Origin of the sequence: Clostridium sp., from assembly GCF_036660475.1 — a bacterium.
GTDB lineage: Bacteria > Bacillota > Clostridia > Clostridiales > Clostridiaceae > Clostridium_J.
In genome coordinates, this window is the sequence record NZ_JAVXAO010000006.1 from 57,672 (window position 1) to 115,342 (window position 57,671).

59 protein-coding genes, 1 tRNA gene and 1 other annotated feature (2 of these 61 cut by a window edge) are annotated in these 57,671 nt (G+C 30.9%); of the genes, 45 read left to right on the forward strand and 15 right to left on the reverse strand.

Translation table 11 applies throughout. From position 1 onward, the window contains the following. Positions 1-550 carry the 3' portion of a glucosamine-6-phosphate deaminase gene (gene nagB, locus RSA29_RS09695; protein WP_346943104.1) on the forward strand. The gene continues 176 nt to the left of window position 1, outside the view, so the window shows 550 of its 726 coding nt (coding positions 177-726); the start codon falls outside the window, past its left edge; its stop codon occupies positions 548-550. Positions 551-648: 98 nt separating this feature from the next. On the opposite strand, the gene RSA29_RS09700 is transcribed toward nagB, so the two are convergent. The 4 genes from RSA29_RS09700 to RSA29_RS09715 all read right to left on the reverse strand — a co-directional run bounded on the left by RSA29_RS09700 (position 649) and on the right by RSA29_RS09715 (position 3,387). Next, positions 649-1,539 carry a DUF4097 family beta strand repeat-containing protein gene (locus tag RSA29_RS09700; RefSeq protein WP_346943103.1) on the reverse strand — a complete coding sequence of 297 codons (891 nt, stop codon included), beginning with the start codon at positions 1,537-1,539 and terminating at the stop codon, positions 649-651. A 22-nt stretch (positions 1,540-1,561) separates the two neighbouring features. Beyond that, entirely contained in the window at positions 1,562-2,242 is a 681-nt protein-coding gene (locus RSA29_RS09705; protein WP_346943102.1) for a hypothetical protein, read from the reverse strand. 9 nt (positions 2,243-2,251) lie between these two features. Next, positions 2,252-2,950, reverse strand: coding sequence for an ABC transporter ATP-binding protein (locus tag RSA29_RS09710; RefSeq protein WP_346943143.1), 699 nt, complete (start codon positions 2,948-2,950; stop codon positions 2,252-2,254). Positions 2,951-3,021: 71 nt separating this feature from the next. Then, positions 3,022-3,387: a GntR family transcriptional regulator gene (locus RSA29_RS09715; protein WP_346934024.1), complete on the reverse strand. Its 366-nt coding sequence runs from the start codon at positions 3,385-3,387 to the stop codon at positions 3,022-3,024. A gap of 264 nt (positions 3,388-3,651) precedes the next feature. Between RSA29_RS09715 and RSA29_RS09720 the strand changes: the two genes are divergently transcribed. After that, positions 3,652-4,479, forward strand: coding sequence for a mechanosensitive ion channel domain-containing protein (locus tag RSA29_RS09720; RefSeq protein ID WP_346943101.1), 828 nt, complete (start codon positions 3,652-3,654; stop codon positions 4,477-4,479). Positions 4,480-4,537: 58 nt separating this feature from the next. On the opposite strand, the gene RSA29_RS09725 is transcribed toward RSA29_RS09720, so the two are convergent. Then, a tRNA-Gly gene (locus RSA29_RS09725) sits at positions 4,538-4,612 on the reverse strand. Positions 4,613-4,783: 171 nt separating this feature from the next. On the opposite strand from RSA29_RS09725, the gene RSA29_RS09730 reads away from it, so the two are divergent. The 4 genes from RSA29_RS09730 (at position 4,784) to RSA29_RS09745 (ending at position 8,385) form a co-directional block, all read left to right on the forward strand. Beyond that, positions 4,784-5,464 (forward strand): Crp/Fnr family transcriptional regulator, encoded by a 681-nt coding sequence (locus tag RSA29_RS09730; RefSeq protein ID WP_346943100.1) that lies wholly within the window; start codon positions 4,784-4,786, stop codon positions 5,462-5,464. Positions 5,465-5,622: 158 nt separating this feature from the next. Next, the gene (gene hcp / locus RSA29_RS09735) at positions 5,623-7,263 is read left to right on the forward strand and encodes a hydroxylamine reductase (RefSeq protein WP_346943099.1); all 1,641 of its coding nucleotides are present in this window, start codon (positions 5,623-5,625) and stop codon (positions 7,261-7,263) included. Between the two features lie 204 nt (positions 7,264-7,467). After that, positions 7,468-7,653, forward strand: coding sequence for a DUF4177 domain-containing protein (locus RSA29_RS09740; protein ID WP_346943098.1), 186 nt, complete (start codon positions 7,468-7,470; stop codon positions 7,651-7,653). Between the two features lie 36 nt (positions 7,654-7,689). Then, positions 7,690-8,385, forward strand: a complete 696-nt coding sequence (locus RSA29_RS09745) for an HAD-IA family hydrolase (RefSeq protein WP_346943097.1) — start codon at positions 7,690-7,692, stop codon at positions 8,383-8,385. A 123-nt stretch (positions 8,386-8,508) separates the two neighbouring features. On the opposite strand, the gene RSA29_RS09750 is transcribed toward RSA29_RS09745, so the two are convergent. Next, positions 8,509-11,535, reverse strand: coding sequence for a collagenase (locus RSA29_RS09750; protein ID WP_346943096.1), 3,027 nt, complete (start codon positions 11,533-11,535; stop codon positions 8,509-8,511). A 188-nt stretch (positions 11,536-11,723) separates the two neighbouring features. On the opposite strand from RSA29_RS09750, the gene RSA29_RS09755 reads away from it, so the two are divergent. The 6 genes from RSA29_RS09755 to RSA29_RS09780 all read left to right on the forward strand — a co-directional run bounded on the left by RSA29_RS09755 (position 11,724) and on the right by RSA29_RS09780 (position 17,509). Continuing rightward, on the forward strand, positions 11,724-12,395 hold the full coding sequence (locus RSA29_RS09755) for a response regulator transcription factor (protein ID WP_346943095.1): 672 nt from the start codon (positions 11,724-11,726) through the stop codon (positions 12,393-12,395). After that, positions 12,392-13,408, forward strand: coding sequence for a sensor histidine kinase (locus RSA29_RS09760; protein WP_346943094.1), 1,017 nt, complete (start codon positions 12,392-12,394; stop codon positions 13,406-13,408). Before RSA29_RS09755 ends, RSA29_RS09760 begins: the two co-directional genes overlap by 4 nt. A 423-nt stretch (positions 13,409-13,831) precedes the next feature. Continuing rightward, the gene (locus tag RSA29_RS09765; RefSeq protein WP_346943093.1) at positions 13,832-14,602 is read left to right on the forward strand and encodes an ABC transporter ATP-binding protein; all 771 of its coding nucleotides are present in this window, start codon (positions 13,832-13,834) and stop codon (positions 14,600-14,602) included. Then, positions 14,592-16,571 (forward strand): FtsX-like permease family protein, encoded by a 1,980-nt coding sequence (locus RSA29_RS09770; protein WP_346943092.1) that lies wholly within the window; start codon positions 14,592-14,594, stop codon positions 16,569-16,571. The genes RSA29_RS09765 and RSA29_RS09770 overlap by 11 nt, the downstream gene beginning before the upstream one ends. Before the next feature lie 90 nt (positions 16,572-16,661). Then, the gene (locus RSA29_RS09775) at positions 16,662-17,063 is read left to right on the forward strand and encodes a nucleotidyltransferase domain-containing protein (RefSeq protein ID WP_346943091.1); all 402 of its coding nucleotides are present in this window, start codon (positions 16,662-16,664) and stop codon (positions 17,061-17,063) included. Positions 17,064-17,065: 2 nt separating this feature from the next. Then, positions 17,066-17,509: a HepT-like ribonuclease domain-containing protein gene (locus RSA29_RS09780; RefSeq protein ID WP_346943090.1), complete on the forward strand. Its 444-nt coding sequence runs from the start codon at positions 17,066-17,068 to the stop codon at positions 17,507-17,509. 178 nt (positions 17,510-17,687) lie between these two features. On the opposite strand, the gene RSA29_RS09785 is transcribed toward RSA29_RS09780, so the two are convergent. The 4 genes from RSA29_RS09785 to RSA29_RS09800 all read right to left on the reverse strand — a co-directional run bounded on the left by RSA29_RS09785 (position 17,688) and on the right by RSA29_RS09800 (position 20,641). Then, a complete protein-coding gene (locus RSA29_RS09785; protein WP_346943089.1) occupies positions 17,688-17,987 on the reverse strand; it encodes a hypothetical protein in 300 nt (99 codons plus the stop codon). 185 nt (positions 17,988-18,172) lie between these two features. Beyond that, entirely contained in the window at positions 18,173-18,406 is a 234-nt protein-coding gene (locus RSA29_RS09790; RefSeq protein ID WP_346943088.1) for a hypothetical protein, read from the reverse strand. 203 nt (positions 18,407-18,609) lie between these two features. Next, on the reverse strand, positions 18,610-20,121 hold the full coding sequence (locus tag RSA29_RS09795; RefSeq protein ID WP_346943087.1) for a DUF4179 domain-containing protein: 1,512 nt from the start codon (positions 20,119-20,121) through the stop codon (positions 18,610-18,612). A gap of 1 nt (position 20,122) precedes the next feature. Continuing rightward, the gene (locus tag RSA29_RS09800; protein WP_346943086.1) at positions 20,123-20,641 is read right to left on the reverse strand and encodes a sigma-70 family RNA polymerase sigma factor; all 519 of its coding nucleotides are present in this window, start codon (positions 20,639-20,641) and stop codon (positions 20,123-20,125) included. Positions 20,642-21,062: 421 nt separating this feature from the next. On the opposite strand from RSA29_RS09800, the gene RSA29_RS09805 reads away from it, so the two are divergent. After that, positions 21,063-21,515, forward strand: coding sequence for a MarR family transcriptional regulator (locus tag RSA29_RS09805; RefSeq protein ID WP_346943085.1), 453 nt, complete (start codon positions 21,063-21,065; stop codon positions 21,513-21,515). Positions 21,516-21,724: 209 nt separating this feature from the next. After that, positions 21,725-22,564, forward strand: a complete 840-nt coding sequence (locus RSA29_RS09810; protein ID WP_346943084.1) for an SDR family oxidoreductase — start codon at positions 21,725-21,727, stop codon at positions 22,562-22,564. Positions 22,565-22,718: 154 nt separating this feature from the next. On the opposite strand, the gene RSA29_RS09815 is transcribed toward RSA29_RS09810, so the two are convergent. Then, positions 22,719-23,339: a uridine kinase gene (locus RSA29_RS09815; RefSeq protein ID WP_346943083.1), complete on the reverse strand. Its 621-nt coding sequence runs from the start codon at positions 23,337-23,339 to the stop codon at positions 22,719-22,721. Continuing rightward, positions 23,339-23,866, reverse strand: a complete 528-nt coding sequence (locus RSA29_RS09820; protein ID WP_346943082.1) for an ECF transporter S component — start codon at positions 23,864-23,866, stop codon at positions 23,339-23,341. The genes RSA29_RS09815 and RSA29_RS09820 overlap by 1 nt, the downstream gene beginning before the upstream one ends. Positions 23,867-24,208: 342 nt before the next feature. Between RSA29_RS09820 and RSA29_RS09825 the strand changes: the two genes are divergently transcribed. Then, positions 24,209-25,366 carry an aldo/keto reductase gene (locus tag RSA29_RS09825; protein WP_346943081.1) on the forward strand — a complete coding sequence of 386 codons (1,158 nt, stop codon included), beginning with the start codon at positions 24,209-24,211 and terminating at the stop codon, positions 25,364-25,366. 47 nt (positions 25,367-25,413) lie between these two features. Here the strand turns inward: RSA29_RS09825 and RSA29_RS09830 are convergent, their stop codons facing one another. Further along, the gene (locus RSA29_RS09830; RefSeq protein WP_346943080.1) at positions 25,414-25,764 is read right to left on the reverse strand and encodes a helix-turn-helix domain-containing protein; all 351 of its coding nucleotides are present in this window, start codon (positions 25,762-25,764) and stop codon (positions 25,414-25,416) included. Between the two features lie 378 nt (positions 25,765-26,142). On the opposite strand from RSA29_RS09830, the gene RSA29_RS09835 reads away from it, so the two are divergent. Both RSA29_RS09835 and RSA29_RS09840 read left to right on the forward strand, forming a co-directional pair. Further along, positions 26,143-27,066: a serine hydrolase gene (locus RSA29_RS09835; protein WP_346943079.1), complete on the forward strand. Its 924-nt coding sequence runs from the start codon at positions 26,143-26,145 to the stop codon at positions 27,064-27,066. Positions 27,067-27,167: 101 nt separating this feature from the next. After that, positions 27,168-27,845, forward strand: a complete 678-nt coding sequence (locus tag RSA29_RS09840; RefSeq protein WP_346943078.1) for a pseudouridine synthase — start codon at positions 27,168-27,170, stop codon at positions 27,843-27,845. A gap of 124 nt (positions 27,846-27,969) precedes the next feature. Here RSA29_RS09840 and RSA29_RS09845 read toward each other — a convergent pair whose 3' ends face one another. Further along, on the reverse strand, positions 27,970-28,506 hold the full coding sequence (locus RSA29_RS09845; protein WP_346943077.1) for a flavodoxin domain-containing protein: 537 nt from the start codon (positions 28,504-28,506) through the stop codon (positions 27,970-27,972). A 405-nt stretch (positions 28,507-28,911) separates the two neighbouring features. On the opposite strand from RSA29_RS09845, the gene msrA reads away from it, so the two are divergent. The 6 genes from msrA to RSA29_RS09875 all read left to right on the forward strand — a co-directional run bounded on the left by msrA (position 28,912) and on the right by RSA29_RS09875 (position 33,708). Further along, a complete protein-coding gene (gene msrA / locus RSA29_RS09850) occupies positions 28,912-29,385 on the forward strand; it encodes a peptide-methionine (S)-S-oxide reductase MsrA (protein WP_346943076.1) in 474 nt (157 codons plus the stop codon). A gap of 22 nt (positions 29,386-29,407) precedes the next feature. Continuing rightward, on the forward strand, positions 29,408-29,962 hold the full coding sequence (locus RSA29_RS09855) for an NUDIX hydrolase (protein WP_346943075.1): 555 nt from the start codon (positions 29,408-29,410) through the stop codon (positions 29,960-29,962). Positions 29,963-30,071: 109 nt separating this feature from the next. Beyond that, positions 30,072-31,133, forward strand: coding sequence for a hypothetical protein (locus RSA29_RS09860; protein ID WP_346943074.1), 1,062 nt, complete (start codon positions 30,072-30,074; stop codon positions 31,131-31,133). 174 nt (positions 31,134-31,307) lie between these two features. Then, a complete protein-coding gene (locus tag RSA29_RS09865) occupies positions 31,308-32,321 on the forward strand; it encodes an MqnA/MqnD/SBP family protein (RefSeq protein ID WP_346943073.1) in 1,014 nt (337 codons plus the stop codon). After that, the gene (locus RSA29_RS09870; protein WP_346943072.1) at positions 32,296-33,069 is read left to right on the forward strand and encodes an ABC transporter permease subunit; all 774 of its coding nucleotides are present in this window, start codon (positions 32,296-32,298) and stop codon (positions 33,067-33,069) included. Before RSA29_RS09865 ends, RSA29_RS09870 begins: the two co-directional genes overlap by 26 nt. 66 nt (positions 33,070-33,135) lie before the next feature. Further along, positions 33,136-33,708, forward strand: a complete 573-nt coding sequence (locus RSA29_RS09875; RefSeq protein WP_346943071.1) for an ATP-binding cassette domain-containing protein — start codon at positions 33,136-33,138, stop codon at positions 33,706-33,708. Positions 33,709-33,840: 132 nt separating this feature from the next. Here the strand turns inward: RSA29_RS09875 and RSA29_RS09880 are convergent, their stop codons facing one another. Then, positions 33,841-35,184 (reverse strand): aminotransferase class V-fold PLP-dependent enzyme, encoded by a 1,344-nt coding sequence (locus RSA29_RS09880; protein WP_346931736.1) that lies wholly within the window; start codon positions 35,182-35,184, stop codon positions 33,841-33,843. Positions 35,185-35,464: 280 nt separating this feature from the next. Here RSA29_RS09880 and RSA29_RS09885 point away from each other — a divergent pair, with 280 nt between their 5' ends. The 22 genes from RSA29_RS09885 to ftsA form a co-directional block, all read left to right on the forward strand. Next, positions 35,465-35,905 carry an Rrf2 family transcriptional regulator gene (locus RSA29_RS09885; protein WP_346943070.1) on the forward strand — a complete coding sequence of 147 codons (441 nt, stop codon included), beginning with the start codon at positions 35,465-35,467 and terminating at the stop codon, positions 35,903-35,905. Next, positions 35,898-37,097: a cysteine desulfurase NifS gene (gene nifS / locus RSA29_RS09890; RefSeq protein ID WP_346943069.1), complete on the forward strand. Its 1,200-nt coding sequence runs from the start codon at positions 35,898-35,900 to the stop codon at positions 37,095-37,097. Before RSA29_RS09885 ends, nifS begins: the two co-directional genes overlap by 8 nt. 69 nt (positions 37,098-37,166) lie before the next feature. Continuing rightward, complete coding sequence (gene nifU / locus RSA29_RS09895) at positions 37,167-37,598, forward strand: Fe-S cluster assembly scaffold protein NifU (protein WP_346931739.1); 432 nt, start codon at positions 37,167-37,169, stop codon at positions 37,596-37,598. Between the two features lie 12 nt (positions 37,599-37,610). Further along, positions 37,611-38,690: a tRNA 2-thiouridine(34) synthase MnmA gene (mnmA, locus tag RSA29_RS09900; RefSeq protein WP_346943068.1), complete on the forward strand. Its 1,080-nt coding sequence runs from the start codon at positions 37,611-37,613 to the stop codon at positions 38,688-38,690. A 134-nt stretch (positions 38,691-38,824) separates the two neighbouring features. Next, a complete protein-coding gene (gene nifU, locus RSA29_RS09905; RefSeq protein ID WP_346943067.1) occupies positions 38,825-39,232 on the forward strand; it encodes a Fe-S cluster assembly scaffold protein NifU in 408 nt (135 codons plus the stop codon). A 153-nt stretch (positions 39,233-39,385) separates the two neighbouring features. After that, positions 39,386-39,904, forward strand: coding sequence for a PRC-barrel domain-containing protein (locus RSA29_RS09910; protein ID WP_346943066.1), 519 nt, complete (start codon positions 39,386-39,388; stop codon positions 39,902-39,904). Continuing rightward, positions 39,891-40,925 (forward strand): AI-2E family transporter, encoded by a 1,035-nt coding sequence (locus tag RSA29_RS09915; RefSeq protein WP_346944409.1) that lies wholly within the window; start codon positions 39,891-39,893, stop codon positions 40,923-40,925. Before RSA29_RS09910 ends, RSA29_RS09915 begins: the two co-directional genes overlap by 14 nt. A 55-nt stretch (positions 40,926-40,980) precedes the next feature. Continuing rightward, positions 40,981-41,149 (forward strand) — a binding site (T-box leader). 106 nt (positions 41,150-41,255) lie between these two features. Beyond that, the gene (gene alaS / locus RSA29_RS09920) at positions 41,256-43,901 is read left to right on the forward strand and encodes an alanine--tRNA ligase (protein ID WP_346943065.1); all 2,646 of its coding nucleotides are present in this window, start codon (positions 41,256-41,258) and stop codon (positions 43,899-43,901) included. A gap of 62 nt (positions 43,902-43,963) precedes the next feature. Continuing rightward, positions 43,964-44,215 (forward strand): IreB family regulatory phosphoprotein, encoded by a 252-nt coding sequence (locus RSA29_RS09925; protein WP_346931745.1) that lies wholly within the window; start codon positions 43,964-43,966, stop codon positions 44,213-44,215. A gap of 247 nt (positions 44,216-44,462) precedes the next feature. Then, complete coding sequence (gene ruvX / locus RSA29_RS09930) at positions 44,463-44,876, forward strand: Holliday junction resolvase RuvX (protein ID WP_346931746.1); 414 nt, start codon at positions 44,463-44,465, stop codon at positions 44,874-44,876. 113 nt (positions 44,877-44,989) lie between these two features. Continuing rightward, positions 44,990-45,250: a DUF1292 domain-containing protein gene (locus tag RSA29_RS09935; protein WP_346931747.1), complete on the forward strand. Its 261-nt coding sequence runs from the start codon at positions 44,990-44,992 to the stop codon at positions 45,248-45,250. A 37-nt stretch (positions 45,251-45,287) separates the two neighbouring features. Then, positions 45,288-45,731, forward strand: coding sequence for a Fur family transcriptional regulator (locus tag RSA29_RS09940; RefSeq protein WP_346931748.1), 444 nt, complete (start codon positions 45,288-45,290; stop codon positions 45,729-45,731). A gap of 174 nt (positions 45,732-45,905) precedes the next feature. Further along, entirely contained in the window at positions 45,906-47,573 is a 1,668-nt protein-coding gene (locus RSA29_RS09945) for a ribonuclease J (protein ID WP_346931749.1), read from the forward strand. Between the two features lie 309 nt (positions 47,574-47,882). Then, positions 47,883-49,706: a translational GTPase TypA gene (gene typA / locus RSA29_RS09950; protein WP_346931750.1), complete on the forward strand. Its 1,824-nt coding sequence runs from the start codon at positions 47,883-47,885 to the stop codon at positions 49,704-49,706. 28 nt (positions 49,707-49,734) lie between these two features. Next, positions 49,735-50,718 (forward strand): endolytic transglycosylase MltG, encoded by a 984-nt coding sequence (mltG, locus tag RSA29_RS09955; RefSeq protein WP_346943064.1) that lies wholly within the window; start codon positions 49,735-49,737, stop codon positions 50,716-50,718. A 165-nt stretch (positions 50,719-50,883) separates the two neighbouring features. Continuing rightward, positions 50,884-51,582, forward strand: a complete 699-nt coding sequence (locus RSA29_RS09960; protein WP_346931752.1) for an O-methyltransferase — start codon at positions 50,884-50,886, stop codon at positions 51,580-51,582. After that, a complete protein-coding gene (locus tag RSA29_RS09965; protein ID WP_346943063.1) occupies positions 51,533-52,759 on the forward strand; it encodes a U32 family peptidase in 1,227 nt (408 codons plus the stop codon). The genes RSA29_RS09960 and RSA29_RS09965 overlap by 50 nt, the downstream gene beginning before the upstream one ends. Beyond that, entirely contained in the window at positions 52,759-53,379 is a 621-nt protein-coding gene (gene udk, locus RSA29_RS09970; protein WP_346943062.1) for a uridine kinase, read from the forward strand. Before RSA29_RS09965 ends, udk begins: the two co-directional genes overlap by 1 nt. 96 nt (positions 53,380-53,475) lie before the next feature. After that, on the forward strand, positions 53,476-55,113 hold the full coding sequence (locus tag RSA29_RS09975; RefSeq protein WP_346943061.1) for a penicillin-binding transpeptidase domain-containing protein: 1,638 nt from the start codon (positions 53,476-53,478) through the stop codon (positions 55,111-55,113). 130 nt (positions 55,114-55,243) lie between these two features. After that, positions 55,244-55,936 carry an RNA polymerase sporulation sigma factor SigK gene (gene sigK, locus RSA29_RS09980; RefSeq protein WP_346931756.1) on the forward strand — a complete coding sequence of 231 codons (693 nt, stop codon included), beginning with the start codon at positions 55,244-55,246 and terminating at the stop codon, positions 55,934-55,936. A gap of 233 nt (positions 55,937-56,169) precedes the next feature. Next, on the forward strand, positions 56,170-57,165 hold the full coding sequence (locus tag RSA29_RS09985; protein ID WP_346943060.1) for a type IV pilus twitching motility protein PilT: 996 nt from the start codon (positions 56,170-56,172) through the stop codon (positions 57,163-57,165). Between the two features lie 279 nt (positions 57,166-57,444). Beyond that, a protein-coding gene (gene ftsA, locus RSA29_RS09990) for a cell division protein FtsA (RefSeq protein WP_346943059.1) crosses the window boundary here: on the forward strand, positions 57,445-57,671 show its start. The gene runs 1,033 nt beyond the window's last position; only the first 227 of its 1,260 coding nucleotides appear in the window; it begins with the start codon at positions 57,445-57,447; the stop codon falls past the right edge of the window.

Consider the following 57,671-nt stretch of genomic DNA (forward strand, 5'->3'; position numbering starts at 1 on the left):
TGAAGTCATATCAGTTAATTTAGATGAATATAGAGGGATAAGTAAGGAAAGTAATCAAAGTTATTACTATTTTATGCATGATAATTTTTTTAACCATATTAACATAAAACCAAAGAATATTAATATTCCTAATGGTATGGAAATGGATGAAAAAAAAGAATGTGATAGATATAATAAGATTATTAATTCTATTGGTGGTGTAGATTTACAGCTCTTGGGACTTGGACATAATGGACATATCGGGTTCAATGAACCAGAAGAAGCTTTTGAAAGAGAAACTCATTGTGTGGATTTAAGCGAAAGTACTATTGAAGCGAATGCTAGATTCTTCAATACAATGGATGAAATTCCAAAACAAGCATATACAATGGGAATTAAGACAATAATGCAGGCAAAAAAGATAGTAGTTGTAGTTAGTGGAGAAAGTAAGGCTGATATTGTAAAAGAGGCATTCTTCGGTCCTGTAACACCTAGAGTTCCAGCATCAATTCTTCAAATGCATAATGATTTAATCATTATAGGTGATGAGGCTGCTCTATCAAAAATATAATTAAATGTGGAATGGTTTGCTAAAGGTATGTAGCAAATCATTCCACATTTTTCATGCTGTGATGTAAAATATTTGGTTAGTGGTATCCAGAAAGTAGATTAGTTTACTGTAAGATCGCCAATTTCAATATTTAAGTCAAATATATAAGTATCTTCACCAGAGGTTCTAACATTTACATTAGCATTTCCTATATTAGCATTGGTATTTACCTTCACAGGAGAGTTATTAGGGATATTTATAGTTGTTTTTCCACAACCACCACTATAGGATAGATTTCCACCAATCTCAGAAAGGTTTATTACTACTTCACCCAAAAGGCCGGAGATATTCATGTTACCACACTTGTTTTTTAATGATATATTTGTAGTTCCAATAACTTGTTTGAGTTTTAAATCTTTAAAAATAGCATCATTTATAGTCAGAGATCCTACACCACCATTAATATCAAGGTTATTAGATGTTATAGAGTCGATAGTAATAGTTCCAGCATTTGAGTTTACAATTATATCGTCCATAAAACTCTTGGGAATACCTATAATAACCTTTCTACCATAGGAGGTAGGAAGATTATTAACGTCTAGATTAGACATGCTGCCATTCTCTTGAATATTTAAGTTGGTGCCTTTCTTTTCAAAGGTAGTACTCTTAACTATGGAACTTGGACCTGAACAGAGTAAAGTAAAAGCCTTGCCATCAATAGATTTTATAGTAACATTTGAAGCTAGAATACTAATATTAACGGTTTTAATACCGTCCATGGAAATAGAGTCATTAATATTTTCGTCGTATAACGGTGTATTGACGTTATTATTTAGATTGTTATTAATACTATTGATGGATAAATTATTTTTAAAAATACTGTTTACATTAAAGCCAGGATTTTCATTTATATCACGTCTTGAATTAATACCAAATTTCACATTACATCCTACAAGCAGAGTAGAGGACAGTAGTAGATAAAAAATTATGGGCAAAACTTTCTTTTTCATAAATAACACCTCTCATTTATAATTAAATTATATCTAGCTTTTTATCTATCATATATGCAGCAACAAATTGCAAGGCTACCAATGCTATTGTGTCTAAGATTGCTGAAAATATATCTATTTCAATAAACCCGAGTCTTCCTATAGATATGTATATATATGGAAGTAGGTATAGCAAAACTTTAGATAGAAAATCATAAATAATATTTATAAAAGCACAGCCGCAAATTACTGCAAAAATACAAAGTACAGTCCTTCTTATATAACATGAGAAGATGGCGATTAAGGCAGTTATAATTAAATACCCAATCATGAGCTCAATAAATACGGAAGAGTACGCCCAAAACCAAATAGAAGTAAATACATTTGAGTTTATAATTCCTAATATATAGGTTAAAGCAACTACAAAGCAGTTAACTAAAAGGAGCTCTAAGAAATTTCCAAGTATAAATTCTATACCCTTAATTGGAGTTAGAAAAAGAAGTCTTCCAGATTCCTTTGAAAGCTGACGTGAAAAAATTATAACATGGGATACAAAATTAATTATCAAAGCAATTGATACTGTTGAGATTAAATCAAGTCCTAGGGTAAATCTATAAATAAAAAAATTAGAAGAAAGACCAATAATTAAAATTACAGCTTCTATAATATAGGTAAGCCTAAGGCTTCTAAAACTATACATAATTATATTTATAATATTTTTCATAACAATCACCTATTCTGCGAATACCTTTCTATATATTTGGTCTATTGAGGTTCCATACTTTATTCTTAAAGTTTCGGCATCACCAGATTCAATTATTGAACCTTCACCAAGGAATAATACTTCATCAAAGAGTTTTTCAAGTTCGCCTACATAGTGAGTTGTAATTATAATTGAAGCGGTACTATCTAGGTTGTCTATAATAGCATTAATTATTTTGTCTCGACTTATAATATCTACTCCGGATATAGGCTCATCTAGTATATATAAGTCACATTTTCTGCTTAAAGTTAGGCTAAGACCAACCTTTTCAAGCATACCTTTTGAAAGTGATTTTAACTTTACAGTTGTATCTATATTCATAAAGGCTAATAACTTTTGTACTTTCAATTCATCAAAATCAGGAAAAAAGTCTTGATAAAATTTAACAGCATCATTTACACTCATCCACTTAGATAAATAATCAGTTTCCTGCAGGTAGGCAACTAATTTTTTAGTTTCATAGCTAACTTTAATTCCATTTACTATTACTTCACCTAGTGTTGGTTTAAGTAGGCCGGATATAATATTAAGGAAGGTGGTTTTACCTTGACCATTCGGTCCAAGAATGCCTAAAACCTTTCCTTTTTCTAAACTTAAGTTAACTCCATTCAATACATGTTTCCTTCCAAATGTTTTAGTGAGATTTTTAACTTCAAGTACAGGTAATATAACGCAATTTACATCTGTAGTATTTTGAATTTGATTTTCATTTGTTAGATTTAATAAACCATTATCCATCTCTACGCCTCCTCATACATTTCTAGAATTAGCTCAAGTACTTCTTTTTTGGAAAATCCTAGGCTCTTACTTTTATGAATAAAATCTTTTAATAGTTCTCTTGAAAAACTTTTTCTAAGGGTTTGAATTTGATTTTTATCTTGAGTTACAAATTTTCCAATTCCTCGTTGAGTATTTATCAAACCTTCATTTTCGAGTTCAGAATAAACCCGTAATATTGTATTAGGATTAACCTTAAGCTCCATAGCATAATCTCTAACAGATAACAATCGTTCACCTTCGATTAAATCCGCAGATATAATTTTCATTTTCATATAGTTTTTTATTTGTACATATATAGGTTCCTTTGAGTTTAATTCTAATTCCATATTTTCACCTCAGTTTAATCAGTTATAGTGTCTTAATTACATGATACACACATATGGTTAAAAAAGGAAGTGGGGAATTTGTTAATTTATGGGCATTATTACTAACTAGCAACTAAATCCTCAACTATGCTCCACAATAATGAAAAAATGTATTATTTTGTAAAATATTTTCATCTAATTATTATTCGATGAAAAATATTATGCAACTTATTGTGTTTAGCCATATAGTTTTATATAATAAAGCACAGTGGAGGTGTACTAAAGATGGATGTTTTAAAAAATTTAACAGAATTAATGGTAACATGGACTGTTACTAATGGAGTTAAAATTCTAGTTGGACTTATTGCATTATGGGTAGGTTGGAAGTTAATATCAAAAGTTGTGAGAATCATGAATTCTTTCTTAACGAAAAAGAAAGTGGATCTTACTTTAAGAACATTTTTAGATGGATTTGTTAGTATTGTGCTAAAGATATTGTTAGTAATAGTAGTCATGAATACGGTAGGTATAGAAAGCACGGGATTTGCTGCATTAATAGCCTCAGCGGGACTTGCAGTTGGGTTAGCACTTCAAGGAAGCCTTTCAAACTTTGCAGGTGGAGTGATTATTTTACTTATAAGACCCTTTAATGTAGGGGATTATATTGATGGTGCAGGAAAGTCAGGGACAGTTGAGAAGATAGGGATATTCTATACTTCATTATTAACTCCGGATAATAAGCAGATACTTGTTCCAAATGGAAACTTATCAAATGACAGTGTAGTAAACTATTCAGCTAAGGAAACAAGAAGAGTGGATCTAAAGTTCTCCGTTGGTTATGAGGAGAATGTAGTTAGGGTTAAAAAAATACTTAAAGACATAGTAGATAATGAGAAATTAATACTACAGGAGCCATTACCTTTTATAGCTTTAGCTGAACATGCAGATAGCTCAATAAATTTTGTGGTTAGGGTTTGGTGTAAGACTGAGGACTATTGGACTATTCACTTTAATCTATTAGAGAAGGTTAAGATGAAATTCGATGAAGAGAAGGTTAGTATTCCATATCCGCAGATGGATGTTCATATAGGTGCTAATAATATTACAAATTAAATTAAATTAAATAAGGATGAATTTTAGGTTTAACCTAAGATTCATCCTTATTATTATTTGGAGCGGGAAACGGGATTCGAACCCGCAACTGCCACCTTGGGAAGGTGATACTCTACCGTTGAGTCATTCCCGCACTAAGTAATTATAATATATTGTATGTGAAATATATTAGTTGTAGAACAGTTAAGAATAAAAAGAAAATATTTTGTTATGATTTACCGTATACATAATGTATAAGAACATATATTATATTAATTAATATATGTTGAATAAGAGATGTAATGTGATATCTGAAGGAGAAAAAATGAAAAATATAGCAGAAAAGATTAAAAATAATTACCTGTTTAAAGGTTTGAATAGTGAAGACTTAATTAAGTTGTTATCTTCAACTAAATATCATATAAATTCCTATGTGAAGGGTGAAATTATTGCCCATGAGGAGGATCCATGTAATAGCATAGGGCTTTTAATTGATGGAAATATTGAAATACAAAGAATATATTCTAGTGGTAAGTATATTGTACTAAGTAAATTAATTGAGGGTGATGTATTTGGAGAAGCTATAATATTTTCAAGAGAGAAGAGCTATCCAGCTACAGTAATTGCTTTAAATAAGTGTGAAATAATATATGTGGATAAAGCACAGGTACTTGAGTTATTTTCAAGGGAGGAAAGAATTCTTGAAAATTTTCTTGAACTTCTTAGTAATAAAATATTAATGATGAATTCAAAGATTAAAAATCTTTCCTTAAAGAGTATAAAGCATAGAGTTATAAATTATATTTTAGTTAAGTCACATAAGCAGCAAAGTAAGGTTATTAAACTAGGGGAAAGTAAAGAGAATATAGCAGCAGCGATTGGAATTCCAAGACCATCTCTATCAAGAGAGCTTATAAATCTTAGAGAATTAGGATATATAGAGTTTGACAGAACCACAATAGAGATTTTAAATTCAGAGGCACTTGAGGAAGAAATGTTTGAATAGGAAATTTAATTGTAAAAAATTTATATAATTAATTGTAAACATAGAAATTTGTAACCTAGGTTACGGACTTCTATGTTTTTTTTATATACAATAAGGTCATAGATTGAAACTAAGAGAAGGTATTAATAGATAAATTTAATTATGAAGGAGATGTAATTATGGATAATAAAATGTTTTGTTTTCAATGTCAAGAGGCTGCTGGGTGCAGTGGTTGTACAGTAAGAGGTGTTTGTGGTAAAACACCAGAACTTGCAAAAATCCAAGACTTACTAATATATACTACAAGAGGATTATCTGAGGTTGCAACGGTAGCTAGAGAAAAGGGGATAGAAATTTCAAAAATAATAAATAAAGCTGTAACAATGAACCTTTTTACAACTATTACAAATGCTAACTTTGACAATGAAGTATTTTATAAAATGGTGAAAGAGACTTTAAATATTAAAGCGGAATTATTAAGCAAATTAGACACTACAGAAGGTTTAAGTGAGGCTGCATTATGGACTGCTACAACGGCTGAAGAAATGAATAAGAAGGCAGAGACAGTTGGGGTTTTATCTACTGAAAATGAAGATATAAGAAGTTTAAGAGAAATGGTAACTTATGGATTAAAAGGATTGTCAGCTTATGTTAAGCATGCAAATGCATTAGGCTATGAAAGTGAAGAAGTTTGCGCATTCATGCAAAGAGCATTAGCTGCAACAGCTGATGATAAGCTGACAGCAGACCAATATGTAGCATTAACTTTAGAAACAGGTAAATTCGGTGTAGATGGAATGGCATTATTAGATACAGCGAACACTGAAAGTTATGGAAATCCTGAAGTTACAAAGGTTAATATAGGAGTAAGCAATAAGCCAGGGATTCTTGTATCTGGGCATGATTTAAAGGATTTAGAGCAATTATTAATTCAAACAGAGGGAACAGGAGTAGATGTCTATACTCACTCAGAAATGTTACCAGCTCACTACTATCCAGCATTTAAAAAATTCTCAAATTTCATAGGAAACTATGGAAATGCATGGTGGAAGCAAACAGAAGAGTTTGAAAGCTTCAATGGACCAATTCTTATGACTACAAACTGTATAGTACCTCCAAAGGATAGTTATAAAGCTAAAATATTTACTACAGGAGCAGCTGGATTTACAGGGTGTGCACATATTAATGCAAATGAAGAGGGTGTTAAAGATTTCTCAGAAATTATAGAACTTGCTAAAACTTGTGCAGCACCAATTGAAATAGAACAGGGAGAAATAATTGGAGGATTTGCACATAATCAAGTATTAGCACTTGCAGATAAAATTGTAGATGCAGTTAAAACTGGAGCTATAAAGAAATTCTTTGTCATGGCAGGTTGTGATGGAAGACATAAGAGTAGAGAATACTATACAGATTTTGCAAATGCAATACCAAAGGATGCAGTTATACTAACAGCTGGATGTGCAAAATATAGATATAACAAGTTAAATCTGGGAGATATTGGTGGAATTCCAAGAGTTCTTGATGCTGGACAATGTAATGATTCATATTCACTAGCATTAATAGCTTTAAAATTAAAAGAAGTATTTGAACTTGAAGATATAAATGAATTACCAATAGCTTTCAATATTGCATGGTACGAGCAAAAGGCAGTAATAGTTCTACTATCTCTATTATATCTAGGAGTTAAAAATATTCACCTAGGACCAACATTACCAGCATTCCTATCACCAAATGTAGCTAATGTATTAGTTAACACTTTTGGAATTGGTGGAATCACAAATGTAGAAGACGACATGCAAATGTTCATGGGAGAGTAATACGCTACAGCAAAGTGGAATTTAGAAACTAAGTTTTAACTTATACAAGACGAAATTTAACAGCAATTAAGAAACAGCAGAGCCGTTGGCTTTGCTGTTTTGTGTTGTAATAGCATAGAAATAAAACATATGTTATAATATGGATATAAAAATGGATTTTAATTATAACTTTGGAATATTAATAAAGAGGAGGTGGAAGTCAGTATGTATGAATATAAATATGTTGAAGCAACTTTAGGTGGATTTTTTAGCGAGGCAGACCATCATGGCATAATAGAAGAACATGCTAAGATGGGTTGGAGATTAGTACAAGTATTACCTATGTACTATAATTCGCATGGAAAACCTACTCAATATGAGATTATATTTGAACGTAAAATAAAGGAGTAGGAGAATGTTAAAGTAAAATGTTGAGGGAGAATTAGAATGAATATGGATGGTATTAAAGCTATTTTATTTGATTCAGGGAGAACTCTAAATGTACCTAGAACAGGGCATTGGTTTATTACACCTAATTTTTTTCACATTGCTAGTAATTCAAGGTTTAAGTGCACAGAAGAAATGCTAGATGAAGCCATGGGGAAGGCTTGTGAACATATTAACAAAACACTATTAGTTGAAACTGAAGACCATGAGTTTAATATGTTTAAAGAATTTTATGAAATTGTGTTAAAGGAAATTAATTATCCTAAAATTAATAAAGAGGTAGTTGAACGTTTAGCAAGGGATAATGTTTATAACGATGAAAAATTTGTGTTTTTTAAGGATGTTAAACCATCTTTATTGAAGCTAAAGGAAAAATATTTGTTAGGGGTAGTTTCAGATACATGGCCATCCCTAGAAAGAGTATTTATAAATAAGGATTTAAGAGAATATTTTTCAACTTTTGTAATGTCATCTGTTTATGGATCTTATAAGAGTGAAAAGGTATTATTTAAGATTGCCATTGAGGAACTAGGGATTAAGGCGAATGAAGCTATATTCATTGATGATAGTGAATCAAATCTTATAGCAGCGGAAGAGTTTGGAATGACTCCAATATTAATTGATAGATATGAAGATTATAGTATTAAAAGTAAATATCCTATAATTAGATCACTTGATGAATTAATTATATCTTAGTTAAAAATAACGTATAAATTTAAGAACTCACCTGTCATGGTTACGGGTGAGTTCTTATTTAATTTACACGAAATTTTTTTATAAACAGTTAAATTTAAGGGGGATTTAATAGTTTATATATTTCTATTGGATATTAGGTGTATAAGATTTTATTCCAGTAATATTTATACTATAGTTTCCATTTACAATAGCTCCATCAATTGCATACAATTTAAGATAGTATTTGCCAGTAGTTGCTGTGAAGCTTCCGCTACTTATATCACCTTGAGTGTATTGTTTCCAACATTTGTAGTTATTTAAGTTATCTGATTTATAAACAACCCAAGTTAATTTTGAAGCACTACCTGTAATTTTTATATCGACTTTACCGGCGGTGTCTACTTCAAATACAAAGTTATCTTCATCAGAAAAGTTTTTTAGGGAGCCAGTTACAGCTGTATTATTAGCTATGAAGGAATTGGCTTGAGCATTGGTGTTATTTGGTTCTATTTCAGAAGTTATTACACCACCTATAGGGGTTGGAACAATATTGATGTTAAACTTTGTTTCAGATATAGCGCCCTTGTCATCAGTAACTTTAAGGGTAACAATATAGGTTCCTTCATTACTATAAGAGTGAGCAGGGTTTTTAGATGAACTTATACTGTTATCACCAAAATCCCAAGCATAGGATACTATATATCCATCTGTATCTACAGATTTATCTGCATTAAATTGAACAGAGGTATTTACTATTGCTTGTGATGGAGCATCTATATTTGCCGTAGGAACTTTATTTTCAGGAATTATAGAATTATCATTTAAAAGTCCCTTAAAAACTAAATCATATTCAAAGTTTCCATTAACTACTTTATAATTAGTGAAATAACAAGTTACGGTTTCATATCCAGTCCAACCTTTTAATGATAAGTTTTTCAACATTTCATTAGCAGTTTTATTCATTTCAGCATTATCTTGCAATCTGCCGGTTGAAATTCCACCCAAATACTTACCAGAGATTTTAAAGGTATTAAAGTCTGAGGAAGTAGTTTTATCTTGGGTTACAGTACTCATTCCACTTACACTTATTATATCAGAAGAGATTTGAGCTAGAGTTCTATTAGGATGAATTGCTGTATAACTATCTGATACTAGTGGAGTTCCAATGGTAGTATCACCTATTAATTTTTGCATATACTGTTGATACTGTGTGTTTTTAGCTGAATCTAATTTTAATTCTGACATAAAGGCTCTATAACCTTTTATATCATTAGCCATTACAGAATCATGAAGTCTATTTAGTGAAGTCATATCATTGTTATACATATAACTTACAAGAGCAAATCCATAATTATAAAATTGCCATCCACTATTATAGCCTGAAGATACAGTTTTACTAAGAGTAAATCTATCTATTTCATTAGGTGCAAGTTGATTTACTATGGTTTTTCTTGGCTTTATGCCATCAGTACGGGTGCCACCTGCAAAAAATTCAGCTGAACCTTCTTCATACCAGGTTAAATCCTCATTTTCATAGAATGGACCTTGTCCCCAAAGACCTGAAACTAAATATCTACCTTGTAAGTAGTGACTAAATTCATGTCTAAATAGTTCTTCTAAACTATAAATACTTTCTTGGGTAGTTCTTTCATAAGTATAGAATGTTCCTGTAGACTCTATATATATTCCGCCATTATCTGTACTGAGATTGCCTAAGTATTGATTCATTTTATACTCTTTTGGTGAGTTAAATATTTTTATAGTTAAAACATTATCTGTATTTCCTGGTTCTAATGCTTTATCATTTCCAACAGTTCTAAAAAATTGAGCTTCAACTTCTTTAGCTGCCCAATAAAGTTTTTTAGCTTTTTCTTGTGTAACATTACTACCAACTTGCATTACTATTGCGCCGTTGTCAAATGTGTATTTGTTAGGTAGATAGTGAGTATATCCTTCTTCTTGAAGTTTAGCATAGTTTATATTTTCACCACGAGAGTTTATGCCCTTGTAAGAATAATTTATTTTTTGTGCTGCTATAAAAAATGTTTCAGAATACTTAGGCCCATTGTCCATAACGGTTGTTAATACTTCTTGAGCCATTTTAGGATTGCTATGGAAAATACCTAGCTCACCTATTTGGTAAATAGCATTATTGACGAACCACTGGTTGCTACTGCTAACACCGCTTAGTAGGGCTATATCTTTAAATTCATTTAATAAGGTATCTATTTTGCCGTAATAAGGCATTGAACTAGGAACCTTTCCATATGATGCGGAAGTAAAGTCATAGGATATACCTTGAATTACTGCATAGATAGCGTTCCCTTTTGATAAATCACTACTGTATGATGCCATATTTAATTTGTAATCTTTTAATAATACTGCAGCTTTATTAGCGACTTCTGCATTGCAGGATGCATTTCCAATTAAGGAACCAAAACTTCCAATTACACCATTTTGAAGTTTATTTCCAAATTTAAAATCAGGGTTTGCTAACATAGAATTTAATGAAGGCAAGCATAAATCTTGAAAATTTCTATCATTTAAGTAGCTTAAACCGGTATTATAATAACCTAAATAAAATCCTGATCTTAAAACTTCTACTATAGTGGGAATTCCCTTGTTATCAAGGGGAGTAAAGGTTTTAGACCTTGAGTCCAAAGCATTTATTATATATTTTACACGAGCACTATCACCATAAAATTCTTGAGAATCGGGAGAATAGGTAAATAGACCATCAATGTTTCTCCATTCTAGAGTTACGATGATATTAACCATTTCCTCATAACTCATTGCTGAAAGTTCTTTTAATGTGTAATTACGTTGAACTGCAAATGGAGTTATATCTAAATTTTCCTCCGCTAAAGGTTTAATTAAAGTTATATCAGTGACATTTCCTTCAGTTAATGTTTTAGCATGAACAACATTTTCGTTTGTATTAACCTTCATTTCGTATGGGTTAGATGGTTTTAACTGTTTTATATCATTTTGTGATTCTACACCAAATGGTGTGTTGTTCATAGTCGCGGTAGGCATAGCAATAACAGATGTTGCTGTATTTACAGTTAAGAATGCGGTTAAACACGATAGGGCAATAGTTCGTTTAAAGTTTTTCCTTTCCATAAATTGTTTAGAATTTTTAAGTAACAGAAAAATAATATTTTTTTTCATTTTAAATCCTCCTATATAAATTAATAACTTATACAATTATATCATATTATTGTAAAAATATAACATATTTTATTAAAATATTCATGTGACTTAAAATATTTATAATATTATTCATTATGTCAAATACAATTGATATGTTTAAATAGAATAAATTAGGTATAATTATAATAGAAGAGGTGAGTTAATTTATGAATGAAAAAATTTTCATTATAGAGGATGAAGAGAAAATTAGGGTAGAGCTTTCTACTTTTTTAAGTAAATATGGATACATTACAAAGTCTTCTACTAACTTTGAAAATATTGTGGAAGAGACTTTAAGTGAAGAACCTGAAATAGTACTACTTGATATAAATCTTCCTTATTTTGATGGGTATTATATTTGTAGAGAAATAAGAAAGCAGTCTAATGTTCCAATTATAGTTGTCACAAGTAGAGATAGTGAAATCGATGAGCTTATGAGTATGAACTTAGGAGCTGATGATTTTATAACAAAGCCATATAACACTCAGATACTTTTAGCAAGAATTTCTTCAATTATAAGAAGAACTTATAAAAGTAATGAAATGGAGATTATAAAGCATAGAGAACTAAAATATAATATTTCCACTAGTGAGGTGGAGTTTCAGGGGAAGAAGCAGGAGTTAACTAAAAATGAGAGTAAGATTTTATATACATTAATTAAAAACAAGGAAAAGATAGTTTCAAGAGATGAGATAATAAAAGCACTGTGGCAGTCTGATGAGTTTGTAGATGATAATACTTTAACAGTAAATATAAATAGGCTTAGAAAAAAGATTGAGGAAATTGGTGGAGAAGGGTATGTCCAAACTAAAAGAGGTCAGGGGTACATGTTGATATGAAATTTAGAGAGTATTTTAAAGAACGAATAGTTTTTATTTTGATAAACATAGGAATACTCATGGTTACGTCAATACTGTTAGCGGCCTTAAATGTTGATAGTTATGCAATAATCTTTATATCAGTATTAAATTTTTCAGGTATTTTTATATTTTATAGTTATGAGTATTTTAGTAAGAATAAATATTATAATGAAGTTTTAAAAAATCTAGAGAATTTAGATAAGAAATATCTCATTTCTGAAATTATGGAAGAGCCTAGTTTTCTTGAAGGTAAGATTTTATATGAAATAGTAAGTCGGTCAAATAAAGCAATGAATGATCAGGTGGCATCCTTTAGCATTAATAGTAAAGAGTATAAGGAGTACATTGAGCTATGGGTTCATGAAATTAAAACACCGATAGCAGCTTGCAAGCTTTTAGTTGAAAACAATAATTCCAAGGTTACTATGAGTATAGATGAGGAGCTAGATAGGGTAGAAAATTATATAGAACAAGCATTGTTTTATACAAGAAGCAATAGTATAGAAAAGGATTATCTAATTAAGGAGATAAATATAAAGCAGTGTATTAACGCTACCATAAAAAGAAACGCAAATATGTTAATAGAAAAGGGTATTAAAATTAACCTAGAAAATATAGATAAAAAGGTGAATTCAGATAATAAATGGATAGAGTTTATGATTCATCAAATTATATGTAACGCTATTAAATATATGGATAAGAAGGAAAGCACTTTGAAAATATATTGTGAAGAAAATCAAGGGGAAGTTATTCTTAACATTTCCGACAATGGCATGGGGATTAGTGAAAAATCTTTAGGTAAAGTATTTGAAAAGGGCTATACTGGGGAGAATGGAAGAATATTTGGAAAATCTACAGGTATGGGACTTTATCTATGTAAAAAATTATGTGGGAAGCTAGGGCTTGGGATAGGGATTAAATCGGAAATTAAAGTTGGAACAGTAGTATCCATACTATTTCCAGCGAATACCTATTATAAAAATGTATGTTAGTAGAGGGCGCAGTATTATCCTATGTGATTTAGTATAGTACAGATAAGGGGATGTCTAAAACAGTGAATAGTTTTGGATTTATAAGAATTAAGCAAAGGTTGACAAGTTGAACTTATTCATTTTACTTATGAGCATTTGTCGACAATTATTTAGAACATAGACAAATAAAAAAAGGCCTTAAAGGTTAAATTGTTACTTAAAAATAATAATTTAACCTCTAAGGCTAATTTAGATATACAGTTATTTTAAAATATACCATTACCTTATTCTTATTATATGTTTTTTTATATGGAATTATACTGAATTTATAATGATAATATTAATATATATTACAATAATGTAAGCTTTCTGTTATGTTCTTCTATGGATAGCAATCTCCTAGAGTTGTAATATAGAGATATAGAAGGAAGGGGAGAACAAATTATGAGTAAAGAAGTTTTAAAAGTAAGTAATATAGAGAAATATTATGGGAATAAGGGAAATATGACTAAGGCTATTGATAGTATTAGTTTATCTGTGGAAGAGGGAGAATTCATTGGAATAATGGGGGCTTCAGGAAGTGGTAAAACTACTCTTTTAAATTGTATATCTACCATTGATAAAGTAACTAGTGGATATATTTATATAGGGGATAAAGAGGTAACGGGAATAAATTCTAAAGGATTAGCTAAGTTTAGAAGAGAAAAGCTTGGATTTATATTTCAGGATTTTAATTTATTAGATACTTTAACTGCCTATGAAAATATTGCTCTTGCACTTACAATTTCAAAGGTGAATCATAAAGAGATTCATACAAGAGTTTTAGAAGTTGCAGCTAAGTTAAATATCACAGAGGTGTTAAGTAAATATCCTTATGAGATGTCTGGTGGAGAAAAGCAAAGAGTTGCTTCAGCTAGAGCCATTATTACAAAGCCATCTTTAGTACTTGCAGATGAACCTACAGGTGCTTTGGATTCTAGGTCAGCAAAGATGCTCCTTGAAAGTCTTGAGGATTTAAATAGCAAATTAGGTGCTACAATTGTTATGGTAACTCATGATGCATTTACAGCCAGTTATGCTAGTAGGATTTTATTTATAAAGGATGGAAAGATATTCAATGAGCTAATTCGTGGCAATGATTCTAGGAAGGAGTTTTTCAATAAAATAATTGAAGTTGTAACTCTTCTTGGAGGTGACCAAAGAGATGTATTTTAAATTAGCGACTAGAAATTTAAGAAGAAGTATTAAGGATTATACAATTTATTTTTTAACTTTAATATTCGGAGTATGTATATTCTACACCTTCAACTCAATTGAGGCACAGAGTATTTTAATGGAAGTAAGTGAAGTGCAGCAAGCTATGTTTGAGATGATAACTAATATTATGGGAATAACTTCTATATTTATTTCTTTTATTCTAGGGTTTCTAATAGTTTATGCAAATAACTATTTAATAAAAAGACGGAAGAAGGAATTCGGAGTTTATATGACCCTTGGCATGGAGAACTCTAAACTTTCAGCATTACTATTTATAGAGACTGTGATGATAGGAATAGTATCTCTTGTTATAGGGCTTATCCTAGGTGTATTTTTGTCACAGGGATTATCTGTAGTAACGGCAAAAATGTTTAAGGTAGATATGACTAGTTTTAAATTTATATTTTCTATGGATGCATTTAAAAAGACTATGATGTGCTTTGGATTTATATATCTTATAATTCTTATTTTTAACTCATTCACAGTTAGAAAGGTAAAACTGGTTGACCTACTTACCTCGTCTAAAAAGAATGAAAAGGTAAAAATAAAGAATATATGGGTTTCAGTTATGGTGTTTATAATTTCTGTTATAACTATAGGGGTGGCTTATAATATTGCACTTGAAAATGGGATGGCTACATTTAATAAAGAAATTTTTATAGCCATTGGACTTGGTTGTATAGGTACATTTTTGTTTTTCTTTTCACTTGCGGGATTTTTACTTAAGATGGTGCAAAGTAATAAAAAGATGTATCTTAAAGATTTAAATATGTTTGTATTAAGGCAAATTAATAGTAAAATTAACACCACTTTTATATCTATGACATTTATATGCTTAATGTTATTTGTTGCTATATGTACTCTTTCAGGTGGACTTGGAATTAGCACAGCAATGAATAGAGAGGTAGAAGATTTAACTCAGTATGATATGAGTTTTTGGAATCGTAATGGGAAAAGTGTAGAGGAAGTTTTACAGAAGTATAATGTGGATATTTCTAAATATGAAGGACATTATGCAAGTTATATGTATTATGCAAATAACTTTGCCTATGCAGATTTTCTTAGTGAAAAAGGGTTTAAAGAAGGTAGTAGATATTATCCAGTATCTGAAAATCAAACAATTCCTGTAATAAAGATATCTGAATTTAACAGTATAATGAAGCTGCTAAATAAAGATGAAGTAAAACTAAATACGGGAGAATATGCAGTCTTTGGGGATATCAGCGATATGACAGAAAGTCTACAGGAATCATTAGACAGCAACATAGAGATTATTGTGGCTGGAGAAAAGCTTACACCTTATGATGGAAAAGCTTTAGATGTTGTAATTTATTCTTCTATGATGAAGAATAATATATGTACGTTTATAGTTGAAGATTACTTGGTAGAAGGATTAATTCCAACTGATGGACATTTGAATTTAAATGATGGCGGAGAGGGCAGTGAGATAAGAGAAACTTTAGCATCTAATGTAAGAGGGAATTATGCAAATGGTGATTTAAAAACTTACTATATTACAAGAGAAGAGATTAAGGCACAATCAACAGGTATTGGAGCTCTAGCATCATACCTTGCAATATATATGGGGATAATATTTTTAATTACATCAGCCGCAGTGCTCGCACTTCAACAGCTATCAGAATCAGCAGATAATATAGAACGATATAAGCTTTTAAGAAAAGTTGGAGTAGATGAGTCTATGATAAATAACTCTATATTAATACAGGTGTCAATATACTTTATGATGCCTCTATCGCTAGCTATAGTGCACTCCATTGTAGGGTTGAAGATAGCTTCAGAAGTGGTAGCAATCTTTGGCTCAGCAAGCATGATAAATCACATTATCATTGCAGCTATAGTGCTAGTAATGGTTTATGGAGGATACTTCATAGCTACTTATTTTGGAAGTAAGAAAATGGTTAAATAAATAAGAACCCATGTGATAAGGAGTTTTTGTTTAATAAAACTATATTATGGGATATAATATAGTTAATAAATTCTTAGAATGGAGAGTATTATGAAATTAGTTAGTAAAAGTGGATTAGATATTGATATGATCTATGATGTTATAAGCTTATGTACTTTTGGAAGCTACAATGAAAGTTGTTGGGATAAGGAACGAAGTGATATAGATGTTATGGTTCTTTCTAATGAAGAATTAGAATGGAATAGGGAAATAGAGATAGAGGATTATTTAACTAATCATTTATCGGGGTATTTTAATCATGATAATATTCATATTACCTTCATTAATGATGTAATTTATCCATTTGGTGAAATTATGATAGCAAGTCCTAATAAATTTATATTACAAGAAGAGAAGTACTTAGATTATATACTTGCGTACTCATGTTTTAAGAGAGATCGTGAGTACTTGGAGATAATTAGAGACTATCATCTAAAGGAGAGAGGGGTGTAACAATGGTCTATTATAAATATAAAAAAGAAAAGCTGGAAGAAAAACTTGTAGAAAGTAAAGTTTTTTTAGTGCGCATAAGGGAATGTTTAAAGAGAAATCCAAATAGTGAGGATGAGATAGTAGATGAAGCTATGATATCTTATTTTAATTCCTTTTGTGAATTTATATTAGATATGTGTGAAACCTATTTAGTAGCCACAGAAAATTATATACCTAATAAATCAGGTGTTGATATAATAGATTTATCATCAACATTTGGATTCATATCTTCAGAGGATTCTAAAAAACTTCAGGGAATAGTAAGACTTAGAAATAGGTATACTCATGATTACTATCAAAGGAAACTAGCGAGAAAAAGAATTATAGATATATGTAAATCTGAAATTATAACTTTAGATTTATTTTTAGAAATTTCTTCCGAAAAAATAAGATTAGTTGTTAAGTGATTTGGTAAGTCTACTTCAGAACCGTAAAAAGAGATTTCAACATAAAAAACATATATAGTTTTATAAAAAAAATTTGTAGTAATAGGGCTGTATCAGAATGAAGTTTAAAAACTTCATTCTGATACAGCCCCTATTTTAAAAAACATGATTATTTTTATAACTTATATTTTAAAATAAATTAATGAGGATCAGGCATTGTTCCATTTTCCTGTACAAACCATAATCCTAATTTTGATTTATGCAGAGAAATTGGTCCCATATTTTCATCTCCATATAAAAAATGAATTGCTACATTATCAGGGTTTGGCGAATATTTTTGCTCGGTGACACTTCCCTTTATTGCAAAATTAAAATGTCCATTAAAAAAAACATAAGCCCTTGCATCTCTTAGTTCATCGGTTTTTATGAATGTAAATATTGACAAAAACAAAATTATAATAACAAATAAACAAACAAATTTTCCTCTTAGCTTTTCCATAATCAAACCCCCTTTTTTACTTATAATACTATATTTATAGCATAACAATAAGCATTATTATTAGCAAACAAAATATTAAAATATTTACAATAAATATATTTATTTACAAAATGGTGGTGAAGTTGAAAGAGAGAATCTATAATGAAGAAAAAAATGATATCATTTTTACTGGTACTTTTAGTACTTTAATCAAATTTCATAATTATTTTAAAGACGAAGTAACAGTGCTTTTTTCTATTTTCACCAGTGTCGATATAGGTTTCAACATGGTTTGTATCCGAGTATGTGTCAGTTTTGGTTGCAAATGTTACAATTCTGATAATACTTCTTAATCTTTGTTGATTGGATTTCGTAATAATGCATAAAACTACAAATACAATTTTAATAACAACCGCTGTTAAAAATATGAGAATACCCATTTTTTCAGTACTTCTCCAATATATAAGTAATTATCACTTAACAATGGTATATAAGTATTCATTACTTTACCATTTAATTATACACCAATAATTGAACGAATGAAGAAATATTTAACAATTATGCAAGTAGGCAGTCCAAGCATAAAGTAGAATCTATATAATTACATAGATTCCACTTTAGTTGGCTGCCTATTTTTTAGCTATTAATTTAAATTTACTCTAATTTTATTAGCATCATCTATATTAAGGTCAAGTATTCTTGGGAGAGATATAGTATATTTCTTTGATTTATCTAGTTGGGGAAGAGTTACACTTATCTCTTTCTCACTAGAATTTTCTACAACTGGACCCATATTGAAGCCTTCATTGTTACAAACATTAAAGTCTTCATCAATTATTCCCATAAAACCTAGAAATCTAATATCATAATAATCACTAATATTTACGGTTATCTTAGTATAACTATCAGTAGCTTCAACATCTTTTATAGATACACTTCCTGTATTATTAACTTCAATTGTTTTACCCTTTAATTCATCGATACTTAAAAATCGATTATTAATATCCATGTTATAATAGTTATTGCCTATAGATATTTTCTCGAAATTAGCTTGAGGAGAATCAGATATGCATTGATATAACATATCACCGTTCTCATCATAATAGGACATTTCTGCTTTACCCCTTAAAACTGGTATAACATCAATATACTCTGAATATGACAGGTCACCTAAAATTTCACTTTTCATATTATACTCCATAGTATTTAGATCACAACTAGCTTCAATTTCTTTGGATAAAAGTATATTACCAAGAGAATCTTTAAATATATATCCAACTGTGAAAAGGTTATTTGAATCATTAAGAATATCTGTTTCACTTTTATTTAAAAAATTATAGTTATTAAATACACATTTAGCATTAACATTAGTGCTTAAAGGCGAGGTTGTAAATTTTTCTATCCTAACCTTGTAATCTTCTATAGTAACTTCATCCATAGACTTTATTTCCTTTGAAGGAACTAATATTTCATCTGCATCAATAGTTGTTGAAAAGTTCCAATCACCATTTATCTCTTTATCATCTATTAATATACCACCAATATAAAGTTCTAAATGCACTTTTTCACTTATATTAATATCTGATAGAGTTCCTTCAAATAATACCACAACTGTAGTATCATCAATTCTTTTAATTGTACTACTAGATGGACTAAATCTACGATTATTAGCACTTCCTCCAACTTCCACATCAATTTTATTAGTATTAAAAGATTTTCCAGTAACCTTAAGTGTAGCCATGAACTTTTCACTATCCATACTAGCTTCCTCAAGAGTAACGGTTATACCTTTATCTTTTGCAGACATTCCTATTAATATAGATGCGTCATTAAATTTATTTGCAGATTCACCAGAGAAAAAGTCGAATATTTTTCCAACCACAGGCATTGCCTTCACAAGTGTTGGGTTAACAATACTCGTAGCTATAGTTAAACTTAAGGCTATTAGGGCGACCATAGCTACTTTACTTAAAATCCCATTTGTTTTCTTAGGAGTTTCTTTGCTTATATCACTGTTAAGATCTCTAAGCACAGCATCAATACCAATAGATATCTCAATAGGTACTTTAAGATTATTATTTTCTTTAAGGAAACTCTTAATTTGTAAATCGTCATTTTCAAGGTCAGATTTATTTGTAAATATGTCTTTACTCATTCTATAACACCTCACTATATTCATCATCTAGCATAGACTTAAGTTGCCCTCTAGCTCTAGATAATCTAGATTTTATAGTTCCCTCTGGAATATGAAGACTTTCAGAAATTTCTTTGATACTCATATCTTCATAATAATACAAAGTAACTAAGATCTTTAAGGTATGATCTAATTTATCTACAATATCCGAAACTTCAACCTGATTAAAATTATCAGAGTAGGAGGGTTCACTATTAATACTAGATAAGGAAGTAAATCTTTTATTCTTTGATATAACAGTATTACACTTATTAATTAGAATTTTAATAAGCCATGTTTTAAAATAAGCTTCATTATTCAACTTATTTATATTTTTATAAGCTTTTAGAATGGTATCTTGAATACAATCTAATGCATCATCATTATTTTTAACCATGGCAATAGCAACTCTATATAAGTCCTTTTCATAAATCTTTATAAGTTTTGCAAAGGAATCTGAATCTCCAGTTTTGCTTTTGTGAACTAATTCTATATAAATCATATAAACACTCCAATCATATATAGCATGCTAAATATATATTACATTACATTAGACCGTATATACTAGCAAATGGTTCTCAAAAATTTCAAAAAATTAAATTATATAGAAATAGAATCTAATACATTAAATTAATTAGGGTGAAGGTGTGGAGGGCATAAAAAAAAGGTTGACCTATCAACTAAATAAGGATAAAATATAGTTGATAGGTCAACAAGGTTTAAGAAGGGATAATATAAAAATCAAAGAATTGATTAAGCCGTGTTATAAAGGCTAAGTTAATGGAGTATAAAATAGCTCGATATAGCAAAAGTTATTATTAGTCATCATAAAATAAATAACAAGTCGAACATACTGACTTATTTATTTTTAAAAGATGCATTAATTGTATTAGAGAGTAAAAGGTTAAGATAAGGGGTAAATCATGAAAAAGTATGAAACTGAATCAATTAGTAGGTATGTTAATCAGTTGTATAGGCAGGGGATAGTTTTTTTAGGTAAAGAGTATAAGGAATATAATATAGGTGCTGGCCAATATCAGTTTCTAGTATATTTATATATTATGGATGGATTAACTCATGATGAGCTAACTTACAAAATAGGTGTTGATAAAGCAGCAACTACTAGAGCTATTGTTAAACTTGAGGAAGCTGGATACATAAAAAAAGTACAGGATGTAAATGACAAGAGAAAGTACTATATATTTTTAACAGATTATGCGAAAGAGAAAAGAGAAGAAATTATAAATAAATCAAAAAAGTGGGAAATAGAGATTGCAAAAGAGCTTACGGAAGAAGAGCTAGATCAATTTTATTACCTTTTTAGAAAAGTTACAAAGACTAAACCTGAAAGTGTATTTATGGAAGAAAAAATTTAGATTATCACTAAGACAAATATCATTAGCTTTAAGTTTTAACAACCCATTAAACATAACAAAGAAATAAGGGAACTTCTTCTCATATACATTTGAAGGAGTAAGTTCGTCTTAGCCAAATTAAAATTTGGAGGCTTACTTAAGATATAATAAAAAATAAAAAGCGTGAATTCATAGTTGCTATAATTATGAATGATGAGGAGGATATTATTATGGAAAAAAGATATTATGCAGGAAGATTTGAAGACAAGGTTATGATAATAACAGGAGCCGCTACAGGAATAGGAAGAGCAACTGCAATAAGAGCATCAAAAGAGGGTGCTAAATTAGTTTTAGTAGATATAAAAAAGGAAGAAAGTGAAAAAACTTTACAAACTATAATAGACAATGGGGGAGATGCAATCTTCTTGAATTTAGATTTATCTAAAGAAGAATCAGCAGAAGAAATGGTGAAGGCAACAATTGATAAATATGGTAAGCTTGATATAGCTATTAATAATGCAGGTGTTATGGGAGAGCCAAGCGCTGCACATCTATTAACTAAGGAAAAAATGGATTTTACAATGGCAAATAATTTTTACTCAGTTTTCTACTGTTGTAAGCATGAAATAAATGAATTTATAAAAGGAAATATAAGTGGAGTAATAGTAAATAATGCTTCTATAGCTGGACTTACTGGGCTTCCTGGAAATCCTGCATATGTAGCATCAAAGCATGCTGTAAATGGACTTACTAAGAATTTAGCTTTGGATTACGCTAAATTTGGCATTAGAGTGAACTCGGTGAACCCAGCGGGAACAGATACACCAATGGTTGACGAGGCTATGGCTTTTGTTAAAGCTAAAATGGCTGATGCTATTGCTAAAGGTATTGATCCATCAAAAGCTCAATCTATGGCTGGACAAAAAACTAAGAGTATATTAAAAGGAGCTTCCAATGTGGATGCAACCGCTGAAGAACAAGCAGCATCAATATTATTCTTAGTATCAGATGATTCAACACATATGACAGGAGCTACATTACAAACAGATGGTGGATGGACATCATTCTAAAAATAAAGAACAGCTAAAATAGGAACTTATTAGTGGAGATAAATAATACTAATAAGTTCCTATTTTTAATATCAATAATGTTTAAGTCAAGATAAGGTATCCTCAAAAAATAAACAAGTTAGTGGCTTAATCTTTTTTGAATGATGCATTAAAGTTATTGGCTCATAATAACTAAATCACATTTAGAAGAAATATCGAGCTTAGTAAAGTAGTTATTTTCAAGAGGAATCCATTCATTTTTAAATCTTTGTAGCATAAACTCTCCATTACGCTTTAATATACGATTAAGTTGAGTTTCTTCATCAATTGATAGGAAAATCTTTAAATCATATATATTATCAAAGGTTGGATGTAAGCTGTATACTCCCTCAATAATATTAAGTTTTTTAGGTGTAACGCATACAAAGTCTGTAAGTTCACCTAATTTACAACTGAAGAGTTGATACTTAAAAGGTTTATATAACTTAAGGTTATCACTAACTTCTTTTTTAAAACGAAGATAATCTACATTTCCGCCGGGCTCAGAAAGTCTTTCTTTGGTTTTTGACTGAGCTGGAAGAAAGAAGTCATCCATATGGAAAACATTACAATCATATATAGATTTAATTATAGAAGCTAAGGATGATTTACCACTACCACTAGGGCCCTCAATGGCTATAGTGATAGTTTTATCTACGCTAAGTAGTTCATCTATATAAGAAAATAGCTGAAAATAGTTCTTATAAACTGGATTAGTTTTAGAATTTGGCCAAGTTTTATTTATTGATTCACTCATTATGCACTTATAACCTTATCAATAATTTTTGATTTTTTTAGACCCAGCATTATTATAGGTATCAAAATTATTTGAAGGATGATACCAGGTAGAGCAGTTACAAAAGCACCTGTTAAAAAGGCTTGAAGTGCAAAAACTTTGCCACTAAGGCTTAGTAAAATAAGAGTAGCTAGTCCAGATACAATTCTACCCAAAGCCATAGAAACTAATAGAGCAACCATAGTATTTGTCTTTTTAGATAGTATTCCGGAAGCGGCGCCGTAAGCCGCCAGCTCAAATGCCATGGATACGCCAACTGGATAGATTGGTGGCATACCAGTAAGTACACTTGAAAAAAGTGGGATAATTATACCAACTAAAGCACCATATCTCCATCCACAAATAAGTCCACATAATAAAACTGGTATATGCATAGGAAGGAATATTGTTCCCGACATCCCTAAGCTATGAAACATTTGTGGAAGTAAAATTCCAATAGCAATAAATAGTGCTGATATAACCATGTTGATAGTTGTTGATTTTTTCATAAACATCTCTCCTCTTAGTAAAAATACTATAATATAGATGTTTTCTTCAGAAAAATAAATGCCTTCATGGCAATAATTAGCTTGTACTATGAAAAATAATTCCTTATGTGTTGTCTTCTGACAACCTATATGATTAGTTTACTATAATTGTGTAGGGAGTCAACAGTTTTTTTATTTATGTTGGATTATTGAATATAAGAATTATTTAACAAGTATAGTAAGTGTAATAGAGGTAACTTACTGTAAAAAATGTGCGGTATTGAAGAAAATCTCAGGTGTGATATCATATAGCATAGGAAAACAAAATAATGAAATATATGTAAGTACAGGGGGGAAGTAATTATGATTTACCGAAAACTGGGTAGAACTAACTTGGACGCCAGTGTTATTGGACTTGGTGGAGAATGGTTAAATGGATTAAATGCTGATGAAGTAAATAATATTATTAATATAGCTATAGATAATGGAGTGAATATTTTAGATGTATTTATGCCACAAGCACAGGTAAGAACTAATATTGGGCTTGCTTTAAAGGGAAGAAGAGAAAAGATGATTATTCAAGGTCATCTTTGCACGGTATTTGAGGATGAACAATATACAAGAACTCGAGATATAAATAAAACTAAAGCATCATTTGAAGATTTGCTTTCAAGATTACAAACGGACTATATTGATATTGGAATGATTCATTATGTGGATAGTAATGAAGATTTTGATTCAGTATTTAATACAGAAATTATAGAATATGCAAAAGAATTAAAGGCAAGTGGCAGGGTTAAATTTTTAGGAATGAGCTCACATAATCCGGAAGTAGCACTTAGAGCGATAAACACAGGGTTAATAGATGTTCTAATGTTTAGTATTAATGCAGCTTATGATTTAGAAAAGTCAAATACAGATATATTTGCGCTTATGGATTTCAAAGGGTTAAATGAAGGTGGATGGACGGTAGATTCTGAAAGGGTGAAACTCTATTCAACTTGTGAGAACCTTGGAATTGGAATAACTGTAATGAAGGCTCTAGCAGCAGGAAGTTTACTTAAAGATGAAACATCACCATTTGGAAAAGCAATGACTGTTGAGCAGTGTTGTCACTACTGTCTTACAAGACCAGGAGTTGTAAGTGTCCTTGTAGGTTGTCATACTATAGGTGAAATGGAAAATGCAGTATCTTATTTAAATGCTACTGACGGTGAAAAAGATTACTCAGAGATTATTTCGAAGAGTCCTAAGTTTAAGATGGCAGGAAGATGCATGTACTGCAACCACTGTCAGCCATGTCCAGCAAAAATAGATATAGCAGCAGTTACAAAGTATCTACACTTAGCAGAGATGCAAAGTGTAGTGCCAAAAACGGTAAAAGAGCATTATAATGCTCTAAAGCAAAACGCAAAGGATTGTATTCAATGTGGTTTATGTGAACCAAACTGCCCATTTGGAGTTGAAATAAGAAAAAATATGAAAAAGGCTCAGGAAGTTTTCAAAGATAGAAAGTTTTAATCAGTTAAATATAGTAAAGGCTTCACTAAATTTTTTTGGTGAAGCCTTTACTTGTTACATTGTGCATTTATAATTTCGTATTTGTCGCTAGTATTTTCTTCTCCCCATTGACACATTAATTCAAGTATAGGTAGCAGTGAGTGTCCTTTTTCAGTTGCAGTATATTCAACTTTAGGAGGAACTACGGCATAAACCTTTCTGGATATCAAACCATCTTTTTCGAGTTCCCTAAGCTGATTGGTTAAGGTCTTTTGAGAAATGTGATTAATATAGGTCATTATTTCTCCAAAACGCTTGGTTCCTTCTTCAATTAGGTAATATAGAATCAAGGGCTTCCATTTACCACCAATGGCCATAAGGGTTATTTCAATTTCACAAGTTACTTTTATTTTAGTCATATTATATATTCAGCGGAATATGTGTCATATGGCATCTTCAAATTCCAACTAAATCTAACCACCTTTCATTTTATAATATATCTATAGACATCAGATAAATAGTATAACATATGAAAGTAATAGAATAAATCTTGATTTTTTATATCCGGTAATCAATTGGTAGCATAGAAATAAAGTGTTTTTATTTCTATATGTATAAAGATATATGCGATTAATTATTAAATTTGAGTTATAATGTACAAGGTATAATAAAGAATATATATAAATTTTAAGGAATACAATGTGAAGATAGAGGAAAGTTAGTTTTCTATTCAATAAACCTTGAGTATAGTGGTAGAGAGCTACAATAAGAGTAGTTGTAGATGAAAAGGAGATAATATGAGAAAAATAGATTTAACAGATTATGTGAAGGCAACTAAGGATCTAAATGTACTTAGTATTATAGTATTACAAAATGGTGAAAGGGTAGGAGTTTATCATAAAGAGCCAGAAAGGGTTAGGGATCAATATTCGGTTTCAAAAAGTTTTACATCAACAGCTGTTGGTATTGCAATTAATGAAGGGCTTTTGTCCTTAGAGGATAAGGTTTTAGATTTTTTTCCGGAAGATGCGCCTAAATTACCATCTGAAAGATTACAAAATCTTAAATTAAGAGATTTAATGAAGATGGCAGTGGGGCATTGTAATGGCTATCTAATGGCAGATGGAAGCTTTGGAACATGTGCTAGAGGAGAATTAGCTGAAGATAATTGGGTAAAATATTGTTTGAGTCAGCATTTTCCATACAATCCAGGTGAAAAATTTGTTTATAATAATGCAGCTGCATATCTTGCAGGAGTAATGGTTCAAAAGGCTAGTGGTGAGAATTTAGTGGATTATCTAATGCCAAGACTTTTTAGTCCATTGGGTATAAATAGACCTAAGTGGGAAATTTGTCCTAAGGGGTATACATTTGGAGCAGGTGGACTACAATTAACAATTACAGATTTGTGTAAGTTTGGTCAGTTGTATCTTCAAGGTGGAAGATGGGAAGGAAAGCAACTTTTATCAGAAGAATGGATAAAAGAAGCAACTTCAAAACAAATTGATACGGACAACAGAGGTGATTGGGGACAAGGATATGGTTATCAATTTTGGAGAGGTGAGCATAATTCATATAGAGCAGATGGAAAGTATGGTCAATATTGTATAGTTCTAGAAGAGCAAAATGCTGTAATAGCAATTAATTCCCATGGTGACAAAGTAAGGGGAATCATGGAAAATGTATGGACTGAAATTTGGCCACAACTTTTAAGAAAGTAATAGAAGTTATACTTCTGAATTCAAGAATCACTTTACATAAGCTAATTTAACTAACTTTAATATAGTGATAAATAACAGTTGGATTGAAAGGACTAAAGAATATGAGAATTAATAAGCTTCTTAGTAATTTAGGGGTTTGTTCAAGAAGAGAAACTAATAGACTTATTGAGGATAAAAGGGTTAAAGTTAATGGTATACTTTGTGAAAAAGGTCAGTGGGTGGAGCTTGAAGATGAAATTTTAATTGATGATGCTCCTATTCAGGGTAAAGAGAAAATTTACATTGCCTTAAATAAGCCAACTGGGATTACTTGCACTGCAGCAAGTGAAGTAAAGGATAATATAATTGAGTTTATGAATTATCCAGAATACATATTTCCTGTAGGAAGACTTGATAAGGCATCTCAAGGTTTAATTATAATGACCAATGATGGAGAACTCTCAAATAAAATATTGGAGGCTGAGAATCATTGTGAAAAGGAATATGTAGTTACTTTAGATAGAGCCTTTGACGATAAATTTATTAAGGATATGTCTGAAGGGGTTGAAATATTAGGGGAAATAACGAGACCTTGTATTGTAACTAGAATAAATGAGGATACCTTTAGAATTGTTCTTACACAAGGATTAAATAAGCAAATTAGAAGAATGAGCAAGGTTTTTGGATATGATGTAATTAAATTAGAACGCATTAGAATTTTAAATTTAAACATTAAAGGTATAGACATTGGAGCGTGGAGATATTTAACTGAAACAGAGGTTCAAGACCTAAACAAATAATAAAGAAAGTATTAGATATAGAATAATTGTTAATGAAATAAAGGCCAGCACTTACAATGAATTACACAAAAAAGTAAGTGGTAGCCTTATTTATATTAATTAGTTTTATTAAGTTAGAATTAAATTATTCATCTACACAACTGCAAATAGGACCTATAGTTTGTTTATCAATAAAATCTACAACATTTCCGTAAGAGGATAATATTATCTTATCATCATCAGTTAAATCTCCGGGTTTTTTATGTACAATAAACCTTTTAAGTATTTTCATCATTTGCTTATGCATAAATCCCATATTGTCGTAATCTAGACTTCCTCTTAAATGAAAAAGATGAATTGAGTCTTTCATTTCTTTTGTAAATTCATTTTCTATAACTGGTTTTATACTTTCGGTGTTTGTAGGTGAAGTAATGCCAACGGTAAAAACTACAAGGGTTCTATTCTTTATAGATTCAAAGTTCTTGGTTATCAGCGAAATACCTTCAATGCGGCTTGCATAAATTCCACCACCGTAAACGATAGTATGGTATTGTGAAAGGTCATTTATATTTACATTATTAGCGTCAAACAAATCAGCACCAACTTCTGCAGCTATCCACTGTGCATATTTTTTAGTGTTACCATATTTAGATTTATAAACTACAACTGCTGTTTTATTCATAAATTTAACCTCCAAATAAAAGATATTTTTTATAGAAAAGTTGAAAAATTATATACTATGTTGTAATTAAACTAAGGATATAGATTAATTGCAACTCATATAGAATTTTTAGAATATATATTATGTAAACTTCATACAAGGAAGTTTTATTACGATTTAACATTATGTGTATATAAATGATGATTCATATGTATTATATTACATGGACATCTTTATTACAATACAGTGTATTTTTATAATATATAAACTATAATTAACTTGGAGTAAATTTACTAAATAGTTATGTACAAATATGAAAGAAATAAATATATAGTGTAGGAATTAAGAAATATAGTATTATGAAATAAAACAGATAAAGTAATGACTAAATGTTTCTTTAAAAATAAGCAAATTGGAGGGATATATATGAAAAGAATAGTTTTAGCAGGTGGCTGTTTTTGGGGAGTTGAAAGATTTTTCGGTAGAATACATGGAGTATCTTCGACAGAGGTTGGTTATGTAAATGGAAGAACTGAGGATCCCACATATGAGGATATATGCAATGGAAATACCTATTTTGCAGAAGTATGTATAGTAGATTATGATGAAAATATAATTAATTTAGATGATATTCTAAATAAATATTGGCTAATTATTGATCCTACTGCCTTAAATAGACAAGGAAATGATGTGGGGAGTCAGTATAGGACCGGAATTTATTATATGGACGAAGGAGATTTAGAAATAATTGAAAAAAGCAAAGAAAAGGTTCAAGGGCGCTATCATAAAAAAGTAGTTACTGAGATTAAACCAGTTGAAAATTACTATAAAGCAGAGGAGTATCATCAAAAATATCTAGAAAAGAACCCAAGTGGTTATTGTCACATAAAGTTAGATTGAAATGAAGTAGGATGGTGGGAAAATGGATTGGATTCAAGAGATAAAAGAATATATTCCTTATAATAATCAAGAACTGAAGGATAAAGAGTTAATACTACAGTGTATAAAAAGCTATGATAATATACTAACGAGAGACAATGTTGTAGCGCATATGACTTCTTCAGGCTATATTGTAAATAAGGATAGAACAAAAGTACTTATGATTCATCACAATATATATAAAACATGGGCTTGGACGGGAGGTCATGCAGATGGAGAGAGTGACTTGCTTTACGTAGCACTTAAAGAGGCTGAGGAAGAGACAGGTGTGAAAAACATCAAACCAGTTACAAAAAATATATTATCTTTAGATGTATTAGGGGTAAATGGACATGTTAAAAAAGGAAATTATGTGTCCTCCCACTTACATTTATCAGTTGCATATTTATTAGAAGCAGATGAAAGTGAGAAGCTTAAGATTAAAGAAGATGAGAATAGCGGTGTTAAATGGCTACCTATAAATTGTCTTCATGAATATTCAAACGAGCCACATATAGTTGGAATGTATAATAAGTTTAATGAAAAAATTAAACAGTAGAAAATAAGATGCTTTACCATTAATATTTTAGGTTAAGGAAATTTTCATAAAATAGATTATGGTATATACTATAAATGTGTAACAAACAAACGAAGGATGAGGGAGAATTATGAAAGAAATATTTATAAGCGGATTTGTTGGGTTAGTATTGGGAATTATTCTAGAAGACCCAATAAAGAATTTTTTTGATTTAGTAAAAAGAAGAGTGAGATATAAATTTTTTGCTCCTAAGGAAGTAGTAGATCCATACTATTTCTCTTTAGGAAATCAGGTGACTAAGTTTGTGGTATGTGATGGGGATGGCAGAATGATACTTTCGCCAAGCAACATTGAAACTAAGCTAGGTACTGCACCATTAGTTTTACCAGAGGATTTAAAAAATATAAGAGAAGGGTTTATAAAAGAAGCAAAGGAGCAATCATTAGAGAAAAACATTCCATTTTGGAATGGATCATTAGTGACACTAGATAGATATGTTATTACAAGAACAGATAGCACTGAGGATATGAAGGTTATATTTAACTTTGTGCCTAGTGATTATTTTACTTACAAAGCGCTGAATGCTAATTTAAATGGAGTAATTCATACCGGGAAAACAATTAGGGAAACTTATTTAAAGAATATAGATATTAAGAATCCTTTAACGGTTTTTTCAAATGGTTTTGGAGCTGTATTGGTGGTAATAACTAGGGATGGTAAAACTATTTTCACTAAGAGATCAGAGTATAGTGGAGTAAGACCAGGTGAATTGGACGTAAGTATTGTTGAGGCGGTACATCCCCTACATGATAGAGCTTTTAATAATGAAGGACCGAACTTATACACTACTGCAATAAGGGGAGCAAAAGAAGAGCTAGGAATAGAGGTTAGCTTAGAAGAGGTAAAACTGTTTGGGTTTGGACTTGATGAAGAATATTATCAGTGGAATATTGTAGGGGTGATAAATTCTAAATATACTTCTCAAGAAATAATGGATGAAAGATCTAAGGGTGTTTCAGGAAAGTGGGAACTAGAAAATTTAAGATTTGAGAAGTTCTCTATAGATAATATTGTAAAAGTCATGAAGGAAGAGAGCATGTGGTCCACCGCAAAGGTAGCATTATATTGGGCTCTTATAAATGAATATTCTAAGCCGTCCGTAGATAATAAAGTTAAAAAAATATTTAAGTAATATAAAGTGAAATACAATTGTATATACAAAAATGTAAATTTAATAGAAATTATGCGCAGACAGGATACCTGGAGTATTGAAAAGGTTGGATTAATATGTTAAATAGAATATATGAGGTAATTTTAAAATTATAAATAAGCTAAAATTTAATTTAAAAGAAAGAAGGCATATTATATGAAAAAAATATTTACTGCAACAATATGTATGTTATTTAGTGTGTTTTTATTAGTTGGATGTGGACAAACATCCTCAAAAGAAGAAGCAGGGCAAACAGTTCCAAAAGTAGAGGAAAAAATTGATATTAATATAGCCACATTAAAGGGGCCAACTACTATGGGTATGGTTAAGCTTATGAGTGATTCAGAAGCTGGAATAACAGATAATAATTATAAAGTGTCAATGAGTGGTACTGCAGATGAAATTGTAGCAAAAATTGTTAAGGGTGATATAGATGTAGCTGCAGTTCCGTGTAATTTAGCTTCAGTTTTATATAATAAAACTCAAGGTGAGATAAGCATTGCAGCAATTAATACTTTGGGTGTTCTTTATATTGTTGAAAATGGAAATGAAATCAACTCTATCAAAGATTTAAAAGGTAAAACTATTTATAGTACTGGAAAAGGTACTACACCTGAGTATGTTTTAAACTACCTATTAACGGAGAATGGTATAGACGTTACAAAGGATATTAAAATTGAGTATAAATCAGAGGCCACAGAGGTTGCAGCGATTTTATCAGAGGATAGCAGTGCAATTGCAATGCTACCACAACCATTTGTAACTACAGCTCAAAGTAAAAATAAAAATCTACGTGTTGCTCTAGATATGACTGATGAATGGAATAAAGTTCAAGGGGACAATGGTAGTGCTTTAGTTACTGGAGTAGTTATTGCACGTAATGAATTCATTAAAGAGAACAATGTTGCTTTTCAAAAGTTTCTTGAAGATTATAAAAAATCTACTGATTATGTGAATTCAAATATTGATGAGGCATCTACACTTATAGAAAAATATGACATTGTACCTGCAGCGGTAGCTAAGAAGGCAATTCCTTTATGCAATATTACTTATGTTGACGGAAATGACATGAAAACAAAGGTTAGTGGATATTTAAAGGTGTTATTTAACCAGAATCCACAGTCAGTGGGAGGAACACTTCCGGATGATGAGTTCTATTATAAGAAATAATTGGAGAAGGATTTTCTCAATTGTATTTTGGATTTTCTTATGGCAGGTAATAAGTATCCTAGTAGGTAGAGAAATTTTGATTGTATCCCCAATTACTGTTGTGAAGACATTATTGGAGTTAGTTAAGGAGATAGGTTTTTGGAGTTCTTTATATTATTCCTTTATAAGAATTGCGATTGGATTTTTATTTGCAGTTGTAGTAGGTATATTACTAGCAAGTGTGTCATCTCAAAATATTTTATTTAGGGAGCTTTTATATCCACCAACAACTATAATCAAGTCAACTCCGGTAGCATCATTTATTATTATTGCTTTAATATGGATAAAGTCAGAAAATTTATCAGTTTTCATTTCATTTCTTATGGTATTGCCAATAATTTATACTAATACTTTAAAGGGCATTGAAAATGCAGATAAAAAATTACTCGAGATGGCACAGGTATTTAAAGTTGGTGTATTAAAAAAGATTAGGTATATTTATATACCAGAAATAATGCCTTTCTTTATATCAGCTTGTTCTGTTTCTCTAGGTCTTTGTTGGAAGTCTGGAATTGCTGCGGAGGTAATAGGATTACCAAAGGGCTCTATAGGTGAAAAACTTTATCAGGCAAAGATATTCTTAAATACTGGAGAGCTCTTTGCTTGGACTTTGGTTATTATTATTGTTAGCATTGTATTTGAAAAATTATTTATTTATTTGCTGAAAAAATTGCAAGTTGAGGTTTTAGGAAGCGAGTTACAGAAATAACAATTAAGTACATTATAATATTGTGATTAATTATATAAATTTAAGGTGAAGACAAGAGGTGGTATTTTGGATATTAAGGTCACATCGTTGTCAAAAAGCTTTGAAAATACTATGGTGTTAAAAGCTTTTAGTGGGGTATTTAAAGAAGGCGAAATCACTTGTATTATGGGTGCTTCGGGATGCGGAAAGACTACACTTTTAAATATTCTTATGGGACTTGTTAATCTTGATGAAGGTAGTATAGAAGGCTTAAAAAACAAAAATATAAGTGTTGTTTTTCAAGAAAATCGCTTATGTGAAGGATTTACTTCATTGGATAATATTTTATTGGTTTGTAATAAGCAAATAGATATAGTTACAATTGAAGACCATTTTAAGAAAGTTGGACTCCAAGGTGTAATGAATAAGCGGGTATCAAAACTTAGTGGAGGGATGAAACGAAGAGTAGCAATTGTAAGAGCAATGGTTGCAAGTGCTGAGGTTTTAATAATGGATGAGCCGTTTAAAGGTTTGGACCATGAGACTAGGGGTAAAGTTATTGATTATATAATGGCTAATATTTTTGGAAAAACAGTAATAATAACCACTCATAATAAAGAAGAGGTTGAACTTTTAAAAGCTACATTGATTACAATGTAGCTTTTATGCTAATTAATTAGTGATATATATAATGTGTCAAGCGATATAGCTATATAAATTAAGCAGTAAGAAAAAAATCTTACTGCAGATTAGACGAAAGAGCTAAATAACCATTTATTTCCATGCCATATTTTATAGTAAACTTTCAGATATATTTTTATATTTGTTCACATAAAAATCTCTATTTTTAGTGATTTTATTCATGGCATAGAGAAATACAGTTACTTCATCCATTGTGTTGTATAGGCCAAAGCTAATTCTAACCATGCCAGGGCGGTTAGATTTTTCAGACAGGGTTAATTCTTCAATCATATAATCAGGAAGTTTCATGAGCTTTTGCAAGTAAGGATGAGCACAAAAACATCCGCTTCTCACAGCAATTCCAAATTCATAGGAGAGTATTTTGGAAACAAGGGTATGATGAATACCTTCTATATTGAAAGGAATTATGCTAACCTTATCTTCAAAATTATTATAGTTACCATATAAAGTAACATAATCCATTGAGAGTAGATTTTTTGTAGCATACATCGTTAAATGTTTCTCATATTGATCTAAATTTTCCATACCTATGCGAGAAAGTTCAGAAATTGATGCACTTAAGGCTAATGAACCAATTACATTTGGTGAACCAGCTTCATCTTTATCAGGTGAATCTGCCCAAATTACCTTTTCATGAGATACAAAAGAAATTGTTCCTCCGCCACTATGGTCGGGAGCATACTCATTAAAAAAATCTTTAGGACCTAGAAGCACACCGCAACCAAATGGAGCATACATCTTATGGCCGGAAAAGGTTACAAAGTCAATGGGACCTAAAAGAAGATTGGCTCCTATAGTAAATTTACTGTGGGGAATTAACTGAGCACAATCAACTAATATTTTCGCTCCAAAGCTATGAACTAAATTAGCTATAGAATATATAGGGTTTTTAATCCCGGTTACATTAGATGCGCCGGTTATTGCAACTAATGAAATATTATCACCATACATTTCTAGTTTAGATTTTAAGTCATCCATGTCCAAACATCCTCTAGAATCAATGTTTACATATTTTACATTAAAATTATTTCTCCATGGTAAATCATTTGAATGGTGTTCCATAGATGTTGATAAAACTATAGAGCCCTTTTTTTTAGTAGCTAGTATGCCGGCTAATTTATTTATTCCTTCAGTGCAATTTTTAACATATATTACATCCATTAGGTTATTGCAATCACCCAAGAATGATTTAACGACAATTCGTGAATTCTCGTATATTTCAGTAGAGAGCTGTGATTTGTATCCATCTCCGCGATGTATTGATGAATAATATGGAGAAAATTTTACAATTTCATCAATTACAGATTTAAATGGAGGGGTAGTAGCAGCATTGTCAAAATTAATTCCAATACATTTAGATTTGTCCCATAAAGGAATTTTATTATCTACACCATAGATTAAATCTCTATAGGGGTTATTCGTAAAGTTACTCATTTTCTACCTCCTTAAAAGTTATTGTTAAAATATCGTTATTATATATAACGTTATTATATATAATATTAATGAAGCATTTCATTTGTGCAAATATATATGTAAATTTACTGGACATATTATGGAGAATAAGAATGAAAAACTAAGTGGTTTTTTAATTGAGTACTTCAAAAATATAATCAAAAATATTTTGTTTATATAACAAAAAGAATAGTTGACATAAATACTAGGATTTGATAAAATCATATCATAGTAAAATACTCAACAATAAGGAATGATTTTTATGAAATTATCAACAAAGGGAAGATATGGCGTTAAGGCTATGGTAGATCTTGCGGTGAATTATGGTAAAGATCCGATATCTATAAAGAGCATTTCGGGAAGACAAAATATTTCGGAGTATTACCTTGAACAGTTATTTTCAGTTCTAAGAAAGGCTAATATGATTAAGAGTATAAGGGGATCAAGCGGTGGATATATACTTTATAGAGCACCAAAGGATATTACAGTATATGAGATATTAGAAGTTCTGGAAGGGCCTATAGAAATTTCGACGTGTCTAGATAATGATGCGTGTGATAATATTGACTGTTGTGCAACAAGGATTGTATGGAGAAAGATCAAAAATAGCATAGATTCTGTTACATTATCAATAACACTACAAGATATTGTAGATGATTATACAAATATATTGAAATTTAAAGGAGTGAACCCAAATGAATAAAACAGTTTACATGGATTATGCAGCAACAACATATACAAAACCTGAAGTAGTAGAAGAAATGCTACCTTACTTTACTGAGTTTTACGGAAATCCATCTTCTATATATTCAATTTCAAGGGAAACTAAAAAAGCAATAGATAAAGCAAGAAACAGAGTGGCTAAGGCTATTAATGCAGATCCGAGCGAAGTATATTTTACAGGCGGTGGATCGGAAGCGGATAACTGGGCTATAAAAGGAATTGCTTATGCATATAAAAGCAAAGGAAATCACATTATAACAACTAAAATAGAGCATCATGCAGTACTTCATACTTGTGAATATCTTGAAAAAAACGGATTTGAGATAACTTACTTAGATGTAGATGCAGAAGGTGTTATAAGTTTAGAAGAGTTAAAAAGTGCTATAAAGGCAACTACTACATTAGTTACAATAATGACTGCAAATAATGAGATTGGAACCATACAGCCAGTTAATGAAATAGGTGCTATTTGCAGAGAAAATAAAGTATTATTCCATACTGATGCAGTTCAAGCAGTAGGACATATAGAAATGGATGTTAAAGAAATGAATATAGATTTATTATCTTTATCAGGACATAAAATATATGGACCTAAAGGTGTTGGAGTATTATATGTTAAAAAGGGAGTAAAGATTCATAACTTAGTTCATGGCGGTGCACAAGAGAGAAATAGAAGAGGCGGAACTGAGAACGTTGCCAGCATTGTAGGACTTGGTAAGGCGATAGAACTAGCTATGGATACGTTGGTAGAAGAAAAAGCAAGAACAACTTACTTAAGAGATAAACTTATAAAAGGTTTACTTGATGGTATACCATATTCTAAATTAAATGGACCAGTAGGTGAAAGAAGACTTCCAGGTAATTCAAATATTAGTTTTGAGTTTATTGAAGGTGAGTCAGTACTTTTAATGCTTGATGCTAAGGGTATATGTGCATCAAGTGGAAGTGCATGCACATCAGGATCACTTGATCCATCCCATGTTTTATTATCTATAGGTCTTCCACATGAGGTTGCTCATGGGTCTTTAAGACTTACAATCGGTGCTAAAACAACAGAGGAAGAAGTTGACTATGTGATTGAAACTGTACCAGCAATAGTACAAAGACTTAGAGACATGTCGCCGTTATATGATAGTTTTGTAAATGGTAAGTGTGATAGCTTTTTCAAATAGGAAAATGGTTTTAGAATAATATAATGAGTTTAAATAAAATAAGTTTTATAATAGAGGAGGAAATTAATCATGATATATAGCGAAAAAGTAATGGATCATTTCACAAACCCAAGAAATGTTGGTGAAATAAAAGATGCAAGTGGTATCGGTGAAGTTGGAAATGCAAAATGTGGAGATATAATGAGAGTTTATTTAAAGGTTGAGGATGATGTGATTGTAGATGCTAAGTTTAAGACTTTTGGATGCGGATCTGCAATAGCTTCTTCAAGTATGGCAACAGAACTTATTAAAGGGAAAAGTGTAGATGAAGCTTGGACACTTACGAATAAAGCAGTAGCTGAAGCTTTGGATGGACTTCCACCAGTAAAAATGCATTGTTCAGTTCTTGCAGAAGAAGCTATACACAAAGCTATTAATGACTATAGAGAGAAAAAAGGTTTAGCGGTTTGGGACTATGAAGAACATGATGATATTCACGATCACGTTCATGGCGAAGAATAGGTGATATAACTTATGAATAAAAAAGTTGTTATTGGTATGAGTGGTGGAGTAGATAGTTCTGTGGCTGCATATCTTTTAAAAGAACAAGGATATGATGTTACAGGAATAATGATGAAGCTATCTCCGGATAATCCAGACTATGCAGAAAATGAAGGTGGATGCTGTTCACTTTCGGCTGTAAATGATGCTAGAAGAGTTGCAGATAAACTTGATATACCTTTTTATGTTATGAATTTTAAGGAGCCATTTAAAGAATATGTAGTGGAACCTTTTATAGAAGAATATTTTAAGGGAAGAACTCCAAATCCATGTATTGAGTGTAATAAAAAGATAAAGTTTGAAGAGTTTTTGAGGAAGGTTCAAGGACTTGGAGCTGATTACATTGCAACGGGTCACTATGCTAACATTGATTTTGAAGATGGTAGATATAGATTGAAGAGAGCCCAAGATGATAGAAAAGATCAAACATATGCACTATATAGTTTAACTCAAGATCAGTTGAAGCATACACTGATGCCTTGTGGAGATTATTCAAAGACTGAAATAAGAGCAATTGCAGAAAAAATAGGTCTTGAAGTATTCAGAAAGAAGGATTCACAAGAAATTTGTTTCATACCAGATAATGATCATGGAAACTATATAAGCAAATACAGTGGTAGAGAAGTATCACAAGGAAACTTTGTTGATAGTGATGGAAAAATATTGGGAAAACATAAAGGCATTGTTTATTATACAATAGGACAAAGAAAAGGCCTTGGAATTGCCCTTGGAAAACCTAGATTTGTAACAGCTATTATACCAGAGCGAAATGAAGTGGTACTAGGAGATGAAGAAGAAATCTTCAAGACTACATTGATTGCTACTGATATAAATCTTATATCAGTAGATAAAGTTCAAGGTGAGATGGAAGTTATGGCTAAGGTTAGATATTCAGCCAAACCTTCTGCAGCAAAACTTACTCAATTAGATGAAAACCATATTAAAATTGAATTTGAAACCCCACAACGTGCAATAACTAAGGGTCAATCTGTAGTTTGTTATAAGGATGATTTGGTTGTTGGTGGAGGAATCATTGATACAATCTTAAAGTAGTAAAACTATAATGATTAAAAGGTGAAATGAAGTATTATAATTAAATTACGAACCAGTGTTGAATTATAAGAAAATATTTATTGGGATATTTAGGTGAACCTAGATATCCTAATTGTATTTACGGAGGGATTTTGATGGATTACAGTGATAAAGTGTTGGAGCATTTTTATTCTCCGAGGAATGTTGGTATATTGCCCAATGCAAACGGTATAGGGGAATGCGGAGATGTAAAGTGTGGAGATGTTATGAGGATTTACTTGGTGATAGAGGATGACATAGTGAAAAATGCTAAATTTATGACCTTTGGTTGTGGATCTGCAATAGCGTCATCGAGTATTGCTACAGAGCTTATTATTGGCAAGACCATTGAAGAGGCTTGGAATATTACGAATAAATCAGTTGTAGAAGCTTTAGATGGATTGCCACAGTCCAAAATACATTGTTCTGTATTGGCAGAGGAAACAATTCATAGAGCTGTGAATAATTATAGAGAATCCATGGGGCTTGAAAAGTGGCAGGATGAATATGGGAAGCAAGACTAGTAGATATTAGGTAGCAAAGCTGATTTATGGTTATAATTGTTTGGTTAGAAATTTTTAATGATTTAATTGGATATTAAAATTTTACTTAGGTATAAACTCTCTTTAAGAAGGCAAGGATTTAAATATCTATTCCTATAAAGGGGGTTTATTTTTGTGGCTAAAAGTAGGGATTATATTTATATGGATGTTATCAATATTGCAGGTAAAAAAATTGGATATATAAAGGATATATTAATTGATTTTAATAAAGGGATGGTTGTTGGATTTAAAATTAATCCATATAAATTGCTGGGTAAGGATTTTAATGTTCCAAAGGAGAATATAATATATCACAAATCTCAACTGGTAATAAATAATATAACAAGAGATAGGCAGTTAGAGTTTTCAACAATTATTAATATGCATGTAGTAGATAAGCATTCTAATATATTAGGACTTGTTAATGAAATTATATTTTGCGAAAAAAGTTTTGAAATAAAGGGATTAGCAGTAAGAGATTATAATATACTCGGTATGTTTAAGAATAGATTGATTTTTTTAAAGAAGGATTTGATTATCGGTGAGGAGTACGTATTTTATAATGGAGAAAATAGCAACATAAAATTGGAATGTATTTCATCGGTTGAGAGTAGAAAAAACAATGATAAGGATGTATATTATGAGAAAGTTTAATTGGAAATCTGACATTATATATAAAATATTAATTATAACAATAAGCGTAGGTTTGATGATATTTCTTTTGTGGAAATTTCCAATTTTCAAGCAACTTATTGGGGTTATTATTGTGTCTTTTATAATTTCATATAGTATACGACCTTTTCATAAGTTCTTTACTCAGAGGGGCATTAACAAAAAACTAAGTGCGTTGATAGTTATTTTGGTTATTTTAGGGTTTGTTGGTGTACTTACAGCTGTTTTGGTACCATGGGTATATAGTGAAAGTTCTAACTTTAAAGAGGTCATCGCAAATGTAAAGCAGTATTACGATAGTATTACAAAGGATGTTCAATATATAGTTGAAAGCCCTTTCATTCAAGAAGTGATTTATAATAGTTATGAAAAATTCAAGATTACAATGACAGATATTGCCACAGGACTTATATCTGAAATGATTTCAATGGCAGAAAATGTAATTCTATTATTTATAGTTCCAACTCTGGTGTATTTCTTTTTAAGCGATGGAGAAAATATATCTAACGGAATTATGAAATATATTCCGTTTAACAATAAATATGCAATAAGAAGAGCTTTCGCGCATATGGATAAAGTTATGGAGAGGTATATAATAACACAATTTGAATTGTGTGGAATTATTGGGGTTTTAACTTTTATAGCATTGACTATTAGTGGTGTTAAATATGCTTTGATTTTATCATTTATCAATGCAATATTTAATATAATACCATATTTTGGACCTATAATTGGTGCAATTCCAATAGTTGTTATAGCACTTTTAACTTCAACAAAAAAAGCAGTTATGGTAATATTTTGGCTATTTGTTATACAGCAACTAGAAGGCGATATAATATGTCCAAAGATTTTAGGAGAGACCGTTGATTCTCATCCTGTGACAATTTTACTGCTACTTATAGTTGGTGGTAGTGTTGGTGGTATAATGGGTATGATTATTGTAATACCAGTATGGGTAATGATTAAAATTATGGTTGGGGAAGTAGAATATTATTTATTTTAGTATATGATTATTGACATTTATAAAAATCATACATATAATCTATTTTATAAGTGAATATTAAGCAATGATAAGGATTAGTAGATTTAGGAAACCTATAGAGAGAAAGTGGTTGGTGCAAACTTTTGGTGAAATATATTGAAGCTGTCTTAGAGCTATAGTTAATTAAGAGATACTAGGTTACTAGTATAATTAGGGTGGTAACGCGGATAAACTTCGTCCCTTTATTTTGTAAAGGGGGGGAGTTTTTTTTATACACTTTTTTAGATAAAATTAAAAAATATTAGATTGAATAAAAATTAAGGTTATTAGAAATAATTAGGAGGAGTATATATGGGAAAAATGGGTTTAAATGAAATAAGGGAAAATTATTTGAGGTTTTTTGAGGGAAAGGAACACTTAAGACTTAATAGTTTTTCGTTGGTGCCTAAAAATGATAAAAGCTTATTGCTGGTAAATGCTGGTATGGCGCCATTGAAGCCATACTTCACAGGAATTCAAACCCCACCGAGTAAAAGAGTTACAACTTGTCAAAAGTGTATTAGAACTGGTGATATTGAAAACGTAGGAAAGACATCAAGACACGGTACTTTTTTTGAGATGTTAGGTAACTTCTCATTTGGGGATTATTTTAAAGAAGAAATTATAATGTGGGCTTGGGAGTATATAACAGAGGTTTTGAAAATATCTAAGGATAGCCTATATGTAACTATTTATCTTGAAGATGATGAAGCTTTTGATATATGGACTAAGAAAACAGACGTAGATTCAAGTAGAATTTTTAGATTGGGAAAAGAAGATAATTTCTGGGAACATGGTGCTGGTCCATGTGGTCCTTGTACAGAGATTCATTATGACAGGCAATCACAATTACCACAAATAGAAAGTGTAGAAGAATTTTTAAAAGCTAGTGACGAAGATAGAATAATAGAGTTTTGGAATTTGGTGTTTACTCAATTTGATGGAGATGGCAAAGGTGGATATGAAAAGTTATCAAGTCCTAATATAGATACAGGAATGGGACTTGAGAGAATTTCAACTATAATGCAAGGTGTTGATAACATTTTTGAGGTAGATACGATTAAACAAGTTTTAGATAAAGTTTGCACTGTGTCAGGAACAACTTATGGAAATGATAAGGATTTAGATGTGTCAATAAGAATAATAACTGACCATGTTAGAAGTGTTACATTTATGATTGGTGATGGAATTTTACCTTCAAATGAAGGTAGAGGTTATGTTCTAAGAAGACTTTTAAGAAGAGCAGCAAGGCATGGAAGAATTTTAGGAGTTCAAGGAACTTTTCTAAATAAATTGTGTGATATGGTTATTGAAAGCTCAAAAAGTGCATATGGTGAATTGAGCGAAAAGAAAGATTATATTAAAAAAGTTATAGGACTTGAAGAAGAAAGATTTGCAGAAACTATAGATCAAGGAATGGATATATTAAAGGGTTATATTGAAGAATTGAAAGAGAATAAAGAAAACACTTTGAGTGGAGAAAAATCATTTAAGCTTTATGATACCTTTGGGTTCCCGGTGGAACTTACTAAAGAAATCCTTGAAGAGAAGGGGATGGATATTGATTTCGATGGATTCAATAAAGAAATGGAGAATCAAAGAAATACTGCAAGAGCAGCAAGGGGATCTTCAAACTATATGGGTAGTGATGAGGGTGCTTTAAATAGTATTCCTATGGAGATAACTACTGAATTCTTAGGTTATGAAACTACTAAATGTGAAGCGAAAGTACTAAGTATAGTGTGTGAGGATAAATTTGCAGATATGGTTTCAATGGGACAAAAATGTGTAATTGTAACTGACAAAACACCTTTCTATGCAGAAATGGGAGGTCAAGTTGGTGATGTTGGAATAATACAAACCTCAGATTGTAAAGGTGAAATTTATGATTGTAAGAAGAGTATAAGAGGAAATATTCTTCATTTTGTAGAGATTACCCATGGTGAACTTAGAATTAATGACGAAATATCATTAGAAGTAGAAGGTAGTGTGAGAAATAACATATGTAAAAATCATACTGCAACTCATATGTTACATGAGGCTTTAAAAGAAGTTCTAGGTGATCACGTAAATCAAGCAGGGTCTTATGTTGATAGTGAAAGATTAAGGTTTGACTTCACACATTTTTCTGCATTGACACAAGAACAACTTAAAGTAGTAGAGGAAAGTTTAAACAATGAGATTCTTAAAGTTTATAATGTTAATACAGATGTTATGACCATTGAGGAAGCAAAGGAAAAGGGTGCTATAGCTCTATTTGATGATAAGTATAAAGAAGATGTAAGAGTTGTATCTGTTGGGGATTATAGTAAAGAACTTTGTGGTGGAAATCATGTTAAGAACTCAGGTGAAATAGGGTTATTTAAAATTCTTAGTGAGACTGGAGTGGCAGCTGGCGTAAGAAGAATTGAAGCAGTAACAGGAGTGAAGGCTGAAAAGTATGTTAGTGAAAAAGAAGAGTTGATAAAGGAAATGTCAAGTGCTCTAAAATGTGGTGAGAAGGAATTGTTAAATAAGTTAAACAGTTTGATCATCTCAATTAAAGAGAAGGAGAAGGAAATTCAAGGATTGAAAGAAAAGCTTACAAGTGGAATAGAGGATGAACTTCTTGAAAAAGTAATAAACATTAAAGGAATTAATGTAATTGCAGCATCATTAAATGATATTGAGGGAGATGCACTTAGAAATCTTTGTGATAAATTAAAGGATAAGGTTTCAGATAGTATAGTAGTTCTTGGAAGTAAAGTAGCTGGAAAGGTGCAGTTTGTGGTAATGGCTAGTAAGGAAGCAGTAGCTAAAGGTGCACATGCAGGTAAGATTGTTAAAGAGGTAGCAACTATAACTGGAGGAGGTGGTGGTGGAAGACCAGATATGGCTCAAGCAGGTGGAAAACTACCAGAGAAATTAGAAGAAGCTATTTTAAGGGTAAGCCAAATAGTAGAAAGTTTAGTAAAATAGTATACTTTTTGCTTTGGTTAATGTTATAATATTAAATAAAGTAAGGTTGAGAAGGTGATATAATGGATAAGCAACATACAGTACAGTTTGATGTGATGAAGGATAAGAAAAATATGACTAAAGTTATATTGACTGATGTATACGATGCTCTGATAGAGAAGGGCTATAATCCAGTAAACCAGCTAGTAGGATATCTTATATCTGGTGACCCTACCTATATAACTAACTATAATGGAGCAAGGGCATTAGTGAGTAAACTAGAGAGAGACGAGATATTAGAGGAAGTTTTAAAATCTTATCTAGATATAAAATAGAAATGCCTTAATAGGCATTTTTATTTTAAAATTACACATAATAGATGTTAATATATGATGTAAAAATAATTTGATTAATATAAAATGATACAAATCGACAACTATTGTGTATCTAGAATTTATTTAGATATATGTTTTTGTTTGGTGGTAAATATAGAAAATAGAATAGTAGGTTATTTGAGAAGGTAGATTAGAGGCTGAAGGACAGAAAACAAGCTAGTTCTATAATACACATAAGGAGAAAAGTATGAGAATATTAGGATTAGATGTGGGGGATAGAACTATAGGAGTTGCGATAAGTGATCCATTAGGATTTACAGCCCAAGGAATAACTACAATTAGACGTAAAAAAGAAGAATATGATATGAATGAAGTTGTTAAAATATGTGATGAATATCAAGTGGAAACTATAATTTTAGGGTTACCTAAAAATATGAATGGAACAATTGGAGAACAAGCTGAAAAGGTTCAAAGATTTTGTGCGGTTTTAGGTGAATATGTAAGTGTTGAAATTAAGTTTTGGGATGAGAGACTTACTACAAGGGCAGCGCATATGGCGATGTTAGAGGCTGATATGTCCAGGAAAAAAAGAAAAGGATTAGTTGATAAAATTGCTGCTACATATATTTTGCAGGGGTATCTTGATAGCCTATGTAAATAAATTTGGTAATTACCACTTAAATGAATTAAGATTATAATGGAAATTATGTGCATAAAAACTTAAATATTATAAAATATTAAAATATAAAAATAAAGGTATTATAGGAGGAAATTATGGAAGAATTTTTAGAAAATATCACGTTAACAGATGAAGAGGGAAATGATGTTGAATTTGAAGTTGTAGCAAAGTTTGTAGGTGAAGGTACAGAATACTTCATAGTAGCACCAATCGATAGTGATGATGATGATGCGATAGCATTGAAAGTTGTTAAGGGAGAAGATGGTGAAGAATATTTTGCAACAGTAGAGGATGAGGAAGAATTTAATTTAGTTAATGAAACTTTCGAAACTTTAATGGAAGAAGGAATTATATAATAATATTTACCTAGGATGAGAGGAGTTGAGTTAATTTATGTCTCATGAAAAAATTGAAAATTTGAAATGTACATTGAAGGAAAAGGGTTATAAATTGACACCTCAAAGAAGATCAATACTAGATGAAATTATTAAAAATGAAGGTAGCCACCTTACAACGGAAGAAATATACGACTTGGTGAAGGTTAATTGCCCGGAAATTGGACTTGCGACGGTGTATAGAACGGTTCAGCTATTAGAAGAGATGGGTGTAGTATATAAGCTTGACTTAGATGATGGGTGTAGTAGATATGAACTTTGTAATGAGGATGAAAACCACCAACATCATCACTTGATTTGTGAAAATTGTGGGGAAGTCATTGAAGTTGAAGGTGATCTTTTAGAGGAGTTAGAGTTAGGGATTGAAAAGAAATATAATTTCAAGATAAAAAACCATAGTTTGAAATTTTATGGAATTTGTGATAATTGTTTTCTGCAGTAATACATTGTAGAAATGTTATATAAAAAGTCTATAATTAAGGGTTAAAAACTAGTTAATCATGAAGATTAATGGAAAGAACTTAATGTATAGCAATAGTTGAAGTTTCTATCTGAGATATTGATATTTAATGCAAAAGGTAGAACTAAATTCAAAACGGAAAAGGAGGGTAGAATTTTGAAAAAAGAGAAAGAAAAAATCAAGATAATTCCACTTGGTGGATTGAACGAGATAGGAAAAAATTTAACAGCTATAGAATATAAAAATGATATAGTTGTCATTGACTGTGGACTGAAATTCCCGGATGATGAGATGCTTGGAATTGATGTAGTTATACCGGATGTAACTTATCTTGTTAAAAATGTGGATAGAGTAAGAGGTATATATTTAACTCATGCTCATGAAGATCATATAGGAGCATTACCTTATGTTTTAAAGCAGATTAATGTTCCAATATACGGTACTAAACTTACACTGGGAATTGTTGCAAGTAAATTAAGAGAACATGCATTATTAGGAGTAGTTGAGCTAAACGAAGTTAAAGCAAAAGATATTATGAAGCTTAACAACGTATCGGTAGAATTTATTAAAACGAATCATAGTATTGCAGACTCTGTAGCAATTGCAGTGCACACACCATTAGGTGTGGTGCTTCATACTGGAGATTTCAAAATTGATTTTACACCTATTGATGGTGAGGTTGCAGATTTAGCAAGATTTGCCGAACTTGGTAAAAGAGGTGTAACGGTACTGCTTGCAGATAGTACAAACGTTGAAAGACCTGGGTATACTATGTCTGAAAGTAGAGTTGGTGAAAGCTTTGAAAGAATATTTCATGGTGCAAAGGGAAGAGTAATTGTTGCCAGTTTTGCATCTAATATTCACCGAGTTCAACAAATTATAACAGCTGCAAGAAAGTACGGTAGAAAAGTTGCACTTTCAGGTAGAAGTATGGAAAATATAATAGCTATAGCTATAGATCTTGGGTACGTTACAATAGAAGAGGATGCGCTTATAAGCATAGATTCTATTAATAAATATCCAGACAATGAAATAGTTATGATAACAACTGGAAGCCAAGGTGAGCCAATGGCAGCTCTTTCAAGAATGGCTGCATCGGAGCATAAGAAGGTTAATATACAAAAGGGTGATTTAGTTATATTATCTGCAACACCTATACCGGGAAATGAGAAACTGGTTTCAAAGGTTGTAAATCAGCTATTTAAAAAAGGTGCAGATGTAATATATGAATCTTTAGCTGAAGTTCATGTATCGGGTCATGCTTGCCAAGAAGAGTTAAAACTTATGCATACATTGGTTAAACCAAGATTTTTTATACCAGTACATGGAGAGTATAGACATTTAAAACAACATGGCGAGTTAGCAGTTAAGCTAGGTCTTCCTGAAAAAAATGTTTACTTAGGAGATAATGGTGATATTATTGAAGTGAGTAGAACATCGATAAGAAAAGCGGGGACTGTAATTTCAGGCCAGATATTCGTAGATGGACTTGGGGTTGGAGATGTTGGAAATATCGTACTTAGAGATAGAAAACATTTATCTCAAGATGGTATTTTAACTGTTGTAGTTACAATGGGTAAAGGTACGGGTACAGTTGTTGCAGGTCCAGATATAATATCAAGAGGATTTGTTTATGTAAGAGAATCAGAGGATTTGATGGATAGAGCTAGAGAAGTTGTGAAAAAAGCGCTTGCAGAATGTGAAGAAAAGCATATTACAGAGTGGCCTAGTATAAAAGCTAACATTAGAGAATCTCTTAGAGTTTATCTATATGAAAAGACTAAGAGACGACCGATGATATTACCAATAATCATGGAAGTTTAGAAGAATTATTGGTTTTAGATGGTATGAAAATATCTAAAACCAATAATTTATTATCAGGGGGATACAACTTAATATATAATTGTTAAATTAAGAATTAATGAGTATAGTCTCAGGATAATACATTATGGTATTCAAAAAATAAGAATTAATGGGAAATCTATTCTATGTTGGGATTTAATAATGTTTTAATAACATTGACTTTTCATCAACATAATATTAGAATTGAAATAGTTGATTTTGATTGGATACTCAAGTATCCAATTTTATTTTGGAATTAATTAAGTAAAATAAATGTTTTGGAGGAAAAATATGAATTTATATACAAGAGAAGATATTAGAAATATTGCTATTATAGCACACGTTGACCACGGTAAAACAACTTTGGTGGATGCACTTTTAAAACAAAGTAAGGTTTTTAGAGAAAATGAAGTTATGCAAGAAAGAGTTATGGACTCAAATGATTTAGAGAGAGAAAGAGGAATAACTATACTTTCTAAAAATACTGCTGTTATGTATAATGGAGTTAAAATAAACATTATAGATACACCAGGACACGCTGACTTCGGTGGAGAGGTTGAACGTGTACTTAAGATGGTTGACTGTGTTCTGCTTGTAGTAGATGCTTACGAAGGTGCTATGCCTCAAACTAAGTTTGTTCTAAAAAAAGCGTTAGAGCTAGGATTAGAGCCAATGGTAGTTATAAATAAAATAGATAGAAAAGATGCAAGACCAGAAGCGGTTATCGATGAAATATTTGACTTATTTGTAGAGTTAGGTGCTAATGATGAGCAACTAGATTTCAAAGTTATATATGCATCAGCTAGAAATGGTGTTGCAACAGCACAATTAGAAGATGAAGCTGTAGATATGGTTCCATTATTTGAAGCCGTAATTGATACAGTACATCCACCAAAAGGTTACATAGAAGAACCATTACAAATGCTTGTAACTTCAATCGACTACAATGAGTATGTAGGTAAAATTGGTATAGGTAAGATTGAAAGAGGAACTATTAAGAAAAACCAATCTGTAGCTCAAATAGCTAAAGATGGAACTGTAAAAAATGTAAAAATATCAAATGTGTATACTTACGATGGATTAGCAAGAGTTGAAGTAGAAGAAGCAAAATTAGGTGATATTATAGCTATATCAGGAATAGCAGGTATAAATATAGGTGAAACTATAGCAGATTCTTCAAATCCAGAGGCGCTACCATTTGTAGAAATTGATGAGCCAACTCTTAATATGAACTTCATAGTTAACAACTCACCTTTTGCTGGGTTAGAAGGAGATTTTGTTACATCAAGACACTTAAGAGACAGACTGATGAAAGAACTTGAAACTAATGTAAGTTTAAGAGTTGAAGAAACTGATTCAGCTGATTCTTTCAAAGTTAGTGGAAGAGGAGAACTTCATCTTTCTATTCTTATAGAAACTATGAGAAGAGAGGGATATGAATTCCAAGTGTCTAAGCCATCTGTTATATATAAACATGAAAATGGAGAGCTTTTAGAGCCAATCGAAAACTTAACAATGGACGTGCCAGAAGAGTACATGGGAGTTGTTATGGAAAAAATGGGACCTAGAAAAGCAGAGATGACTAACATGACTAGTGCAGTTAATGGATACACAAGACTTGAATTTAGAGTACCATCAAGAGGATTAATAGGACTGAGAAATGAATTCATGACTGAAACTAGAGGAAATGGTATAATGAACCATGTTCTAGATGGTTATGAAAAATACAGGGGAGATATAGTTGAAAGAAGTAGAGGCTCTCTAGTAGTATTTGAAGCTGGTGAATCTATAGGATACGGACTATTCAATGCTCAGGAAAGAGGAAAATTATTCATAGCACCAGGAATGCCAGTTTATGCAGGTATGGTTTGTGGAGAGTGTGCTAGAAGTGGTGATATTGAAGTAAATGTATGTAAGAAAAAACATCTTTCAAACACTAGATCTTCAGGAGCGGATGATGCGTTAAAATTAATACCAGTAGCTCCAATGTCATTAGAGCAATGCATAGAATTTATAGCGTCAGATGAACTTGTAGAGGTTACACCTAAGACTATAAGAATCAGAAAGAAAATCTTAGATGCAAATCTTAGAAAAAGATCTACATTAAAAAAATAAATAATTCAAGGTATCATGGGGGTGCAATATGAAAAAAGTTATAGGTATAATTGTAATAATTATAGCGATGATAGTAATATCTAGCGGGTTTTATTATGGTTATGCAACGAAGTCTCCACTAAAGGGAGAGGACGTAACTGTAGTTGTAAATGAGGGGGATTCACTTTACAATGTATTGAATACACTTGACAGCCAAGGGGTACTAAAAAATAAATTATTAACGAGAATTTCTATAAAAGTTAAAAATATTTCTGCTGATTTAGTTCCTGGAACATTTACTGTACCAGGGACGGCAACTATAGAAGAAATAGTATCAAGATTAGAAACGGGTAGTAATGAAGATAATGTAATAGTAACTATTCCAGAAGGTTTTGATATAGATTCAATGGCAGTATTATTTGAAGAAAAAGGATTGTTCACTAAGGATGAATTTATAAGTGCTATTCAGGAGTATCCTATTCCTAAATATATTCCTGTGTCAGACAATAGAAGATATGACTTAGAAGGATTCTTATTTCCTGACACATATTCCTTTATAAAGGGAGTTAAACCTAAGGAAGTAATAAAAACTATGAACAATGCTTTTTATAAGAAAATAAGTAGTGTTATAAGTAAGGATGAAGATATTTATAAGATTGCAACTATAGCATCTATTATAGAAGGTGAAACAAGAGTTGACACTGAGAGAAGTACGGTCTCATCTGTAATATATAATAGACTTGAAAAAGAAATGAAGTTGCAGATTGATGCTACGGTGATTTATGCATTGGGAGAACACGTTGATACTGTGCTATATAAACACCTAGAAATTGAATCACCTTATAACACTTATAAAAATGCTGGATTACCGGTAGGACCAATATGTAGTCCAGGATTAGCTTCAATGTCAGCAGCAGTTAATCCGGAGGATACTAATTACTTATTTTATGTTTTAATAAAAGGTACAGATAATCATTATTTTACAGATAATGATGTGGATTTTTTGAATAAACAAAAAGAATTAGGATATTAAGTTTTGTATGAAATGTAAAAGGACTTAAAATCATTTTATAGTTGCTATGCTGTAGCTAGTAAAATATAAAACTTATGGATATTAAATAGTGAAGTTATAAGCTCAATAGTTTTGGGCTTATAACTTTATATTATGAAATTATTTAATGATTAAATGGAGGCAAATATGAGCGGTATTACATACGATTATATGGAAAAATATCTAAGAGACCTCATAGGTGAGTCAACAGGTATAATAAAAGAATTAGAAGATTATGCAGAAAAAAATGGAGTACCAATAGTTCAGAAAGAAACTGCTAGATTGATTGAATTTATGGTTAATGTTAAAAAACCTAAGAAGATATTAGAACTTGGGACAGCGATAGGATATTCCTCCATATTAATGGCTTTAGCATCAGGAAATAATGTTAGCATAACTACTATTGAAAGAGATGAAAATATGGTAGAAATTGCAACTAAAAATATAGAAGCAGCGGGTTTAAGCGATAGCATATCTATAATAAAAGGTGATTGTATGGATATTCTTGAAATTTTAAATGATGAGTATGATATGATTTTTATGGATGCAGGAAAAGGGCATTATAGCCATTTTTTACCTCATTGTATAAGAATGCTTGCAGAAGACGGTATGATTATAGCTGATAACGTATTGTTTAGAGGAATGGTTGCTTGTAAAGATTTAATGATAAGAAGAAAAATAACTATAGTTAAAAGAATGAAGAACTATATGGAAACAGTCTCACAGGATGAAAACTTACTTACAACGGTATTACCTATGGGAGATGGAATAGCACTAACAGTTAGGAGGAACAAAGATGAAAACACCGGAACTACTGGCACCAGCAGGGAATCTGGAAAAGCTTAAAGCAGCTATAAACTTTGGTGCTGATGCTGTGTACTTAGGCGGAAGTAAATTAAATCTTAGAGCATTTGCAGATAATTTTAGTAATGAACAATTACTAGAAGGAATAGAATTTGCTCATTCTAGAGATAAAAAGGTTTATGTAACATTAAATGTATTTCCACACAATGAGGATTTGGAAGGGCTTGAGGACTATCTTAGAGAACTTTATGAAGCGGGTGTTGATGCAATTATAGTATCAGATCCAGGAATAATAATGATATCTAAAGAGACGGTTCCAGACTTAGAAATACATCTTAGTACTCAAGCTAACACTGTAAACTGGAAGACATGTGAATTCTGGCACAAGATGGGTGTCAAGAGAGTTGTTTTAGCGAGAGAATTATCATTAGAAGAAGTAACAATGGTACAAGATAAAATTCCTGAAACAATGGATGTTGAGATATTCGTTCATGGTTCTATGTGTATGGCTTATTCAGGAAGATGTGTTATATCAAACTATATGGTAGGTAGGGATGCTAATAGAGGGTCCTGTGCTCAACCATGTAGATATAAGTATAGTTTAGTAGAGGAAAAGCGTGAAGGTGAATATTATCCAGTAATAGAGGATGATAGAGGAAGTTACATAATGAATTCTAAGGATTTGTGTATGATAGAACATATTCCAGAACTTATGAAAACAGGAGCATTATCATTTAAAATTGAAGGTAGAATGAAGAGTACTTATTATGTTGCAAGTGTAGTTAAAGCTTATAGAGAAGCGATAGATGAATATATGAAGTCACCTGAGGATTACAAATTTAATCCAAAGTGGTTAGAAGATTTAAACAAACCAAGTCACAGAGAGTATTATACTGGATTTTATTTAAATGAAGAAAATAAACAGGTGCAAGACTCCTCAGCCTATATCAGGAATTATGACATCGTAGGGATGGTTAAAGCTTATGATAAGGTCAATAAGATTGTCACTATTGAACATAGAAATAAAGTAGTAGAAGGGGCAACTGTGGAAGTTTTAAGACCAGTTGGCTCTAATGTAGAAATTGTACTGAATAATTTGCATGATGAAAAGGGAAATAAAATTGATTGTGCACCTAGTTCTAAAATGATTTATACTGCTGTAGTAGATGTAGATTTAGAAGAGAATGATATTATAATTAAGGCTAAGGAGGAAGTTTAATGAAACGTCCAGTCATAATAGGTATAACGGGTGGTACTGGTTCAGGTAAGAGTACTATTGCCAAGGAAATATGCAAAAGTTTCGATAAAAATTGTATAGCAATGATAGAGCAGGACTGTTATTATAAGGATCAAAGCAAATTAACAATGGAAAATAGAGTGAAGACAAATTATGACCATCCTCATGCGTTTGATACGGAGCTACTAGTTAATAATTTAAAAGATTTAATTGATGGTAAAACCATTGAAAAACCACAGTATGATTTTGAACTTCATAATAGAAGGGTAGAAACGATAACTGTAGAGCCAAGAGAAATAATAATCGTAGAGGGAATTCTTGTACTAGAGGATGAATCTCTTAGAGATATGCTAGATATTAAAATCTATGTAGATACAGATGCAGATGTTAGATTTATTAGAAGAATGCTTAGAGATATAAAAGAAAGAGGAAGAACTGTGGATTCAGTTATAAATCAATATCTAACGGTCGTTAAGCAGATGCATGAGCAATTTACTGAAAATACCAAGAAATATGCAGACATTATTATACCAGAAGGTGGGCATAATAAGGTAGCTATTGAAGTAATAAAAGGTAATATACAACAAATTTTAGCAAAGTAATAATCATATAATTTTGTATGAAACACTTCTTTTTAGTCAAAAATTGTACTAAAGAGAGGTGTTTTTCTATTGTTATTTATAAGTAATGAGAAAAAAATGAGAAAACGGAATTACATAATAGCTACAGTAATGACTATGGTATTTGCCTTACTAATAGTAAGGTTAAGATATGTACAATTGGCGGAGGGACCTAGCCTTGAAGTATCAGCTAATCAACAGTATTACTATCAGGAATATACAAATAATTTGAAATTTCAGTTGCTGGATAGAGATAATGAGGAATTATTTGATTACAAAATTAAATATAATGTTGTAGTAGATCCAGTAACATATTTTACTTTAAATGAAGAGAAGGCGTTCATACCAATGAAAAATATTTCATATATACTAAGGAGTTATAATAAGGATTATGATATATATTTACTTCAATATGAGATGGATAAGGGTAATCATATATATGAAATTGATGAGGAAGGCTATGAAAAATTAAAGGAAATAAACGATGTAAGAGGGATTTATGTTTATGAATATAAAGAATATGACAAGAGTATGGATTGGAATATTAAAAATGTATTAGCTACACCATTTACATATAAGGATAATTCTAAACTAAAGGATGAGGGGACGTTGGAAAGAGAAATATATGAATTTGTTAAGGACAATAAGCAAGACAAAATAAGGTTTGAAAAAGATGTAAGCGGTAATATAATTTCGGAAAGTTTGATAGAAGACGAAGGAAATAATTCGGTGGTAACGACATTGGATTATAAAATCCAAGATAAGGTACAAGAAATTTTAAAGGGAAAGGATTATGAGGAATATAATCAAATTGGTGCTGTGTTAATGGAAAGCAAAACAGGAAACATATTAGCTATGGCACAGAAGGATGATAAATTATCCAATGTAAATATTGGGGTATCAAATGATTATGGTTATTTAATTGGATCAACAGTTAAAACTATACTTTATGAAGTAGCTATGGAAAAAAGGTTAATAAGCCAAGATAAAAAATTTGATATAAAAGATTGTGATGAATTTCCTGCAAGCATAGAAAAGCGTGATATATATAATTTGCAAGAAGCTTATATAGCATCATCTAATAAAACATTTGGGCAAGTGGGAGAGATAATTGGATTAGATAATATTTATGAAGCTGCAAATAACCAAGGGATATTTGATGCGGTTTTAGGGTTACAAGATGAGAACCGTGGACGTATTGATAAGTATAAAATGGAAAAGAATGAAGAGCTTATAAGCAACACTTCTATAGGTCAAACGGTTAGATCAACACCGCTAGCTATGTTAGCTATTCCGAATACAGTTGTAAATAACGGTGTATATGTAAAGCCTAAAATTTTAAAAGAAATTATAAATAGTAAAAATGAAGTTGTAAAGAAGTATGAATCTGAATCAAGGGTAGTATTTAGCGAAAATACAGCAAAAATAATTAAGGCAGGAATGATTGGAGTAGTTAATGATGAGTTAGGGACTGGAATCAATGCCAAGATAGAAAACTTAGAAGTAGGAGGGAAAACAGGTACAACTGAATATCCCGATAATGGAAAAGCTTGTTCAGATGTATGGTTTACAGGGTTCTTTAATTATAATAATAAGTATTATTCTATGGTTGTTTTCATACCTCAAAGTGAAAATAAAATGCCAACTAGCAAGGTTGCATGCTCAGTATTTAAAAATATAGCAGAAAATTTAGTTGATTATGGCTATCTCAAATAAAAGAGTTAATATAATAGAACCAATATTGTAAAAGGTGTAATAAGAGTATAGGAAATAAATATTTTAATACATGCACGTTTTTACATTTGCGAACATAGTATATTAATAAGCAGTATTAGGGGGAGCATAAATGTTTTGCTTGAGTTGGTTATTAAATATAATTGGCGAATATGCCTTACTAACAGGGTATGTTTCGGGTAACAATTCATTTCAAAAACCATTGACTGAGATAGAAGAAAGAGAATGTTTACAAAAGCTGGAAGCTGGTGATCCTGAGGCTAAAAGAGTTCTTGTAGAGCGAAACTTAAGATTAGTAGCTCATATAGTGAAAAAATACTCATTTCCAGGCAAGGAAGTGGATGATTTAATATCTATAGGCACTGTTGGATTAATTAAGGCTATAGATTCATTTGATATGGAGAAGGGGACGAAACTTGCAACTTATGCTGCTAGATGTATAGAAAATGAAATTCTTATGCTTATTCGAAATAATAAAAAGACAAAGAGTGAAATTTATTTGCAGGATCCAATAGGGTTGGATAAAGAGGGAAATGAAATATCACTTATGGATATATTAAGCAGTGATAAGGATTCCATCTTAGAAGTTGTTGAGAGCAAGATTCAGGTTAGAAAGCTTTATCTTGTATTAGAAACTGCACTACAAGAAAGAGAAAAAAACATAATAGAGATGAGGTACGGTCTTCTTGATGGGAAGGCTAGAACACAGAGAGAGATAGCGATAACACTTGGCATTTCCAGGTCCTATGTATCTAGAATAGAGAAACGAGCATTAAAAAAATTATTTAAAGAGTTAAATTGGTGAAAAAATCATTAGAAAAAAAGTTTCATGTATGATGAACACAAAGAGGATTAAAATGAATACAGCATATAATATTAAGGGTAAGTAAATTAATTAGTGGGTAACTTCATAAATTAATTTATAGGCCCTTTTAAATTTTATTATTTTTAAATAAATGTTTACTATTGATTAATAAGTTGTTAAATTATTGTATAATAGAGATAATGAGATAAAAAATGTAAAAAGGGGAAATATAAATGAAATTGAAGGAGCTTTTAATGTTCGTATCAGAAAAAGGTGGATCAGATTTGCATTTGTCTGTTGGTATACCGGCTGTTCAGAGGGTGAATGGTGAGTTGATAAGTGTAAATGAAGAAGTTTTATCAAGAGAAGTAATGGAAGAATACAGTAAAGAAATTCTTCAAGAAGAGTATTTAAAGTACTTAGAAATAGGTGAGTATGACAAATTATACAGTTTAGAAGGTGCAGGCAGATATAGAGTTAATTTATATAAAGAGCGTGGGTTTGATACAATTGCAATTAGAGTTGTTCCATATGATATACCTACATTAGATGAGTTAAAACATCCTCATATTATAAAAGAATTTACAAATAAAAAAGATGGATTAATACTTATAACGGGGCCGACTGGAAGTGGGAAGAGTACTACAATGGCTGCCATGATAAATGAAATAAATATAAATAAAAAAAAGCATATTATAACACTAGAAGATCCTATTGAATATGTACATAGACATAAAAAATCAATTATTAATCAGAGGGAGATAGAAATAGATACTAAAAGTTATGATAGTGGATTAAGATCAATACTAAGGGAAGACCCAGATGTAATATTGGTAGGAGAGATAAGGGACTTAGAGACTATGTCAGCGGTTTTATTAGCAGCGGAAACAGGGCATTTAGTAGTGTCTACATTACACACTATAAGTGCATATAAAACTATAGATAGAATAATTAATTATTTCCCAGCTGAACAGCAGTTAAGGGTTAGAAATCAATTATCAACAGTATTAAAGGGAATTGTATGCCAAAGACTGTTTAAAAAATCAGATGGTAGTGGCAGAATGGCTGCACTTGAAATTATGGTAAATACTCCAGCAGTTCAAAATCTTATAAGAGAAGGGAAGATACATCAGATTCCTTCAACCATGGAGACTTCGGCAAAGTATGGAATGCAAACTATGGATATGGCTATTAATAAAATTAGCAATTTGATAGAAAACAATGAATAATGGAATGAAATAAAGTTGAAAAATAACCGATTATAGTGGGGTTTGACAGGCTACAATAAAATAATTTGCTATTGTATTTTCAGTCATTAAGTTTTATACTGTAATTAGAAAATTAAATGGTTTAATGGCATATTTGTAAACTTACAGAGGATTATTTGCAAGATACCTTGAATTTATTATGTATTTATTCTATTAATTTGAAGGAATTTAGGCTTTAATGTTGAATATACCTTTGTACACGGTAAACTTCTTAGGAAGTAGAATGTGAGGGTAAGTGAGATGAAAGATTACGTTGTTGGATTAGATATAAGTTCTTCAAAGGTATGTGGGATAGTTGCGAATCTAGACAGAGAAAATAAGATACAGATTTTAGGCGTTACAACATCTGACTATAACGATATCAATGATAATGTTATAGTGGATGAAAAGTATATTTCCCATATAGTTAGTAATGTAATAAAGAGGTTAGAGGATATAGTTAGCTCACCGCTAGAATATGTATACTT

Bases quoted from the DNA above. Each gene is read 5' to 3' on its own strand.
- RSA29_RS09700 (WP_346943103.1), bottom strand. From the start codon at position 1,539: ATGAAAAAGAAAGTTTTGCCCATAATTTTTTATCTACTACTGTCCTCT.
- RSA29_RS09705 (WP_346943102.1), bottom strand. From the start codon at position 2,242: ATGAAAAATATTATAAATATAATTATGTATAGTTTTAGAAGCCTTAGG.
- RSA29_RS09715 (WP_346934024.1), bottom strand. From the start codon at position 3,387: ATGGAATTAGAATTAAACTCAAAGGAACCTATATATGTACAAATAAAA.
- RSA29_RS09720 (WP_346943101.1), top strand. From the start codon at position 3,652: ATGGATGTTTTAAAAAATTTAACAGAATTAATGGTAACATGGACTGTT.
- RSA29_RS09730 (WP_346943100.1), top strand. From the start codon at position 4,784: ATGAAAAATATAGCAGAAAAGATTAAAAATAATTACCTGTTTAAAGGT.
- hcp (WP_346943099.1), top strand. From the start codon at position 5,623: ATGGATAATAAAATGTTTTGTTTTCAATGTCAAGAGGCTGCTGGGTGC.
- RSA29_RS09740 (WP_346943098.1), top strand. From the start codon at position 7,468: ATGTATGAATATAAATATGTTGAAGCAACTTTAGGTGGATTTTTTAGC.
- RSA29_RS09745 (WP_346943097.1), top strand. From the start codon at position 7,690: ATGAATATGGATGGTATTAAAGCTATTTTATTTGATTCAGGGAGAACT.
- RSA29_RS09750 (WP_346943096.1), bottom strand. From the start codon at position 11,535: ATGAAAAAAAATATTATTTTTCTGTTACTTAAAAATTCTAAACAATTT.
- RSA29_RS09755 (WP_346943095.1), top strand. From the start codon at position 11,724: ATGAATGAAAAAATTTTCATTATAGAGGATGAAGAGAAAATTAGGGTA.
- RSA29_RS09760 (WP_346943094.1), top strand. From the start codon at position 12,392: ATGAAATTTAGAGAGTATTTTAAAGAACGAATAGTTTTTATTTTGATA.
- RSA29_RS09765 (WP_346943093.1), top strand. From the start codon at position 13,832: ATGAGTAAAGAAGTTTTAAAAGTAAGTAATATAGAGAAATATTATGGG.
- RSA29_RS09770 (WP_346943092.1), top strand. From the start codon at position 14,592: ATGTATTTTAAATTAGCGACTAGAAATTTAAGAAGAAGTATTAAGGAT.
- RSA29_RS09775 (WP_346943091.1), top strand. From the start codon at position 16,662: ATGAAATTAGTTAGTAAAAGTGGATTAGATATTGATATGATCTATGAT.
- RSA29_RS09780 (WP_346943090.1), top strand. From the start codon at position 17,066: ATGGTCTATTATAAATATAAAAAAGAAAAGCTGGAAGAAAAACTTGTA.
- RSA29_RS09785 (WP_346943089.1), bottom strand. From the start codon at position 17,987: ATGGAAAAGCTAAGAGGAAAATTTGTTTGTTTATTTGTTATTATAATT.
- RSA29_RS09790 (WP_346943088.1), bottom strand. From the start codon at position 18,406: ATGGGTATTCTCATATTTTTAACAGCGGTTGTTATTAAAATTGTATTT.
- RSA29_RS09795 (WP_346943087.1), bottom strand. From the start codon at position 20,121: ATGAGTAAAGACATATTTACAAATAAATCTGACCTTGAAAATGACGAT.
- RSA29_RS09800 (WP_346943086.1), bottom strand. From the start codon at position 20,641: ATGATTTATATAGAATTAGTTCACAAAAGCAAAACTGGAGATTCAGAT.
- RSA29_RS09805 (WP_346943085.1), top strand. From the start codon at position 21,063: ATGAAAAAGTATGAAACTGAATCAATTAGTAGGTATGTTAATCAGTTG.
- RSA29_RS09810 (WP_346943084.1), top strand. From the start codon at position 21,725: ATGGAAAAAAGATATTATGCAGGAAGATTTGAAGACAAGGTTATGATA.
- RSA29_RS09815 (WP_346943083.1), bottom strand. From the start codon at position 23,339: ATGAGTGAATCAATAAATAAAACTTGGCCAAATTCTAAAACTAATCCA.
- RSA29_RS09820 (WP_346943082.1), bottom strand. From the start codon at position 23,866: ATGAAAAAATCAACAACTATCAACATGGTTATATCAGCACTATTTATT.
- RSA29_RS09825 (WP_346943081.1), top strand. From the start codon at position 24,209: ATGATTTACCGAAAACTGGGTAGAACTAACTTGGACGCCAGTGTTATT.
- RSA29_RS09830 (WP_346943080.1), bottom strand. From the start codon at position 25,764: ATGACTAAAATAAAAGTAACTTGTGAAATTGAAATAACCCTTATGGCC.
- RSA29_RS09835 (WP_346943079.1), top strand. From the start codon at position 26,143: ATGAGAAAAATAGATTTAACAGATTATGTGAAGGCAACTAAGGATCTA.
- RSA29_RS09840 (WP_346943078.1), top strand. From the start codon at position 27,168: ATGAGAATTAATAAGCTTCTTAGTAATTTAGGGGTTTGTTCAAGAAGA.
- RSA29_RS09845 (WP_346943077.1), bottom strand. From the start codon at position 28,506: ATGAATAAAACAGCAGTTGTAGTTTATAAATCTAAATATGGTAACACT.
- msrA (WP_346943076.1), top strand. From the start codon at position 28,912: ATGAAAAGAATAGTTTTAGCAGGTGGCTGTTTTTGGGGAGTTGAAAGA.
- RSA29_RS09855 (WP_346943075.1), top strand. From the start codon at position 29,408: ATGGATTGGATTCAAGAGATAAAAGAATATATTCCTTATAATAATCAA.
- RSA29_RS09860 (WP_346943074.1), top strand. From the start codon at position 30,072: ATGAAAGAAATATTTATAAGCGGATTTGTTGGGTTAGTATTGGGAATT.
- RSA29_RS09865 (WP_346943073.1), top strand. From the start codon at position 31,308: ATGAAAAAAATATTTACTGCAACAATATGTATGTTATTTAGTGTGTTT.
- RSA29_RS09870 (WP_346943072.1), top strand. From the start codon at position 32,296: ATGATGAGTTCTATTATAAGAAATAATTGGAGAAGGATTTTCTCAATT.
- RSA29_RS09880 (WP_346931736.1), bottom strand. From the start codon at position 35,184: ATGAGTAACTTTACGAATAACCCCTATAGAGATTTAATCTATGGTGTA.
- RSA29_RS09885 (WP_346943070.1), top strand. From the start codon at position 35,465: ATGAAATTATCAACAAAGGGAAGATATGGCGTTAAGGCTATGGTAGAT.
- nifS (WP_346943069.1), top strand. From the start codon at position 35,898: ATGAATAAAACAGTTTACATGGATTATGCAGCAACAACATATACAAAA.
- nifU (WP_346931739.1), top strand. From the start codon at position 37,167: ATGATATATAGCGAAAAAGTAATGGATCATTTCACAAACCCAAGAAAT.
- mnmA (WP_346943068.1), top strand. From the start codon at position 37,611: ATGAATAAAAAAGTTGTTATTGGTATGAGTGGTGGAGTAGATAGTTCT.
- nifU (WP_346943067.1), top strand. From the start codon at position 38,825: ATGGATTACAGTGATAAAGTGTTGGAGCATTTTTATTCTCCGAGGAAT.
- RSA29_RS09915 (WP_346944409.1), top strand. From the start codon at position 39,891: ATGAGAAAGTTTAATTGGAAATCTGACATTATATATAAAATATTAATT.
- alaS (WP_346943065.1), top strand. From the start codon at position 41,256: ATGGGAAAAATGGGTTTAAATGAAATAAGGGAAAATTATTTGAGGTTT.
- RSA29_RS09925 (WP_346931745.1), top strand. From the start codon at position 43,964: ATGGATAAGCAACATACAGTACAGTTTGATGTGATGAAGGATAAGAAA.
- ruvX (WP_346931746.1), top strand. From the start codon at position 44,463: ATGAGAATATTAGGATTAGATGTGGGGGATAGAACTATAGGAGTTGCG.
- RSA29_RS09935 (WP_346931747.1), top strand. From the start codon at position 44,990: ATGGAAGAATTTTTAGAAAATATCACGTTAACAGATGAAGAGGGAAAT.
- RSA29_RS09940 (WP_346931748.1), top strand. From the start codon at position 45,288: ATGTCTCATGAAAAAATTGAAAATTTGAAATGTACATTGAAGGAAAAG.
- typA (WP_346931750.1), top strand. From the start codon at position 47,883: ATGAATTTATATACAAGAGAAGATATTAGAAATATTGCTATTATAGCA.
- mltG (WP_346943064.1), top strand. From the start codon at position 49,735: ATGAAAAAAGTTATAGGTATAATTGTAATAATTATAGCGATGATAGTA.
- RSA29_RS09960 (WP_346931752.1), top strand. From the start codon at position 50,884: ATGAGCGGTATTACATACGATTATATGGAAAAATATCTAAGAGACCTC.
- RSA29_RS09965 (WP_346943063.1), top strand. From the start codon at position 51,533: ATGAAAACACCGGAACTACTGGCACCAGCAGGGAATCTGGAAAAGCTT.
- udk (WP_346943062.1), top strand. From the start codon at position 52,759: ATGAAACGTCCAGTCATAATAGGTATAACGGGTGGTACTGGTTCAGGT.
- RSA29_RS09975 (WP_346943061.1), top strand. From the start codon at position 53,476: ATGAGAAAACGGAATTACATAATAGCTACAGTAATGACTATGGTATTT.
- sigK (WP_346931756.1), top strand. From the start codon at position 55,244: ATGTTTTGCTTGAGTTGGTTATTAAATATAATTGGCGAATATGCCTTA.
- RSA29_RS09985 (WP_346943060.1), top strand. From the start codon at position 56,170: ATGAAATTGAAGGAGCTTTTAATGTTCGTATCAGAAAAAGGTGGATCA.